Origin of the sequence: Xylophilus sp. Leaf220, from assembly GCF_001421705.1 — a bacterium.
Lineage (GTDB): Bacteria > Pseudomonadota > Gammaproteobacteria > Burkholderiales > Burkholderiaceae_C > Xylophilus.
Genome location: NZ_LMKO01000004.1, coordinates 1 through 56200 on the forward strand (window position 1 = coordinate 1; position 56200 = coordinate 56200).

Genomic DNA, 56200 nt, shown 5'->3' on the forward strand with positions numbered 1-56200 from the left:
TACCGTCTCCGCTGCGATCAGCAGAGCCTCAAATTCTAGCACGGTTTTTTAAGTACCGTCAAACTTTTTTTGCTTTCCGCCTCTTTCAACCATCCCGCCGCACACACCACCGAAGTAGCACCGCAACCAGACCGCCGAATTCTGCAGAGCCTCGAATTATATACCGGAAATCCGGGGCGTCTCAAGATCTTGCGATCAGGAGACAATTTCTTCGGCTCTTTGCAGCTGTCGGCAAGTTGTTGAACCCGCCCTTCGCTGCAAGGGAGGTGAACTGTAGCACAGCTATTTGCGGCGCCGGCCTACAGACATGCAAAAACTTATTTCGTGGGTGTGACAGCCATCGCCACCTCCAGTGCGTCGACGAACATGGCGGCTACGTCGAAGCCCGTCTGCTGCTGGATTTCCTGGAAACAGGTGGGGCTGGTGACGTTGATCTCGGTAACGCTGTCGCCGATGACGTCCACGCCCACCAGCAACAGGCCGCGAGCGAAGAGCACCGGGCCCAGCGCTTCGCCGATCTCCCGGTCACGTGGGGAGAGCGGTTGCGCCACACCCTTGCCGCCCGCGGCCAGATTGCCCCGCACCTCCCCGCCCTGGGGGATGCGGGCCAGGCTGAACGGCACCGGCTTGCCGCCGATCACCAGCACCCGCTTGTCGCCCTGGGCGATGGCCGGCAGGAATTTCTGGACCATGACCGTCTCGGCCCCGTCGCGGTTCAGCGTCTCGATGACCGAACCGAGATTGAGCCCGTCGTCCTTCACGCGGAAGATGCCCATGCCGCCCATGCCGTCTAGTGGCTTCAGGATGATGTCGCGGTGCTCGGCATGGAACGCCCGTACCGCCGCTGCACTGCGGGTGACGAGCGTCGGCCCGATGAACTGCGGAAATTCGAGGATCGCCAGCTTCTCCGGATGGTCGCGCAGTGCCCGGGGCTTGTTGAAGACGCGGGCGCCTTCGCGCTCGGCCTGCTCCAGCAGATGGGTGGCGTAGAAGTATTCGGAGTCGAACGGCGGGTCCTTGCGCATCAGCACCGCGTCGAAGCTGCGCAGTGGCTGCGGGGTTTCGGCGGCGGAGGCCTCGAACCAGTCGGTGGCGTCGCCGGTCAGCCGCAGGGTGCGCACCTGCGCCTCGACGACACCGCCGCTCTGCCACGCCAGGTCCTGCGGTCCGCAGGCGGCGAGCGTGTGGCCCCGACGCTGTAGCTCCCGCATCATCGCGAAGGTGGTGTCCTTGTAGATCTTGAAGGACTCGAGCGGATCGGCGATGAAGAGGATGTGCATGGCGGGCGGTTGGGAGACGTGGCGGGTGAACGGTGTGCGCGGCAGCGCTAGGCGGGCGGCCGCGACCGGTATTGTTGTACCAGCAGCGCCAGCGCGCCGGCGACCACGCCCCAAAAGGCCGAGCCGATGCCGGCTATTGCCACTCCGCTGAGCGTGACCAGAAAAGTGATGATGGCCGCTTCACGGTAACGCTCGTCCTGCAGCGCCGTCGCCAGCCCGCCGGCGATGGTGCCGAGCAGCGCCAGCCCGGCGATGGCCGCGACCAGTTCGGCCGGGAACGCGGTCAGCAGCCCGGCGACCGCGCCGCCGAAGATGCCGATGGCGACATAGAACACGCCGCAGGCCACGGCCGCGGTGTAGCGCCGGTCCGGATCGGGATGCGCCTCCCGCCCCATGCACATGGCGGCGGTGATGGCGCTGAGGTTGAGCGCATACCCGCCGAAGGGTGCCAGCAGCAGCGTGGCCACTCCGGTGAGGGTGACGATGCGCGAGATCGGCAACGCATAGCCGGCGGCGCGGATCGCCGCCACTCCCGGCAGGTTCTGCGACGCCATCGTCACCACGAACAGCGGCAGCGCCAAGCTGACGACCGCCTGCCAGCTGAACACCGGCGCGACGAAGACCGGACGCGCGATGCTGAAGTGCAAATCGCCGAAGGCGAGCTGGCCGCGCAGCGCGACGTACGCCACCGCCACCACCAGCGTGAGCGGCACCGCATAGCGCGGCACCAGCCGGCGGGCCAGCAGGTAGGCCAGCAGCATCAGCAGCACCAGCGGCAGCGCGGTCTGCGCCGCGGTGAACGCCTGCATGCCGAAGCGGGCAAGCACGCCGGCCAGCAGCGCGGCGGCGATCGCCATCGGGATGCGGTTCATCACCCGCTCGAACCAGCCGGTGGCGCCGGCCACCACGATCAAGGCGGCGCAGACCATGAAGGCCCCCACTGCCTGACCCATGCTGAAACCCGCGCCGGCCGAGGCCAGCACCGCGGCGCCAGGCGTACTCCAGGCGACCATGACAGGCTTTCGCCACCACAGCGACGGCAGCGCCGAGCACAGCCCCATGCCGAGGCCGAGCGCCCAGACCCACGATGCGATCTCCTCGGGACCGGCACCGAAGGCGCGGGCCGCCTGGAACACGATGGCCACCGAACTGGTGAAGCCGACCAGCACTGCCACGAAGCCGGCCGTCACCGCCGAAACGCTCAAGTCCCTGAAAAACCGCATGGCCCCGTTCGCCCCCCGATACATGAAGGAAAAATAGCCAGGGCCGGCGCAGATCGCCGACCTCTAGCTATTGATTTAATAGCAGGTCAGATTTCGATCTTCGAGCCCAGTTCCACCACCGCGTTGTTGGGCAGGTGCAGGAAGTCGGCGGCGCCGCTGGCGTTGCGGTGCATCTGGGCGAAGAGCTTCTCGCGCCAGGTGGCCATGCCGCTGCCGATGGTCGGGATGACGGTGTCGCGCGAGAGGAAGTAGCTGGTGACCATCGGATCGAGCTCGCAGCCCTGGCCGCGCATCTTGGCCAGCGCCTTGGGCAGGTCGGGGTCGTTCTTGAAGCCGTAGTGCACCACCACCTGCCAGCAGTCGTGGCCGAGCGATTCGACCTCCAGCCGTTGTTCGGGCGCGATCCAGGGCTTCTCGTGGCTGCGCACGGTGACGAAGAGGTTCTGCGCATGCAGCACCTTGTTGTGCTTGAGGTTGTGCAGCATCGCGTTGGGCACGGTGCCGCGCTCGGCCGTCAGGAACACGGCGGTGCCCTCGACCCGGGTGGGCGGGCTGACGAAGACCGCCTCGAGGAAGACCGGCAGCTCGATCGCATCGGCGCGCATCTTCCTGTTGAGGATCGCGCGGCCGTCCTTCCAGGTGACCATCAGGGTGAACACCGCGCCGCCGATCATCAGCGGGAACCAGCCGCCGGCGAAGAGCTTGAGCATGTTGGAGCTGAAGAAGGCCAGGTCGATCACGAAGAACATGCCGGTCGAGGCGATGCACAGCGCCAGCGGATAGCCCCAGCCGTAGCGGATCACGAAGAAGGTGAGGATGGTGGTGATCAGCATGTCGAGCGTCACCGCGATGCCGTAGGCCGCCGCCAGATTGGTGGAGGAGCGGAACAGCACCACCGCCAGCACGATAGCGACGAACAGGCCCCAATTGACGAACGGGATGTAGATCTGGCCGGCCTCGCGCACGCTGGTGTGCTGGATGTTGAGGCGCGGCAGGTAGCCCAGCTGGATCACCTGCTTGGTGATGCTGAAGGCGCCCGAGATGAGCGCCTGCGAGGCGATCACCGTCGCCATCGTCGCCAGCAGCACCAACGGCACCAGCGCCCAGGCGGGCGCCATGCGGAAGAACGGGTTCTCGACCGCCGTCGGATCGGCCAGCAGCAGCGCGCCCTGGCCGAAGTAGTTGAGGGTGAGGCAGGGCATCACCACGCTGAACCAAGCGAGCCGGATCGGCCGCTTGCCGAAATGGCCCAGGTCGGCGTAGAGCGCCTCGGCGCCGGTCACGCAAAGCACCATCGCGCCCAGGATGATGAAGGTGATGCCCGGGTGCTGCCAGATGAACTGCAACGCGTAGTAGGGGCTCAGCGCCTTCAGGATCTCGGGGTGGCCCATGATGTGCATCACGCCCAGGGCCGCGATCGCCAGGAACCAGACCAGGGTGATCGGCCCGAAGAACTTGCCGATGCCGCCGGTGCCGCGCTTCTGCACCGCGAACAGCACGAAGAGCACCACCAGGGTCAGCGGGATCACGTAGTGGCGGAACTCGGGCGAGACCACCTCCAGGCCCTCGACCGCCGACAGCACCGAGATGGCCGGGGTGATGACCCCGTCGCCGTAGAAGAGCGAGGTGCCGAAGATGCCCACCAGCAGCAGCACCTTGCGCAGCTTGGGCTTGTCCTTGACCGCCTGCGAGGCCAGGGCCAGCATCGCGACCAGACCGCCTTCGCCGTTGTTGTCGGCCCGCAGCACCAGCACCACGTACTTTAGGGCGACGATGACGACCAGCGTCCAGAAGAACATCGACAGGATGCCGTAGATGTTCGCGTGGGTGAACGGCACGTGCCCGGTGTGGAAGACTTCCTTGACCGCGTAGAGCACGCTGGTGCCGATGTCGCCGTAGACGACCCCGATGGCCCCCAGTGTCAGCGCGGGAAGGGAGGATTTGGTCGACGATTCAGACACGGCGGTCGCGGTGGCGGCGACCTGCCGTGCAACGGCGCTGCCGCGGCCCGTGCGGCACACCGTCGAGGTTGCTGGGGGACCGCTATTGTGCGCCGTGCCGCACTGCAAAGGGGCATCCGCCCCGCCATGTTGCGGCGCAACAACCGCAGAAAATGCCGCCTGGCTGCCGCCGGACCGGGCCGCCTTGCGGGCTATTCGTAGACTTCGGCGTCGGGGTCGGTCGCTTCCATCTCGTAGCTGGCCGCGAGCATCGCCAGACGGCCGACCACGCCGTACATGTAGAAGCGGTTGGGCGCGTCTGCCGCCGACTTGCCGCCCGGCTGCAGCAGGTGGGCGCTGTCGTCGAACTCCAGCGGCTGGTAGCGGGCGCCGGGCGCGTTGAGGTTTTCGTCGACACCCCGCTCGCCGTGCACCCGGTAGAAACCGCCGACCACGTAGCGGTCCATCATGTAGACGACCGGCTCGGCCACCGACTTGCCGATGCGCTCGTTGGTCAGCACGCCCTCCTGGATGATCAGGTCGGCCTTGGTGCCGGCCGCATCGCCCGGCGCCGCTTCGCGCGCCTTGCGCACCAGGGCGTCGAGGTCCTTCACGTCGCGCACCGTGGTCACGCCGCGGCCCGAGGTGCCGTTGTCGGACTTGACGACGACGAAGGCGCGCTCGTTGATGCCGTATTCCTTGTACTTGCGCTTGATCTTGGCCAGCAGCGCATCGACGTTGCTGGTCAGGCACTCGATGCCCGCGCCGTGGGCCAGGTCGACCTCGCCGCAGGTGTTGAACATCGGGTTGATCAGCCACGGGTCGATGCCCAGCAGCTTGCCGAAGCGCTTGGAGACCTCTTCGTAGCTGCGGAAATGGTGGCTCTTGCGGCGTACCGACCAGCCGGCGTGCAGCGGCGGCAGCAGGTACTGCTCGTGCAGGTCTTCCAGGATGCCCGGCGCGCCGGCCGAGAGGTCGGTGTTGAGCAGGATGGTGCACGGGTCGAAGTGCTGCAGCCCCAGCCGGTGCTGGCTGCGCACCACCGGCTCGAAGGTGAGCCGGTCGCCGTTGGGCAGCGTCAGCTCGGTCGGCTCCTTGATGTCGGGGTTGACCGAGCCCACCCGCACGTTCAGGCCCGCCAGGTGGAAGATGCGCACCAGCTGCGCCACGTTCTGCAGGTAGCCGGGGCTGTCGGTGCGGTTCTCTGGGATGACGAGCAGGTTGCGCGCTTCGGGGCAGATCTTCTCGATCGCCGCCATCGCCGCCTGCACCGCCAGCGGCAGCATCTGCGGCGTGAGCTGGTTCCAGCTGCCGGGGAACAGGTTGGTGTCGACCGGCGCCAGCTTGAAGCCGGCGTTGCGCACGTCGACCGAGCTGTAGAACGGCGGCGTGTGCTCCATCCATTCCAGGCGGAACCACCGCTCGATGGCCGGCATGGAATCGATCACCCGCTGCTCGAGTTCGTTGATCGGGCCGGTGAGTGCCGTGATGAGATGCGGAACCATGCGGCCCTCTGTTGTTATGGGAGCGTAATAACCAAACGAATTGTAGGAATATGAGGCCGCCCGGCCGGTGTGCAAGAGTAAGCCACGCACGGCGTCCGAGGCGCGCCCACAGATGAGACACCCACCCACCCCAGGGCGACCGCGGATCCGGCTCCGCCGGTCCGCCGGTAGCGCCCCCCTTTCCAAAGGGGGGAGGCGCCGCAAGGCGACTCGGGGGGTTATCCCCTAGTTTGGCCGTCGCCCAGCACCACCCATTTGAGCGAGGTCAGCCCCTCCAGCCCCACCGGGCCGCGCGCATGGAACTTGTCGGTGCTGATGCCGATCTCGGCGCCCAGCCCGTATTCGAAACCGTCGGCGAAGCGGGTGCTGGCGTTGACCATGACGCTGGCCGAGTCCACCTCGCGCAGGAAGCGCTGGGCGTGTACATGGTCGCGGGTCAGGATGGCGTCGGTGTGGTGCGACGAATAGCGGTTGATGTGGGCGATCGCCTCGTCCACGCCGGCGACGACCTTGATGCTGATGATCGGCGCCAGGTACTCCTCCGACCAGTCGGCCTCGGTAGCATCCACCAGATGGGCGCCCGGCACCCCGGCCAGCAGCGCGCGGGCCTCGGGGTCGCAGCGCATCTCGACGCCCTTGGCGGCGTATACCGCGCCGATGGCCGGCAAGAAGGCCGCCGCCACGCCGCGGGCGACCAGCAGGCCCTCGCTGGCGTTGCAGGGGCTGTACTTCTGGGTCTTGGCGTTGTCGGCCACCTTCACCGCCATCGCGATGTCGCAGGGGTCATCCACATAGGTGTGGCAGTTGCCGTCGAGGTGCTTGATGACCGGCACCTTGGCCTCGCGGCTGATCCGCTCGATCAGGCCCTTGCCGCCGCGCGGGATGATCACGTCCACATGCTCGGGCATGGCGATCAGGTGGCCGACGGCCGCGCGGTCGGTGGTCGCGACCATCTGCACCGCGTCTGCGGGCAGGCCCGCGTCTTCCAGGGCCTGCCGCACCAGCGCGGCCAGGGCCTTGTTGGAATCGATCGCCTCCGATCCGCCCCGCAGGATGGCCGCGTTGCCGCTCTTGATCGACAGGCTGGCCGCCTCGATCGTCACGTTGGGCCGGCTCTCGAAGACCATGCCGAACACGCCCAGCGGCACCCGCATCTGTCCCACCCGGATGCCGCTGGGCTGCTGGCGCATGCCGGTGATTTCGCCGACCAGCTCGGGCATGGCGGCCAGCTGGTCGCAGCCCTGGGCCACCGTCTCCAGCACCTGGGGCGTGAGGCGCAGCCGGTCGACCATCGGCGCGGCCAGGCCGGCGGCCTCGGCGCGGGCCAGGTCCTTGGCGTTCTCGGCCGCCAGCGCAGGGCCGCTCTCGCGCAGCAGCCGGGCCAGGGTGCGCAGGGCGCGGTTCTTGGTGGCGGTGTCGGCGCGCGCCATCGCGGCCGATGCGGCGCGGGCCTGCAGGCCGAGGGTGTTGACGTATTCGGCGATGTTCAGGGCATTCATGGGGGTATTTTCCCACGCCGCACCGATCCCGACGGCGCGGCGGTCCGGCACCGGCGCCCCGTTAGCATGGCGGTCCGACCCACCGACTGGAGCCTTCCATGCCCGCATCCCCGGCCCTGCGCGCCGCCTTCACCCCCACCGGCCGGCTGCGCGCCGCGATCAACCTGGGCAACCCGATCCTGGCGGGCACCGACGCGGCCGGCCAGCCGGCCGGCGTGTCGATCGACCTGGCCCGGGGCTTCGCCGAGCGCCTGGGCGTGGCGCTGGAGCTGGTGGTGTTCGACACCGCCGGCAAATCGGTCGACGCGGTGACGGCCGAGCAGGCCGACATCGGCTTCTTCGCGATCGACCCGGTGCGCGGCGCCGGCATCGCCTTCACCGCGGCCTATGTGCTGATCGAGGGCAGCTACCTGGTGCGGGACGGTTCGCCGCTGCAGTCCAACGACGAGATCGACTGGGCCGGCCACCGCGTCGCCGTCGGCAAGGGCAGCGCCTACGACCTGTACCTGAGCCGCGCGCTGAAGGCGGCCGAGATCGTGCGGGCACCCTCCTCGCCCGCAGTGGTCGATACCTTCGTCGCGCAGAACCTCGACGTGGCCGCCGGCGTGCGCCAGCAGCTGGAGGCCGACGCGCGCCGCCTGCCCGGCATGCGGCTGCTGCCGGGCCGGTTCATGGTGATCCAGCAGGCGATGGGCCTGCCGAAGGGCCGCGGCGCAGAGGCGGCGGCGGAACTGGCGGCCTATGTGGAAGAGCAGAAGGCCCACGGCTTCGTGGCCGAGGCACTGGCGCGGCACGGCATCCAGGGCGCTTCGGTCGCGCCATCCGAAAAAGGGTGAGAGAACCTACTGCGCGGCCCGATTGCGCACCTGCGGTCCTCACCGTACGAGAGTACGGCTCCGGTCCTCGGCGCACACTCGGGCCGCTCGCTACGGTTCTTTCACCCTTTTTTGGGACGGCGGTTCGATTCCTGATTTCATAGCTGGATGCCATGGTGCAGAAACGGTTTCAGATACAAATGGTTCTGGAACCGTCGATGGACGGCGACCGACAGCTATCAAAAAAGTAGCATCAGTTGCGCGCGCGCGGTGCGGGCCCGGCGCACACCCGGCACAGCTGCTGCGCCAGCCGGTGCAGCGCCTGCCAGCCGTTGCGCGGCCAGCCGTCCTGCGGCAGGCCCTTGACGATGCCGTCGACCTGGTGGGCCGACTGCAGCAGCCGGGCCAGCATCCGCGCCTCGACGCGGGGCAGCACCCGCTCGAACAGCTTCTCGCGCACGCCCCAGATGCGCTGCTCGCGCATCGCCATCGGCAGCGGGCGGCCGGCGTCCACCGCGTCCTTCACCCGCTTCAGCGCGCGGATGTCCTCGGCCAGGGTGTAGTGCACCAGCACCTCGGCTTCACCCTCGGCCTGCAAACCGTCGAGCATCCGCTGCACCCGGGCGGGCTGGCCGCCCAGCACCGCCTCGGAGAGCTTGAACACGTCGTAGCGGGCGACGTTGGCGACGGCCGCCTCGACCTGCTCCAGCGTCAGCACCCGCGGCGCGCCACCGGGCTCCGCCGGGTGGAGCAAGGCGAGCTTCTGGATCTCCTGGTGGGCGGCGAGCAGATTGCCCTCGACCCGGTCGGCGAAGAACTGCAGGGTGCGCTGGCCCTCGTCGCCCGGCGCCACCTGCTGGCCCTGGCGCTGCAGCCGCTGGGCGATCCACTGCGGCAGCGCGCCGCGCTCGACCGGGTCGATCTGCACCGACACGCCGTGCTGCTCCAGCGCGCCGAACCAGGCGCCGGTGCGGGTCGCCTTGTCGAGCCGCGGCAGCATCACCAGGGTGATCGTGCCCTCTTGCACGGCGGCGTTGGCGGCGAGCTGCTGCAGCGCCGTGCTTCCGTCCTTGCCGGGCTTGCCCGAGGGGATGCGGATCTCGACGATCTGCCGGTCGGCGAACAGGCTCAGCGAGCCGCCGGCGGCCAGCACCTCGCTCCAGTCGAAGTGCGCACCGGCGACGGTGTAGACGGTGCGCTCGGCCGGGCCCGCCGCCCGGGCCGCGGCGCGGATCGCGTCGGCCGCCTCCTGCTGCAGCAGCGGCTCGTCGCCGTGCAGCACGTACAGCGGCCGCAGGCCCTTCTGCAGGTGGGCCGCCAGCTGGGCGGGGGCGAGCTGCATCAGGGCGTGAGCGTCTTGATCGCCGCCAGGCGCCGCATGATCTGCTGCACCGCGTCGCTCTGCATGTTGCGGTAGATCAGCTGCGCTTCGGCTTCCTTGGCCAGGGCGAAGGTTTCGTCGTAGCTCTGGTCCTGTTGCAGCAGGATCTCGGTGGAGGGCAGCAGCTCGATGTCGCTCGGGGTCCGCACCCGGAACCGCACCCGGGTGCGCAGCTGGAACTCGCGCACCTGGCCGCTGGAGTTGTAGCCCAGCACCACCCGCTCGCGCTGGTCCTGCAGGATCTCGAGGATCGCGTCGGCACTGTCGCGCGCCGCGGCATCGCGGATCACCCGGACCCGGTCGCCGGCTTCCAGGTTGCGTCGCAGCTCGATGCCCAAGGGAGAGCCGGTCGAGAGGTAGATCGTCGAGAAAGCGAAGTTGGGCGCCTGCCGCAGCTTGAAGCCACAACCCGCCAGGGCGAGGCCGGCCAGCGGCAGGAGAACGAGTGCGCGGCGTTGCATGGGAGCTTTCAGTTTCATGTCGATTTTCAACCCCAACTCAGCATCGTGTGCATCGCCCGCATCCCGCGCCCCATCATCCGGGAACACCGCGGAGCGGGCTTTGCCGGGCCGCTGGTGTTGCCCCCGGTGAGGGGGTTGGCGTAGCGACACGCAGTGCGCGAAGACTGGGGAAGGTCCATCAGATCACGATGTTGACCAGGCGGCCGGGCACGACGATGACTTTCTTGGCCGACGCGCCGGGCGCGAACTTCTGGAAGTCCTCGCAGGCGAGTGCGGCCTTCTCGATCTCGGCCTTGCCCGCGCCGGCCGGCACGCGCAGCGCGCCGCGCAGCTTGCCGTTGACCTGGAGCATCAGTTCCAGCTCGTCCTGGACCAGGGCCGCGGCATCGACCTGGGGCCAGGCGGTGTCGAGCAGGTCGCCCAGTGCGGTGGCGTAGCCGAGGTCGGACCACAGGCCGTGGGCGATGTGGGGCGTCGCCGGGTAGAGCACCCGCAGCAGGATGCCGAAGCCTTCGATCAGCGCCACCTCGGCGCCGGGCGTGCCGACGGCCTTGAAGTCCTCCAGCGCGTTGAGCAGCTTCATCGCGCCGGAGACGACGGTGTTGTACTGCATGCGCTGGTAGTCGTAGTCGACCTGCTTGAGCACCGTGTGCACTTCCAGGCGCAAGGCCTTGGCAGCGGGGCCGAATTCGACGTCCTTCAGGCTGCTGGCCAGCGCGGCGCTTCGGCCTACCGCTTCCAAATCCATAGCACCAAGCTTGGCGCCGAAGTTCCAGACCCGGCGCAGGAAGCGGTAGCTGCCCTCGACCGCCGCGTCGTTCCACTCGAGCGTGGCTTCGGGCGGCGCGGTGAACATGGTGTAGAGCCGGGCGGTGTCGGCGCCGTACCTGCCGATCAGCTCCTGCGGGTCGACGCCGTTGTTCTTGGACTTGGACATGGTGCCCACGCCCTCGTAGTCGATGGCGGTGCCGGCCGGCAGCGCGCCGACGGCCTTGACCAGCTTCGCGCCGACCACCTTGCCGGTCTCGTCCTGCACATGCTCGACGTCGTGCGGCCAGAAGTACTCCTTGCCGCCCTTGTCCGTGCGGCGCGAGTAGATGTGGTTGAGCACCATGCCCTGGGTCAGCAGCTTGGTGAAGGGCTCGTCGATCTTCACCAGCCCCAGGTCGCGCATCACCTTGGTCCAGAAGCGGGCGTAGAGCAGGTGCAGGATCGCGTGCTCGATGCCGCCGATGTACTGGTCCATCGGCATCCAGTATTGCGCGCCGTCGCCGACCATCGCCTGGTCGTTCTTCGGGTCGCAGTAGCGCATGAAGTACCAGGACGAATCGACGAAGGTGTCCATCGTGTCGGTCTCGCGCCGGGCCGGCTTGCCGCAGACCGGGCAGACGACGCCGGCGTGGAACGCCTCGGACTTGTGCAGCGGGTTGCCGCTGCCGTCGGGCACCAGGTCGACCGGCAGGACCACCGGCAGGTCGGCCTCGGGCACCGGCACCGCGCCGTGCTCGTCGCAGTGGATGATCGGGATCGGCGTGCCCCAGTAGCGCTGGCGGGAGACGCCCCAGTCGCGCAGCCGCCAGGTGGTCTTCTTCTCGCCCAAGCCGCGCACCTGCAGGGCGTGGGCCACCGCATCGACCGCCTCCTGGTAGGGCATGCCGCTGAAGGTGTCGGAGTTGACGGTGACGCCTTCGGTCTTGTCGGCGTACCAGTCGTGCCAGTGGTGGTAGTCGTAGTGCTCGCCGTCGACCAGCACCACCTGACGGATCGGCAGGCCGTACTTGAGGGCGAAGGCGAAGTCGCGCTCGTCGTGGGCCGGCACGCCCATCACCGCGCCGTCGCCGTAGTTCATCAGCACGTAGTTGCCGACCCAGACATCGACCGGCTCTTCCATGAACGGGTGGGTCACCGTCAGGCCGGTGCGCACGCCCTTCTTCTCCTGGGTGGCGAGCTCCGCCTCGGTGGTGCCGCCGGCCTTGCATTCGGCGATGAAGGCGGCGACCTCGGGGTTGGTCTTGGCCGCATGCAGCGCCAGCGGATGCTCCGGCGCCACCGCGCAGAAGGTCACGCCCATGATGGTGTCGGCGCGGGTGGTGAAGACGTACATCCGGCCGTCGCCGATCAGCGCGCCGGTCTCGTCGGCGATCGTGTGCGGGAACGCGAAGCGCACGCCGGTCGACTTGCCGATCCAGTTCTCCTGCATCAGCTTGACCCGCTCGGGCCAGCCGGGCAGCTGCGTCTGCACATGGCCGAGCAGTTCTTCGGCGTAGTCGGTGATCTTCAGGTAGTAGCCCGGGATCTCGCGCTTCTCGACCACCGCGCCGGTGCGCCAGCCCTTGCCGTCGATCACCTGCTCGTTGGCAAGCACCGTCTGGTCGACCGGGTCCCAGTTGACGACCTGGGTCTTGCGGTAGGCGATGCCCTTCTCGAGCATCTTCAAAAACAGCCACTGGTTCCACTTGTAGTAGGCCGGATCGCAGGTGGCGACCTCGCGCGACCAGTCGATGGCCAGCCCCATCGCCTGCATCTGCTGCTTCATGTAGGCGATATTGTCGTAGGTCCACTGCGCGGGCGGCACGCCGTTCTTGAGCGCGGCGTTCTCGGCCGGCAGGCCGAAGGCGTCCCAGCCCATCGGCATCAGGACGTTGTAGCCCTTCATCCGCAGGCTGCGGGTCAGCATGTCGTTGATGGTGTAGTTGCGCACATGGCCCATGTGCAGCTTGCCGCTGGGGTACGGCAGCATCGAGCAGGCGTAGAACTTCGGGCGCGCGGCGTCCTCGGTCACGCGGTAGGCGTCGGCGGCGGTCCAGTGGCTCTGCGCGGCGCGCTCGACCTCGGTATGAAGGTATTTGTCTTGCATGGAAGCTGGAGGATTCGGCGCCTGCCGGGACGGCAATGCGCGGCCCCGCCGCGGGGCGACGAGCAACGACGGGATTTTAGGGGGCTTACCCGCCGGTGGCGGGTGCGGGTGCGGCGGGCGCCGGCTCGGCCATGAAGCCGATGCGGGTCAGGCCGGCCTTCTGGGCCAGGCCCATCACCTCGACCACCCGGCCGTAGGGCACGCCCGCATCGGCGCGCAGCTGCAGTTCGGTCTGGGCGTTGGCGCGCATCGCCGCGGCGAAGCGGGCCGCCAGGGCCGGGTCGTCGGCGGGCTGGTCGACCAGGAAGGCCTTGCCGGCCTTGTCGATCACCACCACCACCGGCGCCTCGACCGTGGCCGGCGCGGCCGAGGCGGCCTGCGGCAGATCGAGGCGGATGCTGCTGGCCAGCAGCGGCGCGGTCAGCAGGAAGATCACCACCAGCACCAGCATCACGTCCACCAGGGGCGTGACGTTGATCTCGCTGATCGGCCCGCCGGAGGCGTTGCGGTCGAGTCGTCCGAAGGCCATGGCGTGCGCCTAGGAGCCGGCGGCCACGGTGCCGGGCAGGTCGCGCAGGTCCTGCGCGAAGCCTTCGAGCTCGGCCTCGATCCGCGCGATGCGGCGGCCGAAGAGGTTGTAGGCCAGCACCGCCGGAATCGCGACCGCCAGGCCGGCGGCCGTCATCACCAGGGCCTCGCCCACCGGGCCGGCGATCCGCTCGATGGTGATCTGGCCAGCGCCGGCGATATCGACCAGCGCATGGTGGATGCCCCAGACGGTGCCGAGCAGCCCGATGAAGGGCGCCACCGCGCCGATGGTCGCCAGCAGCACCTGGCCGAACTGCAGCCGGACCGAGGCGGCCTGCAACGCGCCGCGCAGCACCCGGGTGCGCTGCTGCGAACTGTCGCCGGCATGCGCCAGCGTGGCACCGGCCATCGGTGCGCCGAGCGCCGCCAGGAAGGGCGTGACCAGCGCGTGCCGGTCGAAGGCCGGGGCCGCGCCCCGCGCCGCATCGAGCGTGGGCGACTGCCAGACGCAGGCCACGGTGCGGACCACGTCGCCGCCGGCGCGCCGCAGCATCCAGGCCTTCCAGGCGATCACCACCCAGCTGGCCACCGACAGCACCAGCAAGGACAGGGCCACGCTGCGCGACACGGTGTCGCCCTGGGCCAGAAAACGTGCGATTCCCATTTTTTAAGCTCCTGCCGCGTCAGCCCTGCAGGCCCAGTACGTCGAACATGTCGAACAGGCCGCTCTCGTGCCCGGCCAGGAAGCGCGCCGCCCGCAGGCTGCCCTGCGCATAGGTCGAGCGGCTCGCCGACTTGTGGGTGATCTCGATGCGCTCGCCGGTGCCGGCGAACAGCACCGTGTGGTCGCCGACGATGTCGCCGCCGCGGATCGTCGCGAAGCCGATCGAGGACGGGTCGCGCTCGCCGGTCACGCCCTCGCGGGCGTAGACCGCGCACTCCTCGAGCGAGCGGCCCAGCGCGCCGGCGATCACCTCGCCCATCTTCAGCGCGGTGCCCGAGGGCGCATCCACCTTGTGGCGGTGGTGGGCCTCGACGATCTCGATGTCGTAGCCGGTGGAGAGCGCCTTGGCCGCCATCTCGAGCAGCTTCAGGGTGACGTTGACGCCGACGCTCATGTTGGGCGCCATCACGATCGGGATCTGCTGCGCGGCCGAGCCGATGTCGGCCTTCTGCGCTGCGGTGAAGCCGGTGGTGCCGATCACCAGCGCCACGCCGCGCTCGCGGCAGGCGGCCAGGTGGGCCATCGTGCCTTCGGGGCGGGTGAAGTCGATCAGCACGTCGGCGTCGGCGATCGCGGTGGCGATGTCGGCGGTGATCGCGATGCCGCTGGCGGTGCCGAGGAAGGCCGAGGCGTCGGAGGCGATCGCGGGGCTCGAGGGGACGTCGAGCGCACCGGCCAGCACGCAGTCGCCGGACGCGCGCACCGCTTCGATCAGCATGCGGCCCATGCGGCCCGAGGCGCCGGCGATCGCCACGCGGATGGGTTGAGGGGAAGAAGGCAACGCACTCATGCGAAATCCTGAAAGAGAGATATCGGGAACCGTACGGCGACGGCGGCAGGACCGCCGTTCGCGGCCCGCCGGGCGCCGCGGATCAGGGCCGAGCGTCGAGCGACGGGTAGCGGGTCGGCAGCGGCGGCTCGGCCGCTTCGGAGGTGGCCGATTCGGGCTTGGGCGCCTTGGGGCCGGGGAATTTCTTCAGCTGGTCCTCGGTCGCCTCCAGCACCGGCACCTTGCCGGAGGCCCGGTTGCGTGTGTCGAGCGATGCGACGAAGTCGGCCTCGCTCGGCATCTCGTCGCCCTCGAAGCGCTCCAGCAGGTCGTTCTTGAAGAACAGGCTGAGTTTGCGCGGCTGGGCTTCGACGCCCGGGCGCTTGATGGTGAAGACGTAGTCCCAGCGGTCGGCATGGAACACGCTGGTCATGAGCGGGGTGCCGAGCACCTCGCGCACCTGCAGCCGGCTCATGCCGTTCTGCAGCGCGGCGACCTGCTCCTTGGAGACGAAATTGCCCTGCACCACCTCGATCTTGTAGGGCGTGATCACGCTCGCGATGCGATTGCTCGCGCTGTCGAAAGAGCCGCAGGCCGGCAGGACGACGCACGCTGCAGCGGCTGCGCCGGCAAGCGCGACGCGTCGGAAAAGATCAGGCATGTCTGGAGGTGCTGGCGATATGATCGAACCATTGTAGATGCAGGCCACGCCCGGCCCTGGCCGCAGCGCCCTGCAGACGCCCGCGCGGCCTCTGCGCACCGAACCCGAACCGACTGCCTTGGAGACCTGCAGCCCATGCCCACCAACATCGACGACCTGAAGAGCACCGGACTCAAAGCCACGCTGCCCCGCCTGAAGATCCTGGAGATTTTCCAGAAGAGCATCGAGCGCCACCTGACCGCGGAAGACGTGTTCCGGGTGCTGCTGGAGGAGCGATCCGACATCGGCCTGGCCACCGTCTACCGGGTGCTGACCCAGTTCGAGCAGGCCGGCATCCTGAGCCGCCGCCATTTCGAAGGCGGCAAGGCGGTCTACGAGCTTAACGAGGGCGAGCACCACGACCACCTGATCTGCACCACCACCGGCAAGGTCGAGGAATTCCACGACGCCGAGATCGAGAAGCGTCTGCAGGCCATCGCCAAGGCCCGCGGCTGGGTGCTGCAGGACCACACGGTGATCCTGTTCGGCCTGTCGCCGGACGCTGCCGCCAAGCAGACGCAGCGCTGAGGCCGCCGCCGTACGGATTACGGCGCAAACCGTTGCTGCGCGATCGGGCCGCGCAGCAGGATCGCCCCCGCTGTCTCAGTCGGGCTCGCCGCGTTCCATGGCGCGCTGGTGGCGCTCCACGAATTCCTGATACGTGTCAATCCCACGCAGCTGCAGGATGGTGTTGCGCACCGCCGCCTCGACCAGCACGGCGATGTTGCGGCCTGCCACCACCTGGATCACCGCCTTGCGCACCGGCACCGCCAGCACGTCCTGGGTCAGGGGCTCGTACGGCAGGCGCTCGTATTCCCGCTCCATCGTCTCCTTGCGGACCAGGTGCACGATCAGCTTCAGCCGCATCTTCCGGCGCACCGCCGTCTCGCCGAAGATCGCGCGAATATCCAGCAGGCCGATACCGCGCACTTCCAGCAGGTTCTGCAGCAGTTCGGGGCAGCGGCCCTCGATCGTCGCCTGGTTGATCCGGTAGAGATCGACCGCATCGTCGGCCACCAGGCCGTTGCCGCGCGAGATCAGCTCCAGCCCCAGTTCGCTCTTGCCCAGGCCGGATTCGCCGGTGATCATCACGCCCAGGCCCAGGATGTCCATGAACACGCCGTGCATCGTGACCCGGTCGGCGAAGTGCTTCGACAGGTAGGCGCGCAGCACGTCGATGACGAAGGCCGCCGACTCGTGGGTGGCGAACATCGGTATCTGCGCCCGCTCGCACATCGACACCAGCGCGTCGGGCGCGGTCTGGCCGTCGGTGATGATCAGCACCGGCGGCTCCAGTGTCACGATGCGGGCGATGCGGCGGGCGCAGTCCTCGGCCGTGGCGTTGGTCAGGTAGGCGATCTCGCGCTCGCCCAGGATCTGCACCCGGTACGGGTGGATGTAGTTGAGGTAGCCGACCAGGTCGGCGCCCGAGCGTGCGGCGGATACCGCCACCGCCTCGAAGCTGCGCTCCGACGCGCCCAGGCCGGCCATCCACTCCCAGCGCAGCGAGCCGCGGAATTCCTCGAACAGGGCGTCGGCACTGACGACGGTGGGTTTCAAGCGGTCGGGCCGGTGGCGAAGACGTCAGGAAGAAGGAAGCCGGCTCAGGCGACCTGGGTCGATTGCCAGGCGCTGATGATCGCGTGCAGTTCGGCCGCGTCGACGCAGGTCTTGATCTTCTCGCGCAGGGGCGCGTCGCTCAGCAGTTCGGCGATCTCGGAGAGGATCTCGAGGTGCTTCTGCGTGGCCGCCTCGGGCACCAGCAGGAAGATGAGAAGCGCCACCGCCCGCTCGTCCGGCGCATCGAAGCCGATCGGCTGGGCCAGCTGGAACACCGCGGCCATCGGCGCCTTCAGGCCCTTGATGCGTCCGTGGGGAATCGCCACACCGTGGCCCAGGCCGGTCGAGCCGAGACGCTCGCGGGCGAAGAGGCTGTCGGTGATGAGCGCACGGCTCAGGCCGTGCAGCTCTTCGAAAAGAAGTCCCGCCTCTTCGAATGCACGCTTCTTGCTGGTGGCGTCTACGCTCACGAGCACTTGAGCGGCCGGCAATATGGAGGCGAGACGATTCATGGTGTGAGGGCGGATTATGCACATTGCACTGCAACAATCCACCCCCGGGGCCGCACGGCTGGCGCAGGCGCGCAACAGCCGGGGCCGACACGGCGCAGGCTCACATCAGCCGCTTGGGCGCCGCGTGGTGATGGTCCTGGACACGGTCCTTGTGGCGGACCACCTGGCGATCGAGCTTGTCGACGAGTTCGTCGACGGCGGCGTACAGATCCGCATGGGCGCACTCGGCGAACATGCTGCTGCCCTTCACGTTGATGTTGCATTCGGCGCGTTGGCGTCCCTGCTTTTCCTTTTGCTTCTCCACACTGAGCAGGACCTTGACGTCGACCACCTGGTCGAAGTGCCGCGAGATCCTGTCCATCTTGGCCGTCACGTACTCGTGCAGGGCGGGGGTGACATCAAGGTGATGACCGCTGATCGTCAGATTCATAAGTAGCCTCCAGGAAAACAAACTCCAGTGGAAATGACCGCCTTTCGGGGGCGGAACGAACTCATGTGTGCCGGCAAATCCATGATGCGCCCCGGTCCGGCAGAAATCAATCGCGAACGGCTTCGCAAGCGGCGCCGTGCAGCGCCAAGCCTTTGATATTCAACGCGATTTTGCGGTTTTCACGGGAATGTAAAAAACCGCGGTAGCCACGGAATGCGGGCCAATACCCGATGCGGAAGCGGGGTTGCCCCGTACCGCGGCCGGTGGCGCGCGCAGGCACCGCTTCGGGGCGCCGGCGAATGCTGCAGTGCCATAATCCCGGCCTGACTTTTTCAGACACAAGCACCTTGGAATCCCTTCCCAGTCGGTAGCTTTCAACTCCAGTGGCGCGCCCTGCGCGGCCGGGGGTTGGAAGCCTGCCCCCGCCCCCACAAGACCGATGCAACCCGCCACGGGAGTTCGCCATGCTCAACATTTTTTCGCTCGTCAACGGCCGGCTCGTCCAGGAAGAGATCGAGTCGCTCGAAGAGCTCACCCGGTTCCAGCCGATCTGGGTCGACCTGGAAGCGCCCACGCCCGAAGAGAAACGCTGGATCAAGCACCACTACGCCCTGTCGATCCCCGAGGATGCGACCGGCGAGGACATCGAGGAATCGGCCCGCTTCTACGAGGAAGACAACGGCGACCTGCATGTCCGCAGCGACTTCCTGATCGACGACGACGAGGAGCCGCGCTCGGTGCGGGTGGCCTTCATCCTCAACCAGTACAACGGCGGCAACAAGAGCCGCGGCGTGCTGTTCACCATCCACGACGAGGACGTGCCCACCTTCCGCCTGCTGCGGATGCGCGCCCGCCGCGCGCCCGGCCTGATCGAGGACGCGAAGGACGTGCTGCTGAAGCTGTTCGACGCCGACGCCGAATACTCGGCCGACACGCTCGAGAACATCTACGAGGCGCTGGAGAAGGCCAGCACGATGGTGCTGTCGGGCGAGGTGACCGACGAGCTGGCCGGCAAGGTGCTGGGCGCCATCGCGCGGCAGGAAGACCTGAACGGCCGCATCCGCCGCAACGTGATGGACACCCGCCGCGCGGTGAGCTTCATGATGCGCAGCAAAATGCTCAACGCCGAGCAGTTCGAGGAGGCGCGCCAGATCCTGCGCGACATCGAGTCGCTCGACAACCACACCGCCTTCCTGTTCGACAAGATCAACTTCCTGATGGACGCGACGGTCGGCTTCATCAACATCAACCAGAACAAGATCATCAAGATCTTCTCGGTGGCCTCGGTCGCGCTGCTGCCGCCGACGCTGATCGCCAGCATCTACGGGATGAACTTCAAGTACATGCCGGAGCTGGACTGGACGCTGGGGTATCCGTACGTGCTGGCGCTGATGGTGACCAGCGCCGTCGGCCCCATGTGGTACTTCCGCCGCCGCGGCTGGCTTGGGTGAAGAGGTGAAATAAGCTACTGCGCGCCCCGATTGCGCGCCTGCGGTCCTCACCGTACAGGAGTACGGCTCCGGTCCTCGGCGCGCACTCGGGGCTGCTCGCTACGCTTCTTTCACCTCTTCACGCGTGGTGTGGGAATCCGCGGAAAATCTCAAGAGAAAAGAGGCTGCAGCCAGCTCCGTGCGCCGGCCTCCAGCTATTCTTTTTGTAGCAAATCCAGAAAACGGCCGATGACGGCTTCGGCGTAGCGGCTGGCGACGGCAGTGACGAAGGCAGGGAAGTCGACGTGGGCGGTTTCGTCGGCGCGGTCGGAGACGGTGCGGACGGCGGCGAAGGCGATGCGGTAGTCGGCGCAGACCTGGGCGACGGCGGCGCTCTCCATGTCGACCGCCAGGGCGTCGGGCACCGCGGCGCGCAGCAGCGCGGCCTCCTGCCGCGACGCCACGAAGCGGTCGCCGCTGGCCAGCAGGCCGCAGTGCACCTGGGGCGCCTGCAGGTCGAAGCGGCCGAGGTCGGCCGCGGGCACCAGGGCGGGCAGGTCCTGCAGGGTGGCGTGGGCCGCCTGTGCCAGATGGCCGGTCAGCGCCGGGTCGGTCTCGAACAGCGCGCGGCCGTAGAGCGGGACCTCGAAGCGCGGGAACAGGGGCGATGCGTCCATGTCGTGCTGCACGCAGGCCTCGGCCACCACGATGTCGCCGACCTGCACGCCCTCGCCCAGCCCGCCCGCCACGCCGGTGAAGACGATGCCCCGCACGCCGAAGCGCTCGGCCAGCACGGTGGCAGTGGTGGCGGCGGCCACCTTGCCGATGCCGCACAGCGCCAGCACCACCGGCCGGCCGTGCAGCCGGCCCCGCACGAAGCGCCGGCCGGCATGGGTGGCGGCCGGCTGCGGGTCGGTCAGGCGCTGTTCCAGGCCCTGCTGCTCCTCGGGCAGTGCGCTGAGGATGGCCAGCGGGCGGGGGGTGTCCGAGGAGGGGAACGAAGCGGGCGCGGAGGCGCCGGGAACGGGTGCGGTGGTCATCGCGTCGATGATCGCATGCCGGTTCGCCTGCGCCGCCACCGCGGCGTCAGCGTGCCGGCGGCCCGCGCCGCGGCGCCGGCGCAGCGCCGGGTGGCGGGCCCGGCCGCAGGGCGGTCAGCGCTTGTCGCGCAGCTCGCGGCGCAGGATCTTGCCGACCGGCGTCTTGGGCATCGACTCGCGGAACTCGATCACCCGGGGCCGCTTGTAGCCGGTGAGGTTGGCCTTGCAGAACTCGGCCACCTGCGCCTCGGTGAGGGCCGGGTCCTGGCGCACGATCACCAGCTTGACCGCCTCGCCGGTCTTGTCGTCGGGCACGCCGACGGCCGCGCACTCCAGCACGCCGGGCAGCGCCGCTACCACTTCCTCCACCTCGTTCGGGTAGACGTTGAAGCCGCTCACCAGGATCATGTCCTTCTTGCGGTCGACGATGCGGAAGTAGCCGCGCGAATCGACCACGCCGATGTCGCCCGACTTGAAGAATCCGTCGGCCGTCATCGACCGGGCGGTCTCGTCTGGGCGCTGCCAGTAGCCGGCCATCACCTGCGGGCCGCGGATCGCGATCTCGCCGCGCTCGCCCAGCGGCACCTCGTGGCCGTCGTCGTCGACCAGCTTCATCTCGGTCGAAGGCAGCGGCAGGCCGATGGTGCCGGTGTAGGCGGTGCTGTTGCTCGGGTTGCAGCTGACGGACGGCGAGGTCTCCGACAGGCCGTAGCCCTCGACGATCGGGCAGCCGGTCTTCTTGAGCCACAGCTCGGCGACCGCCGCCTGCACCTGCATGCCGCCGCCGACCGACACCGCCAGGTGGCTCCAGTCGACCTTGTCGAAGTCCGGGTGGCGGGCCAGGCCGTTGAACAGCGTGTTGACCGCCGGGAAGCTGTGGAACCGGTGCCGGGCCAGCTCCTTGAGGGTGCCGGCCAGGTCGCGCGGGTTGGGGATCAGCACCGTCTTGGCGCCGACCCGCAGGCCCAGCATCATGTTCACCGTGAAGGCGAAGATATGGTAGAGCGGCAGGGCGCAGATGACGGTGGTCTGCTCGCCCTTCGGCACCTTCTGCATCGCCGGGTCGTTCCAGGCTTCGGACTGGAGCACGTTGGCGATCACGTTGCGGTGCAGCAGCACCGCGCCCTTGCTGACGCCGGTGGTGCCGCCGGTGTACTGCAGCAGGGCCACGTCGTCGGGCCCGATCTCGGGCGCGGTGAAGCGGCCGCGGGCGCCGCGCGACAGCGCGTCCTTGAACCGCACCGCGCCGGGCAGCCGGAACGCCGGCACCAGCTTCTTCACACTGCGCACCACGTAGTTGACGATGGCGCCCTTCACGAAGCCCAGCTGGTCGCCCATCGCGCACAGCACGATGTGCTGGACGGGCGTGGCGGCGATGCACTGCTCCAGCGTGTGGGCGAAGTTCTCGACGATGAAGATCGCCTTGGCGCCCGAGTCCTTCAGCTGGTGCTCCAGCTCGCGCGGGGTGTAGAGCGGGTTGACGTTGACCACGATGCAGCCGGCCCGCAGGATGGCCGCTACGGCCGCCGGGTACTGGGGCACGTTGGGCATCATGATCGCCACCCGGTCGCCCTTGGCCAGCCCCAGGCCCTGCAGGTAGGCGGCCAGCTTGCGGCTGGTGGCGTCGGTCTCGGAATAGCGCACGTCCCGGCCCATGAAGCTGTAGGCGGAGCGGTCGGCGAAACGGCCGAAGCTCTCCTCCATCAGGGCGACGAGCGAGCGGTACTGCGCCGTGTCGATCTCGTGCGGCACGCCGGCCGGGTACTGCGAAAGCCAGGTCTTGTCCATGTGTGCGGTGTCTCCTCAGCCGACCGATTGTGCAGGAAAGCACGACCGTGCTAAATGGGGGTTTCCGGGGTGGTGCGGCAGGGCCCGCAGGCCTGCCGCACCCAGGGTGGCGCTGCGCCGGCGGGTGCCGGGGAGGCTACTCGATGGCCTTGGTCATGTCCTCGACGACCTTCTTGGCGTCGCCGAAGACCATCATCGTCTTGTCCATGTAGAACAGCTCGTTGTCGAGCCCCGCATAGCCCGCGGCCATGCTGCGCTTGTTGACGATCACCGTCTTGGCCTTGTAGGCCTCGAGGATCGGCATGCCGTAGATCGCGCTGCCCTTGGTGTGCGCGGCCGGGTTCACCACGTCGTTGGCGCCCAGGATGATCGCCACGTCGGCCTGGCCGAACTCGCCGTTGATGTCCTCCATTTCGAAGACCTGGTCGTAGGGCACCTCGGCCTCGGCCAGCAGCACGTTCATGTGGCCGGGCATGCGGCCGGCCACCGGGTGGATCGCGTACTTGACGGTGATGCCCCGCTCGGTGAGCTTGGTCGCCAGCTCCTTGACCGCGTGCTGGGCGCGCGCCACCGCCAGGCCGTAGCCCGGCACGATCACCACCGTCTCGGCGTTGCCCAGCACGAAGGCGGCGTCGTCGGCGCTGCCGGACTTCACCGGGCGTTGTTCGCCGCCGCCCGCCGTCGCGGCCGCGGCCTCGCCGCCGAACCCGCCCAGGATCACGTTGAAGAACGAGCGGTTCATCGCCTTGCACATGATGTAGCTCAGGATCGCGCCCGAGCTGCCGACCAGGCTTCCCGCGATGATCAGCATGCTGTTGTTCAGGCTGAAGCCGATGCCCGCCGCCGCCCAGCCAGAATAGCTGTTGAGCATGCTCACCACCACCGGCATGTCGGCCCCGCCGATCGGGATGATGATCAGCACGCCCATCACGAAGGCCAGCGCCAGCATCGCGAAGAAGGCGGGCCAGCTCTCGGTCAGGACGAACACCAGGCCCAGCCCCACCGTCAGCAGGCCGAGTGCCAGGTTGAGCCAGTGCTGGCCGGCGAAACGCACCGGCGCGCCCTGGAACAGCCTGAACTTGTACTTGCCCGACAGCTTGCCGAAGGCGATCACCGAGCCGCTGAAGGTGATCGCGCCGATGGCCGCGCCCAAGAACAGCTCCAGCCGGTTGCCGTAGGGAATGGCGTAGCGCAGGAAGCCGTCGACCACCAGCGCGCCTTCGGCCGTCGGCACGCCCACGGCTGCCGCCACCGGTGCAGGCGTGATGCCGAACGCCCAGGGCTCGGCCACCGCGGCGATGCCGATGAAGACCGCCGCAAGGCCGATCATGCTGTGCATGAAGGCGACCAGCTCGGGCATCTTGGTCATCTCGACCCGCTGGGCCATCACGCTGCCGGCGGCGCCGCCGACCAGCAGGCCGAGCAGCACCCAGCCCAGTCCGAGCGCGCTGCCGGCCAGCGTCACGATCAGCGCGGCGGTGGTCGCCACCGCGATCGCCATGCCGGCCATGCCGAAGGCGTTGCCGCGGATCGAGGTGGTGGGGTGGGACAGGCCCTTCAGGGCCTGGATGAAGCAGACGCTGGCGACGAGGTAGAGCAGCGTGACGGTGTTCATGCTCACTGGGCAGCCCCTCCATCGGTGGTCGCCGCGGCGGGCGGGGCGGCCTTCTTTTCCTTCTTGCGGAACATCTCCAGCATCCGCCGGGTGACCAGGAAGCCGCCGAAGACGTTGACCGCCGCCAGCGCGACCGCCAGCACGCCCATCGTCTTGCCGAGCGGTGTGGTGGTGAGCGCGGCGGCCAGCATCGCGCCGACGATCACGATGGCCGAGATGGCGTTGGTCACCGCCATCAGCGGCGTGTGCAGGGCGGGCGTCACCGTCCAGACCACGTGGTAGCCCACGTAGATCGCCAGCACGAAGATGACCAGGTTGGTGAGGGTGTGGGAGATTTCCATGGCGGCGTCCTCTACTTGCGCGTTACTTCGCCGCCCTGCACCACGAGGCAGGCGGCCACGATGTCGTCGGCGGTGTCGATCTGCAGCGTGGTCGCATCCTTCGGCAGCACCAGCTTCAGGAAGTCGAGGACGTTGCGGGCATAGAGCGCCGAGGCGTCGGCCGCGACCAGCGCCGGCAGGTTGGTCTCGCCGACCAGGGTGACGCCGTGGACGACGACGGTGCGGCCCGTCTCGGTCAGCGGGCAGTTGCCGCCGACGCCGCCAGGGCCCCTGCCGGCGGCGAGATCGACGATGACCGAGCCGGGCTTCATCGCGCGGACCATGTCCTCGGTGACCAGCACCGGCGCGGGGCGGCCCGGGATCAGCGCGGTGGAGACGACGATGTCGGCCGCGGCCACCCGCTTGGCGACCTCGGCCTTCTGCCGGTCGAGCCAGCTTTGCGGCATCGGGCGGGCGTAGCCGCCGGTGCCCTGGGCGGCCTCGCGCTCTTCGTCGGTCTCGTACGGCACGTCGATGAACCTGGCGCCGAGCGATTCGACCTGCTCCTTGACCGACGGCCGCACGTCCGAGGCCTCGATCACCGCGCCGAGCCGCTTGGCGGTAGCGATGGCCTGCAGGCCGGCCACGCCGACGCCGAGCACCACGACGCGGGCGGCCTTGACCGTGCCGGCGGCGGTCATCAGCATCGGGAAGAAGCGCTGGTATTTTTCTGCCGCGACCATGATCGCCTTGTAGCCGGCGATGTTGGCCTGCGACGAGAGCACGTCCATGCTCTGGGCGCGGGTGGTGCGGGGCGCGGCCTCCAGCGCGAAGCCGGTGACGCCGGCGGCGGCCAGACGCTGCAGGCCGGGGGCGTCGAACGGGTCGAGCATGCCGACGACGGCGGTGCCGGGGCGCAGCAGGGGACGCTCGGCCTCCGACGGGGCGCGCACCTTCAGGACCAGGTCGGCGCCGAAGGCAGCGGCCGCGTCCACGATCTCGGCGCCCGCGGCGGCGTACGCCGCATCTGTCGCGCTGGCCGCCAGGCCCGCGCCCGACTGGATGTGCAGCGCGTGGCCCTGCGCCACCAGCTTCTTGGCCGTCTCCGGCGTCACCGCGACCCTCGTCTCCCCGGCCGTCGTCTCCGACGGTACGCCTATGCGCATGGCTGCTCCTCGTGTTGTCAGGATGGTGCGAGCCGGAGCTTACTGGATCGCTCCGCGCATGGCACCCGGGATAATGCCCGCCATGAACACTACGGCCGCCCCCCGCTGGAAACCCAACGTCACCGTCGCGGCGGTGATGGAGCGCGACGGCAGATTCCTGCTGGTGGAGGAACACACCGGCGACGGACTCAAGCTCAACAACCCGGCGGGCCACCTCGACCTGGGCGAGACGCCCGCCCAGGGCTGCGCCCGCGAAGCGCTGGAAGAATCGGCCTACGTCTTCACCCCGACCGCGCTTGTCGGCGTCTACATCTCGCGCTTCCAGCGCAGCCGCGACGGCGAGGACATCACCTACCTGCGCTTCGCCTTCAGCGGCGAGGTGGGCGCGCATTTCCCCGACCAGCCGCTCGACGAAGGCATCGTGCGCGCCGTCTGGATGACGGCCGACGAGATCCGCGCCTGCCCCGAGCGCCACCGCAGCCCGCTGCTGCTGCGCTGCCTGGAGGACTACCTGGCCGGCCGCCGCCTGCCGCTGGAGGCGGTCTACAGCGACCCGAGCGTGACCGGCGACTAGGCCGCTTGCTCACATTTCGATAGCTGGAGACCGGCGCGGAACGCCGGCTGCGGGCCTATTCGATGCCTGAACGCCGCGTCTAGGCCACCGGATTGAGCAGCGGCGACCCGTCGCACCAGCGGCCCAGGTTGTCCAGGAACATCCGCACCACCCGCGCCGCGTTGCCGTCGGAGAACCCCGCGCTGTGCGGCGTGGCGATCACGGTGGGCAGGTCCCACAGCGGCGAGGCCGCCGGCAGCGGCTCGTGCGCGAAGACGTCGAGGAAGGCACCGGCCAGCCGGCCCTCTTGCAGCGCCTCGACCAGGGCCGGCTCGTCCACCACGTCGCCGCGCGCCAGGTTCAGCAGATGGGCGCCCGGCGGCAGCAGGGCCAGCGCCGGCGCTCCGACCAGGCCGCGGGTGCGGTCGGTCAGCGGACACACCAGCACCAGCCAGTCGCAGCGGGGCAGCACCGCGCCGATGTCCTCGAAGGCCACCGTCGGCAGGCCCAGCCCGGCGGCCCGGGCGCTGCTGCGCACCACCACCACCGACAGGCCGAGCGCCTGCAGCACCGTGCCGATCCGCTGGCCGATCGGGCCCCAGCCCACCACCACCGCGGTCTGCCCCGCCAGGTCGCGCGGCAGGCCGCTGCCGATCAGCGGGGCCCAGCGGTGCGCGCGCTGCGCCGCCATCAGCTGCGGGAACCGCCGCGCCAGCGCCAGCAGCCCGGCGACGGCGGTCTGCGCCACCACGCCGGCGTTGGTGCCCGACGAGGTGCTGAGCCGCACGCCGCGGGCCCGCAGCGCGTCGAACACCGGGCGGTCGGCGCCGGCCGAATGGATGTGCGTCCACCGCAGGCCGGGCGCAGCCAGCAGCGCGTCATAGAACGCCTGCGTCGCCGGCAGCACCTCGTGCTTGGTCGACAGGCCGGTGACGTCGCGCGAGAGAAAAGCCACCTCGGCATCCGCCCCCGGCCCCGGGGCGACGAACGCGACCGGCCGGCCCGGCACCGCCGCCGCGATGGCCCCGCCGTGCGCCGCCCGCGCCGCGTCCGACAGCAGGATGCGCAGCGGCCCGCTCATTCCGGCGTGGCGCCGGAGCTGCGCACGATCTCTTTCCACTTCTCGTATTCGCGCTGGGTGAAGGCGCCGAACTGCTCGGCGCTGCCGCCCACCGGATCGGCGCCCTCGCGCACCATCTGCTCCTCCAGCGAGGGCAGCACCTCGTTGACCGATCTGTTCAGCAACGCCACCACCGCCTGCGGCGTGCCCCTGGGTGCGAAGAAGCCGAACCACGATCCGGCCGCGAAGCCGGGGAAGCCCTTGCTGGCGACGGTGGGCACGCCCGGCAGGGAGCGCGAGGGCTTCTCGCTCGACACCGCCACGGCGCGCAGCTTGCCGGCGCGGATGTGCTGGATCACCGACGGGATGGTCGCGAACATGAACTGCAGCCGGCCCGCCAGCAGGTCGTTGAGCGCGTTGGCGCCCTTGTAGGGCACGTGCAGCGTGTCGGCGCCGATGCGCTGGCTCAGCATGTAGCTCGACAGGTGCGACGAGGTGCCGACGCCGGTGGAGCCGTAGCTGAGCTTGCCCGGGTTCGCCTTCGCATAGGCGATGAATTCCTCGAAGGTCTTGGCCGGCACGTCCGGGTGCACCACCAGCACGTTGGGCACGTCGGCGATCTGCACCACCGGCACCAGGTCCTTCAGCGGGTCGTAGGGCAGGTTCTTGTAGAGCGTCTGGTTGACCGCCATCGGCCCGACCGAGTTGACGATCAGCGTGTAGCCGTCGGCCGGCGCCCGCACCACCATCTCGGTGCCGATGTTGCCGCCGCCGCCGGGCTTGTTGTCGATGACGAAGGGCTGGCCGAGCTTCTCGGTGAGCTTCTGCGTGACGGCGCGCGCCAGGATGTCGGTGGTGCCGCCGGCGGTGAAGGCGACGACCACCTTCACCGGCCGGGCGGGCCAGGCCGGCGCCTGGGCCCACAGCGCACCGGCGGGCGCCAGGCCCGCGGCCAGCGCGGCCCCCAGGGCGATGCCGGTGCGTCGGCGGGTGGGATCCGGAAGCGCCGGTGGGCGACGGGTGGGGTGCATGCTTGTCTCCTTCTCGTGTTCTTCTCGTGCCGCGGGCGGTGCGCCCTGCGCGCACCTCAGGTGGCGTAGCCCGGGTCGATCCGGTCGAGCTTGCGCAGCAGCGCCGGCCACTCCATCACGCCGTAGGGGCGGCGGGTGCCGGGCTGGTAGTTGTTCCAGGTTTCCTCCAGCACCTCGGGCGCGACCGGCTGCAGCGGCGTGCTGCAGGCCATCGCCGCCAGCTGCGAGCGGCAGGCGAGTTCGAGCCGGTGCATCCAGTTGAAGGCTTCGCCCACCGTGCGGCCCACCGTCAGCACCCCGTGGTTGCGCAGCACCAGCGCCTCGCCCTGGCCCAGGTCGGCCACCAGCGAGGCCTGCTCCGCCGTGTCGAGCACCACGCCCTGGTAGTCGTGGTAGCCGATCTTCAGGAAGCGCATCGCGGTCTGGGTGAGCGGCAGCAGCCCGCAGGCCAGCGACGAGACCGACATCGACGCCCAGCTGTGGGTGTGGATCACGCAATCCACCTCGGGCCGCGCCGCATGCACCGCGCTGTGGATCACGTAGCCGGCCTTGTTGACGCCGTAGTCCAGGTCGCCGAAGTCGGGCTTGCTGAGCACCGTGCCGTCGTGGTCGACCTTGATCAGGCTGGAGGCGGTGATCTCCTCGTACATCATCCCGTAGGCGTTGATGAGGAAGGCGCCCTCCTCGCCCGGCACCCGAGACGAGATGTGGTTGGCCATCATGTCGGCCATGCCGTAGTGCTCGACCAGGCGGTAGCAGGCGGCCAGGTCGACGCGGGCCTGCCATTCGGCGGGGGTGCAGCGGTCTCGCATCGACGCAATCCGGATATCGGGCATGGCGGGCTCCTTATTGGGCGGTGATCTTGCGTTCGCGGACCACCTTGCCCCACTTGTCCGACTCCTTGCGCATGAAGGCGGCCAGCTCGGGGCGGGTGGTGGGCTGCGGGGTGAGGCCGTGCTTCTCCAGCGCGTCCTTCACGCCCGGGTCGTTCAGGACCTTGACGATCTCGACGTTCCAGCGGTCGAGCAGCGGCGCGGGCGTCTTGCCCGGCGCGACGAAGGCGTACCAGTTGAGCGCCTCGAAGCCGGGGTAGCCGGCCTCGGCCACCGTCGGGATGCCGGGCAGGTAGGCCGGGCGCACCGGGCCGGTGGTCGCCAGCGGGACCAGATTGCCGGCCTCGACCTGCGGCATCGCGGTGGGCGGCGCCGAAAAGTAGGAGGCGACCCGCTCGCCCAGGATGTCCTGCAGCGCGGGCGCGCCGCCCTTGTAGGGCACATGGACCATGTCGATGCCGGCACGCTGGTTGAACAGTTCGCCCGCCAAATGAGACGCCGAGCCAGGCCCGGTCGATGCGAAATCGACGCTGCCCGGCTTTTTCTTCGACAGCTCCACGAACTCTGCCAGGGTCTTCACGCCAAGCGCCTTGTGAACCACCAGAACGTTCGGGAAGTTGACGCCCCCGGAGACAGGCGCCAGATCCTTGAACGGGTCGTACGCCACCTTCATGATGTGCGGCGCAATGGTGAGCGGGCCGATGGAGCCGAACAACAGCATCGACCCGTCGACCGGTCCGCCCGCAACGAATTGGTGCGCGATGTTGCCGCCCGCGCCGCCCTTGTTGTCGACTATCACCGTCTGGCCGATGTTGTCGCCGAGCTTCTTCGCGATCAGCCGCGCTGCCGCGTCGGCCGCGCCACCGGCGGCAAAGCCCACCACCAGCGTGACCGGCTTCTTGGGCGGGAAGTCCTGTGCCGTCGCAGCGAACGGCACCAAAGCGGCCCATGCAGTGGACGCAGCGGCGGCGATGAAAAGGCGTTTGTGCATATCGTGCTTTCGTGGAGTGGTGTTGTCTCTATCGGGAAAAGGATCAGTCGCCGCCCAGCTGCAGCCGGTTGGGCAGGCGCTTCTCGATCGCGAACTTCAGCAGCGCGGCGCTGCGGAAGATGCTGTGGGCGAACTTGCCGTAGGGCAGCGTCAGGAACAGCGCCATCACCACGCCCAGGTGCACCGCCAGCAGCAGCGCCATCAGCGAGGTGTCGCGCAGCGCCAGCAGGGCCAGGCCGGTGGCGCTGGTCAGCAGCAGCAGCGCGATGAAGCCGCGGTCCATCGGGCGCTGGGCGCGGTCGCCGTGCTGCGGGTCGCGCCGCAGGTTGAGCCAGAGCAGGCCGGTCGGCCCGACGAGCAGGCCGATGCCGCCGAGCGTGCCCAGGATGACCGGCAGGCTGGTCAGCGCATAGGGCGCGTGCAGGTCGAGCAGGTAGTGGTAGAGCGTCGCGACGCTGGTGGCGGCGAAGCACAGCATGAAGCCGTAGAAGGTGAAATGGTGGAAGCGCCGGCGCCACAGGGTGAAGGCGTCGTCCTCGTCGTTGCAGCCTTTGCCGTGGCCGCCGCCCAGGTACTTCAGCCGCAGCACGTCGTGGGCCGCCTCGGCCGCGGCGGCGGTGCGCACCTCGGCGATCTCGGGCTTCCTGCCCGGCTGGTGGTCGTGGCCGGGCGAGACCTCGCGCCAGAAGCGGCGCACGCCCATGCCGAGCGCGAACACCACGAACAGGAACACCCCGCCGAACACGGCGGCCAGGAAGTTGTGCGGGAAGATCGCGTAGAAGTTGCCCGCCAGCGGTTCGTGCAGCAGCGACCCGCCCATGGCGACGGCCAGCACCAGGAACAGGGCGAGCCCACCGGCCAGCGCCATCGCCACGGTCAGGCCGTTGCGGTGGTAGAGGGTGCCGAGCGCGGGCGGCCAGGCGTAGTCGTGGTAGGTCTGCAGCCGCACCTCGGCCATCGCCTTGGGCACGTTGACCGCGAACGCGTGCGGCGGCGCGTACTGGCAGGCGTGCAGGCAGGCGCCGCAGTTGTGGCAGAGGTTGGCCAGGTAGTGGGTGTCGGCCTTGCCGAACTCGAGCCGGCGCGTCATCGCCGGGAACACCGCGCAGAAGCCCTCGCAGTAGCGGCAGGCGTTGCAGATCTGCAGGATGCGGGCGACCTCCTGCTCGCCGGCCGACAGCGGCAGCGCGGGGCGGATCGGGATTACGCGGGGGTTGACGGAGGCACGGCCGTCGAGGCCGACGGCGTCGGTCTCGGCCTGCACGCTCCGCACCAGATCATCGAGCGCGGGCATGGGCGATTTCCTCGGCGAATTCGGGGTGGTGGAAACCGGCGGAGCGCGCGGCGCCCACGCCGGCGATGCGGCCGAAGGCCGTGCCGATGCTCATGCCGACGCCGGCGGTATAGCCCTTGCCGAGCACGTTGCCGGCCATCATCTCGCCGGCGACGAACAGGTTGTCGCTCGGCACGTCGCCGAAACGCACCGCGGTGGTCTCGTCGACCTTCATGCCCAGGTAGGTGAAGGTGATGCCGGGCTTGAGCGGGTAGGCGTAGAAGGGCGCCGTGTCGAGCGGCCGCGCCCAGTGGGTCTTGGCCGGGGCCACGCCCTCGGTGTGGCAGTCGTCGAGCGCGGTGTGGTCGAAAGTGCCGACGCGGCAGGCGGCGTTGTAGTCGCCCACGGTCTGCAGGAAGGTCGGCACGTCCACGCCGATCTGGCGCGCCAGGTCTTCCAGCGTGTCGGCCCTGGTGCCGTCGAACACCGGCGGCATGAAGCGGCCGATGGCCTTCTGGTCGATGACCGACCAGGCGATCTGCCCCGGCTGCTGTGCCACCAGCCGGCCCCAGATGGCATAGCGCTTGGGCCAGAAATCCTCGCCCTCGTCGTAGAAGCGGCGTGCCTCGCGGTTGACCACCACGCCCAGGGACACGCAGTCGATCCGGGTGCAGATGCCGCCGTCGTAGAGCGGCGCGCGGGCGTCGACCGCCACGCAATGCGCCTGGGTCGGGTCGCCGATGCGGTCGGCGCCGGCATCGAGCATGAACTTCAGCAGCACGCCCTGGTTGAAGCGGGTGCCGCGGACGATGAAGTTCTCGGCCGTCCATTCGCCGCGCTCGTTCTGGCCCCAGGCCTCGCGCTGCCAGGCCAGGTTGGATTCGAAGCCGCCGCAGGCCATCACGCAGGCCCTGGCGGCGATGCGCTCGCCCGATTCGGTGACGGCCGCGACGAAGCGGCCGCCGTCGAGTTCCAGCCGGGCGACCGGCGTGTCGTAGCGCACCTGCACGCCCATCGCCTCGGCGCTGCGGTAGTAGGCGTTGACCAGCGCCTTGCCGCCGCCCATGAAGAAGGCGTTGGTGCGGGCCACGTGCAGCGCGCCCGAGAGCGGTGGCTGGAAGTGCACCCCGTGCCGTCGCATCCACGGCCGGCAGCGGGCCGAGTGGCGGATCACCAGGCGGGCCAGGTACTCGTCGGTCAGGCCGCCGGTGACCTTCAGCAGGTCCTGCCAGTATTCCTCTTCGGGGTAGGCCTCGATCAGCACGTCCTGCGGCGCGTCGTGCATGCAGCGCAGGTTGCGCACGTGCATCGAGTTGCCGCCGCGCCAGGCGCGCGGTGCCGATTCGACCAGCAGCACCGAGGCGCCGGCCTCGCGGGCCATCAGCGCGGCGCACAGCGCCGCATTGCCACCGCCGATGACGAGTACGTCGGGCGCGGTCATCGGGTGTCGGGGCGCACGGCGGCGCCGGTGCGCCGGTGGCGCGGTGGTTCTGGGTGTCTCATGGGGTGGGCGGACTGTAGGCAGCACGCCGCACCCGCGCTAGGCCGCCTGCGGCATGGGGCCATCTGTTTTCGTGATGGCTGCCTCCCGGGAGAACGACCGGCATGCGGGTCTTCCCTGCCGCATCCGGCGGCAGCCGCTTCAGCGCTTCACCGCCTCACCGCCCCACCGCGACGGCAGCGGCCGTGCGGTCCGCGTCGTCAGCCCGTCACCAGCTCCGCGCCCGGCCACTGCCCGCCGGCCACCAGCGCCCGGGCGGTGTCGGCCAGCACGATGCGGGCGGCCAGCGCGGCGGGCGAGAGTTCGTCGTTCGACAGGCTGCAGACGGCGTTGAGCCGCCGCGCCTGCCGGTCGGCCAGCGGCGCCAGGTGGAAGCGGGTGGCCGCGTCGGCGAAGCGGCCCACCGCCGCGCCGGGCTGCACCGTGGCGCCGATGCCCACGTCCACCGCGTCCATCAGCATCGCGAGCGAATCGATCTCCACCACCAGCTGCAGCGTGGCCCGGGCCCGCAGGCAGGCGGCGTCGATGGTGGCGCGCAGCCCGTGCGAATGGGTGGGCAGGATCAGCGGCAGCGCGGCCAGGGCGCGGGTGGTGACCGGCCGGGTGGGCAGCGACCGGCCCGGAGGCAGGTGCCGGCGCGCCTGGATCAGCAGCAGCTTCTCCTCCAGCAGCGGCAGCACGCTCCAGCGCCGGCCGACCTGGGTCGAGAACAGCACCGCCAGGTCGAGCTGGCGGGCGTTGAGCATGGTCGAGAGGTGGCCCGACAGCGCCTCGACCATGTGCAGCCGCACGTCCGGGTAGCGCTCCCGCATCGCCCGCAGGAAGGGCATGGCCAGCACGGCCGCGGTGGTGGGCGCCAGGCCCACGCTGACGGTGCCGCTCAGCCGGGCCTGCTGGGCCGCGCGCATCGCCTGCTCGGCATGGCGCAGGGTGAGCTGCGCCTCGCGAAAGAAGGCCGCACCGGCCTCGGTGGGCAGCACGCCGCGGGCGCTGCGCTGCAGCAGCCGGGCCGAGAGTTCGCCTTCGAGCCGGCTGATCTGCTGGCTGAGGGCCGACTGCACCATGCCCAGCTCGCCCGCGGCGCGGCTGATGCTGCCGAGCTCGACGGTGCGGACGAAGTAGCGGAGCTGGCGCAGTTCCATGGCGGGGTGCGGATGGCCCGGGCCGGGCGCGGGGGAAGGGAGGGCCGGGATAATCGCACACCTTATGTCCCACCACCGCATCGTCGTAGGCCTGTCCGGAGGGGTCGATTCCGCCGTCACCGCCCATCTGCTGAAACAGCAGGGCCACGAGGTGGTCGGCATCTTCATGAAGAACTGGGAGGACGACGACGACAGCGAGTACTGCTCGTCGAACGTCGATTTCGTCGATGCGGCGGCGGTGGCCGACGTGCTGGGCATCGAGATCAAGCACGTCAATTTCGCGGCCGACTACAAGGACCGGGTCTTCGCCGAATTCCTGCGCGAGTACCAGGCCGGCCGCACGCCCAACCCCGACGTGCTGTGCAATGCCGAGATCAAGTTCAAGGCCTTCCTCGACCATGCGATGCGGCTCGGCGCCGAGAAGATCGCGACCGGCCACTACGCGCGGGTCCGCTTCGACGATGCCTCGCGGAAGCACCAGTTGCTGAAGGGCCTGGACCCGGCCAAGGACCAGAGCTATTTCCTGCACCGGCTGAACCAGGCGCAACTCTCGAAGACGCTGTTCCCGGTGGGCGAGCTGCACAAGACCGAAGTGCGGCGCATCGCCGACGAGATCGCCCTGCCCAACGCGAAGAAGAAGGACTCGACCGGCATCTGCTTCATCGGCGAGCGGCCGTTCCGCGAGTTCCTCAACCGCTACATCTCGCATGCGCCGGGCGCGATCCAGGACGAGCGCGGCCGCACCGTCGGCCGGCACCAGGGCCTGTCGTTCTACACCCTGGGCCAGCGCCAGGGCCTGGGCATCGGCGGGCTGAAGGACAAGGGCGCGCAGCGCGGCGGCGGCGAGCATGCGCCCTGGTTCGTGGCCCGCAAGGACCTGGAGAAGAACCTGCTGCGGGTGGTGCAGGGCCACGACCACCCGTGGCTGCTGTCGCACCGGCTGGTGGCCGACGACACCAGCTGGGTGGCGGGCACTCCGCCGGCGCCCTCGCCCACCCTGGCGGCCAAGACCCGCTACCGGCAGACCGACGCGGCCTGTGCCTACTCCGATGTGGGCGACGGCCGGTTCGCGCTCGATTTCCCGGACGCGCAATGGGCCGTCACGCCCGGCCAGTCGGCGGTGCTGTACGACGGCGAGGTGTGCCTGGGCGGTGGTGTGATCGCCTCTGCCGACAGCCTGGCCGCCGGCTGATCCGCGGGCGATTCGCGGCCGGCGTCGGCGCCGCGCGCCGACCACCTGCTACCAGATCGGTAGCGTCTTGCGCTTGTCGGCCCAGAGGGTGAGCCAGGTCTCGAACTGCTTGGGCGAGAGCGGCCGGGCCAGCAGGTAGCCCTGCACCATGTCGCAGTCGAGCGCGCGCAGCCGCTGCAGCACCAGTTCGTTGTCGACGCCCTCGGCCACCACCTTCAGGCCCATGTTGTGGCCCAGGTCGATGGTCGAGCGGACGATGATCTCGTCGTCGCGGTCGTCGGCCATGTTCATCACGAAGGACTTGTCGATCTTGATCTCGTCGACCGGCATGCGCTTGAGGTAGGCGAGCGACGAGTAGCCGGTGCCGAAGTCGTCGATCGACAGGCGCAGGCCCATGTCGTGCAACTGGTTGAGCGTGGCCAGCGCATGGGCGGGGTCGTCCATCACCGAGCTCTCGGTCACCTCGATCCAGATCCAGCCCGGCTCCATCCGGTGCTCTTCCAGCAGCGCGGCGAAGAGCGCCGGCAGCTCGTCGCCCAGCAGGTCGCGGGCCGAGACGTTGATCGACACCGCGACCTCGATGCCGGCCGCATGCCACGCGGCGCACTGCGCGATGGCGCTACCGGCGACGAAGCGGGTGATCGCCTTGATGTAGCCGGTCTGCTCGGCGAAGGGAATGAACCGGTCGGGCGCGACGAAGCCGCGGGTGGCGTGCTCCCAGCGCACCAGCGCCTCGACCGAATGCACCTCGCCGCTGGCCATGTCGACCTTGGGCTGGTAGTGCAGTGCCAGGTCGCCGTGCTCGACCGCGCGGCGCAGCTCGCCCATCAGCGAGAGCCGCTCGGGCTGCACCGTCTCGTGGCCGCTGTCGTAGGGCAGGCAGCCGGCGCCGGTGCGCTTGGCGGCGTACATCGCGATGTCGGCCCGGCGCATCAGGGTGGGCACGTCGGTGCCGTGCTGCGGGCACACCACGATGCCGATGCTCGCGCCGATGTCGACCACCTGGCCCTCGACGGTGGTCGGCTGCTCCAGCACCAGCAGCACCTGCCGCGCGATGGCGAAGGCCGAGGCCGCATCGCCGCAGGGCAGCAGCACCGCGAACTCGTCCCCGCCCAGGCGGGCGACCACCGTGTCGCCGCCGGGCAGCGTGGACAGCAGCCGCCGGCCCACCTCGACCAGCAGCTGGTCGCCGATCGGATGGCCCAGCGTGTCGTTGACGTACTTGAAGCGGTCCAGGTCCATCACCATCACCGCGAGCGAGCCCTGGGCATTGCCCTTGGACGCCTGCACCTGGGCGATGGCCTTCTCCAGATGTTCGTGGAAGCGGGCGCGGTTGGGCAGGTGGGTCAGCGCGTCCTCGTAGGCCAGGCCGGTGATCCGCTGCTCGCGCTCCAGCAAGCCGTCGCGCATCCGGTTGAAGGTGCGGGCCAGGTCGCCCAGCTCGTCCTCCTGCGGCGGCATCGGGATCGGCGGCGGGTAGTGGCCCTCGCCGATGCCGCGGGCGAAGCTGCTCAGCACGCCGATCGGCCGGGTCACGCTGCGGGCGGTCAGGATGGCGGCCACCACCGAGACCAGCAGGCCGGCCAGGCTCACCAGCAGCAGGGTCGACTGCACCCGCTGGAACGGCGCCATGCTCTCGGCCAGCGACCGCTGCAGCACCGCCACCACCGGCTCGTCGCCCCGGTTGAGCGACACCAGGCGCACCGCGTAGTCGTCGCCGTCGAGCCGCAGGTCGGTGTTGCGGCCGGTCGAGCGCAGCTCGTCGCCCAGGTCGGCGGTCAGCCGGGCGGCGGTGTCGGCCGGCAGCGAGGTGGCCAGCACCTGCCAGTGGCCGGCGGTGGTGCGGCTGACGAAGGAAACGTCGAGCGTGGTGGTCGACTTCAGCAGGTCGACCACCCGGCTGTCGACCCGAAAGCCCATGACGATCCAGGCGATGGTCACCGGCGCGCGCACCGGCACCACCACCAGTTCGTACAGCTTGTCGTCCAGCGGGGCGATCGACGAGGCGCTGCCCTCGCGCCGGGCGCGGGCGATCAGGTCGGGGTAGAGGAACAGGCTCTGCTCCGAATTCTGTAGCGTGGTGTCGGCGATCAGCCTGCCGTCCAGCCCGATCAGCATCACGAGATCGGCCTGGATGCGGTCGCCGTGGTTGCGCAGCGCCGAGACGACGGTCGCTTCGTTGCGGGTGGCCACCGCCTCGCGGAAGCCGAAGTCCGCCGCGACCACCGTGGCCGCCTGCGCGAGCCGCTCGCGGTGGGCCTGCACGATCTGGCCGAACACCCGTTCGGCCACCTGCAGCTGATCGTCGGTATTGGTGCGGGCGGCCGAGGTGATGAACCGGCTGACCGAGGTGTAGCCCAGCACCTGCACCACCAGCACCAGGGCGGTGAAGATCAGCGCGATGCGGGTCCGGAGGCGGTGGATGCGCAGCCTCGGCAAGCGCATGGTCAGTTCCCTTCGGTGGTCAGCGTGAACTTGAGCGCGGGCGAGGCGCCGCCGGCCGCCACCTGCGCGGTGCTGGTCGGCTGCGCGTTGGGGTCGCGCATCTTGTAGTGCCAGGCGGCGACGCGGTAGCTGCCGGCCGGCAGGTTCTCGAAGCTGACCCGGCCGTCCTTGTCGGTACGGCCGAAATACGGCGTCTCCACCACCAGCACGTATGCCACCATCGAGTCGTGGATGTTGCAGCCCAGCACCACCAGGCCCGGCTTGTCGAAGAGCACCGGCTTGGACGGCACGCCCGAGTACAGCTTGATCTCGAAACGCTTGGCCGGGGAGAAGGAGTAGATGTCGTGCTCTACGTCGTCCTTGTTGGGAAAGCGCACGTTGGTGCCGGTCTGGATCACCGAGACCAGGGGCACGAACTCGCGGTCGATCTGGTCGATGGCGGCGGTGGTGCCCGGCGCCGCCAACGCGGGCCGGGCACCGGCCGGCGTGGCGTACACCACCGCATCGGCCAGCGGCCGGCCGCGCGCGTCGACCACCTGCACCGGGGTGGCGGCCGCCTGCACCGCCAGGGGCGACAGGGCGGCCAGGCCGATCACGGCGCAGGCCGCGCGGTACAGGAAACGGGTAGCGTGTGGAGGCGTCATGCGGCGGTGGTGAGGACTACGGGCGGTGCAGGGCGGGAAGCGCGGACGGCGGCGGGCGAAGCGGTGCGCGGGTCAGCGCGTCTCGATCTGGCGGTGCAGCGGTGCCAGCCGCGCCAGCAACGCGTTCTGCGCGCCGAAGCCTACGCCATTCTTGTCCATCGCGTCCTGCAGGTTTTCCACGACCGCGTTGAACGCGGCCCGGTCGATCTGCAGGTTCTTGTGCACGGCGGCCATCGAGCTTCCGGTGTAGGTGCAGGGGCCGCCCAGCTCGGCGCAGAAATGCTCGTTGAGCTTGGCGCGGAAGCGCTTGATCGAGGTCTTGGCGAAATACGGGCGGGTGCGCGGATCGGATGTGAGGTTGGCGATGAAATCGTCCACCACCCGCGCCAGCCCCGCCTCGCCGCCGAAGGAGTCGTACAGCGCATCGTCCGCGTGCGCCACCGGCGCCGCCGCCACGGCGGCCAGGCCCAGCACCAGGCCGGCGAGGGTCTTGCGCAGACCGGAGGAGAAGAGCGTGGTCGTCATGGTGCGCGGCTCCGTCAGAAACCCGTCTGGGCCGAGAGGTACCAGCCGCGCTGGTTGCGCACGGTGGCGATGTCGCCCAGCGACACGTAGGCCAGGGTGAGCGAGACGTTCTTGGTCGGCGCCCAGGCGACGAAGGCGTCCCAGGCGTCCTGCTCGCGGGCGAAGCGCAGGTTGTCGGGCTTGGTGCGGAACTCGCCGCCCACCGCCCAGTGGCGGGAGAGCAGATAGGCCGCCGACAGCTCGGCCTGCGGCCGGTAGCGGTCGTTGCCGTCGCCGCCGAAGCCCAGCAGGCCGAACTGGTTGGCCTTGGTCCAGCGCACCGTGCCGTTGAGCAGCACGCCCGGCGCCAGCAGCAGCTTCGTGCCCGACAGGTAGAAATCGGTACCCGAATCGCTGCGCGCGCCCACCGAGCGCACCACCGCGCCCTGGCGGTTGTGCTTGGCCTGCACGCCGGCCGAGACCTGGGGCATCCAGGTGTCGGAATCCAGTACCGCATCGCCCAGCAGCCGCAGCTTGGCGCCGGCGATGTCCTGCTCGAACCGGAAGCCGGCGCCCAGGCCCAGCGCGGCGCCGGCGGCGCGGGTGTCGAAGCGCTGGTGGGCCAGCGACAGCTCCAGCCGGTCGTTGACGCCGACGGTCACCCCATAGGTGTCGAGCGCGAAGGCACCGGTCCGGACCCGGGTGGCGTGCACGTTGGCGCCCCATTGTCCGGTCGCACCGTAGCCGCCGATCACCGCCCAGGGCACCAGGCCGCCGCCGGCCGCGCCCTCGACCTGCGAAACACCGCCGGTCAGCAGCAGCTTGCCGCCGGTGCCGCGCGGCGGGATGGCGACCATCGGGCGCAGCGGAAGCGCAGGTTCGTCGTCGGGTGCGGGACCGGACGGGCCCGCCGCGGTGGCGGCATCGGCAGGCACCGCGGCCAGCGGACCCGCATCGCCCACGCCGCCGCCGACCGGCGCCAGCGAGGCCACCCGCTCGCCGGGCAGCCGCTCCAGCCGCATCGACAGCACCAGCCGCAGACCCGGATCGTCGGCATCGGCGCCGGCGGCAGCCGCATGGCGGGCGGCGGGCTTCGCCGCGGCGGCCACCGCCCCGCCCTGCGGCATGGAGCCCAGCACCAGCGCCAGGGAGGTCAGGCGCGCGACCGTGGGCAGGGGCGACCGGGACGGCGGACGCAGGCGCGGAGAAGGCGGCATACGGCAGAAAAAACGGAAGGCTGCGGACCGGGTCTTGGGGGCAGGAGGCGCCATGTCGTGAACCCTGTTGGACGGATGGCAACACCCGATTAGATATCAACCGGGTAAAAATATGCATCCTGGCCTGTAAAAGTATAGGGCCGGGGGGATGCCAGTACGCCGATGCGGCCTGCAAACGACGCGTGGCGCGGCAGCCGATGCTGCCGCGCCACGCGGAGGGAGACGGAAGCGCCGTTTTTAGAACGGAATGTCGTCGTCCATGTCGTCGAAGCCCGACGGTGCGCGGTTGGCGGCGGGTGCCGGCGCCGGCGCCGCCCGGGGGGCCGGCGCGGGGCGCGGGGCCGGTGCGGGGGCCGCGCGGCGCGGTGCGGCCTCGTAGCCTCCGCCGCCGCCACCACCGGCTCCGCCACCGTAGCCGTCGTCCTCGGACGACTGGCCGCCACCGCCGCCGCCCTGGCCCTGCCGGCCGCCCAGCATCTGCATCTGGTCGGCCCGGATCTCGGTGCTGTAGCGGTCGGCGCCGTCCTTGTCGGTCCACTTGCGGGTGCGCAACTGGCCTTCGACGTAGACCTGCGAGCCCTTGCGCAGGTACTGGGCGGCGACCTCGGCCAGCCGGTCGTTGAAGACGATGCTGTGCCACTCGGTGATCTCGCGCATCTCCCCGCTCTGCTTGTCCTTCCAGCGGTCGGTGGTGGCGACGCGGATATTGCAGACCTGGCCGCCGCTCGGGAACGTGCGGGTTTCGGGATCGCGGCCCAAATTGCCGACGATGATGACTTTGTTGACGGATGCCATGGGGATGCTGCCTTGTTCGCGGTGGGCGCGGCGCGGCGGAGCCGGCACGCCAAAACGCTCGATTGTGCCGCATCCACCGCCCGCCGGCAGGCCGGGGGCGGACCACCGGCAGGCCGTGTGGATGCAGAATCGCAGGCCATGCCCCGCCCGCCCGGCCCACCGCCGGGCCGAACGCCGGGCCCGCCCTACCGGCCCCCTTGCCTGGCGATCCTATGCACCGCGACCCCAATTTCCTGCAGAACCTGCGCGCCGAGCTCTCCAACGGCCGCCTGTGGCTGGAGCGCTCGATCGTGCTGGCCTATGCCGTGGCGGCGGGCCTGGCGATCGTCGGCTTCACCCTGCTCGGCGACTGGGCTTTCGAGCGTTTCCTGCAGATCAACCACCGGCAGCCCTGGCTGGTACTACTCTGGACGCCGGCGCTCACCGCGGCCATCGTCTGGTGCACCCGCCGCTGGGTGCCCGGCGCGGCGGGCTCGGGCATCCCGCAGGTCGTGGCGGCGCTGGACCCGGCCATGCCGCCGGCCGCGCGCGGCCGCTTCGTCTCGCTGCGGCTCAGCGTCGCCAAGGTGGGGCTGACCGCTGCCGGGCTGCTGGCGGGACTGTCGGTGGGCCGCGAGGGTCCGTCGGTGCAGGTGGCCGCCGGCGTGATGCAGCATGCGCGGCGCTGGCTGCGTCCGCAGTCGGGCATCACCGACCATGCGCTGCTGGTGGCCGGCGGCGCGGCCGGCATTGCCGCGGCCTTCAACGCGCCGCTGGCGGGCGTGGTGTTCGCGATCGAGGAACTGTCCCGCAAGCTGGAGTCGCGCAGCAGCGGGCTGATCATCACCGCCATCGTGCTGGCGGGCCTGATGGCGGTGTCGGCCTTCGGCAACCTGAGCTACTTCGGGGTGATCCGGGTGCCGCGGCTGGGCTGGGAGGCGCTGCTGCCCGGCTTGGTGGTGACGGTGGCCTGCGGCGCGCTGGGCGGCGTGTTCGCCCGGCTGCTGGCGGCGTCGCTCACCGGCTCGCCCGAGCGGTTCAACCTCTGGCGGCAGCGCTACCCGGTGCGCTTCGCCGCGTGCGGGGGGCTGGCGGTGGCGGTGATCGGCCTGGTGACCGGCGGCGCCACCTTCGGCGCCGGCTCCGAGGCGGTCAAGCACCTGCTCGCCGGCGAGGCGGAGCTGCCCACCCTGTACGTGACGCTGAAGTTCGTCGCCACCTGGCTCACCGCCTGGTGCGGCGTGCCGGGCGGCATCTTCGCGCCCTCGCTCTCGATCGGCGCGGGCGTGGGCCACAACGTGTCGGTGCTGGCGGGCCATCCGGAGCTGGCGGCGGCGCTGATCGCGATGGGCATGGCCGCCTTCCTGGCCGCGGTGACCCAGGCGCCGCTGACCGCCTTCATCATCGTGATGGAGATGGTCGACGGCCATGCGATGGTGCTCAGCCTGATGGCCGCGGCGATGCTCGCCAGCCTGGTGTCGCGGATGGTGGCCCGGCCGCTCTACGAGACCCTGGCCGACGCGATGGTGCACGGCGCCACCCCGCCGCCCGCCGCCGCGCCGGCCGCTGCGGCGGCACCGGTCAGCGCGGGCCCGGCGGCGGAGGGCGAACCCCCCAGGTCACCGCCAGCCACACCAGGCTGAGGGCCAGCGTCGCGGCGAACAGGCCCTGCGGCCCGGCCGTCTTGACCAGGGTGCCGCCGAGTGCGCCGCCGGCGAAGAGCCCCAGCGACTGCAGCGTGTTGTAGGCCCCCAGCGCCGCACCGCGCAGGCGGGCCGGCGCCAGCCGCGACACCAGGCTCGGCTGGCTGGCCTCCAGCACGTTGAAGCCGCAGAAGAAGACGAAGAGCACCAGGCCCAGCGCGGCCAGCCCCCACGGCGCGCCGTGCGCGGCACCGGACGACGCCGCCCACAGCCCCGCCTGCACCAGCACCACCAGCCCGACCGCACCGCGCAGCGCCCACTGCAGCCGGCCGCGCCGCTCCATCGGGAACAGCGTGCCGCCCATCACCACGAAAGACGCCAGCACCGCCGGCAGGTAGATCCACCAGTGGTGCGCCTTCTCCAGCCCCGCCTGCACCAGCAGCGCCGGCACCGCGACCCACATCGCGAGCTGCACCGTGTGCAGCACGAAGACGCCCAGGTTCAGCCGCAGCAGGTCGCGGTGGCCCCACAGGTCGCGCAGCCGGCCCCGCTCGGCCGTACCGGCGTGCGGCACCTCGGGCGGCACCCACCACACCACCGCCGCCACGCCGGCCAGCGCCAGCACGCCGGTCAGGCCGAACAGGCCGGCCAGCCCGATCCGCGCCGCCAGCAGCGGGCCGGCCACCAGCGCCAGCGCGAACATCAGCCCGATGCTGCCGCCCACCAGCGCCATCGCCTTGGTGCGCACCGCGTCGCGGGTCTGGTCGGCGAGCAGCGCGGTCACGGCGGCCGACACCGCCCCCGCCCCCTGCAACGCCCGGCCGGCCAGCAGCCAGGCCAGGCTGTCGGCCATCGCCGCGACACCGCTGCCCAGCGCGAAGACCAGCAGGCCGCAGACGATCACCCGCTTGCGGCCGTAGCGGTCGGAGGCCAGGCCGAAGGGCATTTGCAGACAGGCCTGCGTCAGCCCGTAGATGCCCATCGCCAGGCCCACCAGCGCCGGATCGCTGCCGCCCGGGTAGCGCGCCGCCTCCAGCGCGAACACCGGCAGCACCAGGAACAGCCCCAGCATGCGCAAGGCGAAGAGCGACGCCAGCGATGCGCTGGAACGGCGCTCCTGCGGCGTCATGCGGCTCGCGACGAGAGAGGCGGGCGCGGCTGCGGCGGAGCCCGGGGTGGGAATGGACGACAAGGGATTCGGCACGGCGGTGCCCGGAGGCGGGAGAGCGCGATTCTCGCGCATCCGTCCGGCGCCCCTTCGCCGGAACGCGTGCGGCCGGAAAATCGAAGCGAAAAGTGCCTCCAGCCGGCGATCCGCGCCGACCACCAGCTATCTTTTCAATAGCATCTCGTTGGCGCGACCACCCGGCGCTTCGGCAATGCGATCCGGGCGAAATTTCCCTCGCAAACGTTTGCCTCGGTCGCCGCCGTTGCTTATTTGTAACCCCGCGTTTCAAATTGCATCCGCGGTGCTGTAATGCGTCCCCATGAAGGAAGTCGAAGCACTGCACACCGCGTGGGAGGGCCTGGCCCGCACCTGGGAACAGGCGCGCCGCACGCCCGACAAGATCGAGAACTGGGCCACCTTCATGCCCCACTGCGACCAGGTCTGGACGGTCGCGCAGCAGTACGGCATGACCGACATCTCGGCCGCCCTCTCGCCGGTGCTGGAGGTGCTCGACACCGTCGACACCCCCGGCACCGAGAAGGCCGAGGCGATCGCCGGCCTGCTGCCCGGTCTGCTGCAGGCGGTGGGACAGACGCTCGACGCGCCTCCCCACCCCCGCCCCCGCGGCGAGGACCTGCGCAGCAAGGGCCCGCCGGTGGTGGCGGTGCTGGGCATGTGCGAATCCAAGGCCCATGCGGTGCTGCTGCAGATGGAGCACTACGGCTACCAGTTCCAGCTCTTCACCGACACCCGCACCGGCCTGGCCTATGCCGTCAAGCACCGGGCGGCCGCGGTGCTGCTGGTGCTGGACGGCGGCTTCACGCCCGCGGTGCGCCAGGTGATCGACGAGATCGTGCGCCGGGGCATGCAGTGGTGCGCGGTGGCCGAGCGGGGCGACTACGAGCTGCGGCTGGAGGCGGTGCGGCGCGGGGCGCTGTACTTCTTCGTGACGCCGCTGGCGATCGAGAGCCTGGTCGAGGTGCTCGACCCGCTGGCCTTCCCGGCGCCGATCGCGCCCTACCGGGTGCTGGTGCTGGACGATTCCCGCACCATGCTGTCGGCGGTGCGCAAGGCGCTGCGCCCGCACCCGATCCAGCTGGGCATCCTGAGCAAGCCCGAGAAGGTGCTGGACGTGCTGCACCACTTCGTGCCCGACGTGCTGCTGCTCGACGTGCACCTCGAGGGCTGCACCGGCATGGAGCTGGCGAAGATGATCCGCCAGCACCGGGCCTTCGAATCGATCCCGATCATCTTCATGACCGGCGACACCGGCAAGGACGCCCAGCGCCGCGCGATGGAGCACGGCGGCGACGAGTTCCTCACCAAGCCGGTGGAAGAGGAGCAGCTGGTCAGCACCGTGCTGCAGAAGGCCGAGCGCTACCGCGGGCTGCGCAAGCGCATGGTCGAGGACAGCCTGACCGGCCTCTACAACCACGTCGCCACCAAGTCGATGCTCGAGCAGTGCCTGCAGTCGGCCGCGCGCGACGGACAGCCGCTGACCTACGCGATCGTCGACATCGACCACTTCAAGCGTGTCAACGACCTCTACGGCCACGCGGCCGGCGACATGGTGATCCGCACCCTGTCGCGGATGCTGCGCCAACGGCTGCGCGTCGGCGACGTGGTGGGCCGCTACGGCGGCGAAGAGTTCGCGGCGGTGATCTACGGCTGCCCGCCGGCCGAGGCCGAGCGGATGCTCGACGGCATCCGCGAGAGCTTCGGCCGGCTCTACCACGCCTACGAGGAAGGCATCTTCTCGGTGACCTTCAGCGCCGGCGTGGCGCATTTCCCGGCGTTCTCGGGCATGGCCGAGCTGATGGGTGCGGCCGACGAGGCGCTCTACCGCGCCAAGCGCGCCGGCCGCAACCGGGTGATGCAGGCGGTGGCCGAGGACAGCCGCAGCCTGGCCTGACCCCGCGGCCGGGCTTCGGGCCGCACAGCGCCGACGGGCGCCCGAACCCCTATCATGGTCGGTTTACTTTTTCGGGCGCACCTACCTTGACTTCCGCACGACACGACGCGCCGCCGCAGCCGCGGGCCGGGGCCACCGCGCCCGAGGACGAAGGCCGTCACCTGGCACGGGTGCTGCGCGAGCAGCGCATCAGCATCCGCGGTGCGCGCACCCACAACCTGAAGAACATCGACCTCGACATCCCGCGCCACCAGCTGGTGGTGATCACCGGGCTGTCGGGCTCGGGCAAGTCGAGCCTGGCCTTCGACACGCTGTACGCCGAGGGCCAGCGCCGCTACGTCGAGAGCCTCTCGGCCTATGCGCGGCAGTTCCTGCAGCTGATGGACAAGCCCGACGTGGACGTGATCGAGGGCCTGTCGCCCGCGATCAGCATCGAGCAGAAGGCCACCAGCCACAACCCGCGCTCGACCGTCGGCACCGTGACCGAGATCCACGACTACTTGCGCCTGCTGTATGCCCGCGCCGGCACGCCGCACTGCCCCGAACACGGCGTTCCGCTGCAGTCGCAGACCGTCTCGCAGATGGTCGACAGCGTGCTGGCCCTGCCGGAAGACACGAAGCTGATGATCCTGTGCCCGATGGCCCGGGCCCGCAAGGGCGAGTTCGCCGAGCTGTTCACCGAGATGCAGGCCGGCGGCTACGTCCGCTTCCGGGTCGACGGCCAGATATACGAGCACGAGAACCTGCCGGCGCTCAAGAAGACCGAAAAACACGACATCGACGTGGTGATCGACCGGATCAAGGTGCGGCCCGACATGCAGCAGCGCCTGGCCGAGAGCTTCGAGGCCGCGCTGCGGGTGGGCGGGGCCGAGGGCGCCGGCCGCGTGGTGGCGCTGGAGATGGACACCGGCGTGGAGCATCTCTTCAATTCCCGCTTCGCCTGCCCCGTCTGCGCCTGGTCGCTGGCCGAGCTGGAGCCGCGGCTCTTCTCCTTCAACTCGCCGGTGGGCGCCTGCCCGGCCTGCGACGGCCTGGGCCTGCAGGAAGTCTTCGACCCGGTGCGGGTCGTCGCCTTCCCGACGCTGAGCCTGGCCGCCGGCGCCATCAAGGGCTGGGACCGGCGCAACGCCTTCTACTTCGCGATGCTGGAGAGCCTGGCCGCGCACTACGGCTTCGCGCTCGACACCGCCTTCGAGGACATTCCTGCCGCGGCGCGCCAGGTAGTGCTGCACGGCTCGGGCACCGAGGACATCAAGTTCAGCTACACCCTGGAATCGGGCCCGCAGAGCGGCAAGAAGCTGAGCAAGAAGCACCCGTTCGAGGGCGTGATCCCCAACATGCAGCGCCGCTACCGCGAGACCGATTCGACGGTGGTGCGCGAGGAGCTGGCCCGCTACCGCAGCACCCAGCCCTGCCCCGTCTGCCACGGCGCGCGGCTGCGGCTGGAAGCGCGCCATGTGCGGCTGGGCGAAGGCCCCGACGCCCTGCCGATCCAGACGGTGAGCCACATGACGCTGCGCGACAGCCAGGCCTACTTCGGCGGCCTGGCGCTCACCGGCGCCAAGGCCGAGATCGCCGACAAGATCGTGCGCGAGATCGGGCTGCGGCTCAAGTTCCTGAACGACGTGGGCTTGAACTACCTGAGCCTCGACCGCAGCGCCGAGACGCTCTCGGGCGGCGAGGCGCAGCGCATCCGGCTGGCCAGCCAGATCGGCTCGGGCCTGACCGGCGTGATGTACGTGCTCGACGAGCCGAGCATCGGCCTGCACCAGCGCGACAACGACCGGCTGATCAACACGCTGCGCCACCTGCGCGACATCGGCAACAGCGTGATCGTGGTCGAGCACGACGAGGACATGATCCGCGCCGCCGACCATGTGATCGACATGGGCCCCGGCGCGGGCGTGCACGGCGGCCGGGTGATGGCCCAGGGCACCTACGAGGAGGTGCAGGCCAACCCCGACTCGCTCACCGGCCAGTACATGGCGGGCACCAAACGGATCGAGGTGCCCGCGCACCGCACCGCCTGGCTGCCGGTGCTGCAGAGCGGCGCGAAGGCCGAGGCCAAGGTCGCCAAGAAGACCGGCCGCGCCAGCGCCGCCGCCGTGGCCTGGGCCGAACGCCAGGCCGCCCACCAGGCCACGCAGGGCACGCTGCAGGCGCTGCGGGTGGTCAACGCCACCGGCCACAACCTGCGCGGCGTGAGCGTCGAGTTTCCGGTGGGGCTGCTCACCTGCGTGACCGGTGTCTCGGGCTCGGGCAAGTCGACGCTCGTCAACGACACGCTCTACGCCGCGGTGGCGCGCCAGCTCTACCGCGCCCACGACGAGCCGGCCGAGCACGACGCGATCGAGGGCATGGAGTACTTCGACAAGGTCATCAACGTCGACCAGTCGCCGATCGGCCGCACGCCGCGCAGCAACCCGGCCACCTACACCGGCCTGTTCACCCCCATCCGCGAGCTGTTCGCCGAGGTGCCCACCGCCCGCGAGCGCGGCTACGGCCCGGGCCGCTTTTCCTTCAACATCGCCGGCGGCCGCTGCGAGGCATGCCAGGGCGACGGCATGGTGAAGGTGGAGATGCACTTCCTGCCCGACGTGTACGTGCCCTGCGACGTCTGCCACGGCGCCCGCTACAACCGCGAGACGCTGGAGGTGCAGTACAAGGGCCGCAACATCGCCCAGGTGCTGGGCATGACGGTGGAGGCGGCCAACACCTTCTTCAGCGCGGTGCCCACCATCGCCCGCAAGCTGCAGACGCTGCTGGACGTGGGCCTCTCCTACATCACGCTCGGCCAGGCCGCCACGACGCTCTCGGGCGGCGAGGCGCAGCGGGTCAAGCTGGCGCTGGAACTCTCCAAGCGCGACACCGGCCGCACCCTCTACATCCTCGACGAGCCGACCACCGGCCTGCATTTCGCCGACATCGACCTGCTGCTCAAGGTGCTGCACCAGTTGCGCGACGCGGGCAACACCATCGTGGTGATCGAGCACAACCTGGACGTGATCAAGACGGCCGACTGGGTGGTCGACATGGGCCCGGAAGGCGGGGCCGGCGGCGGCTTGGTGGTGGGCGAAGGCACGCCCGAAGACATCGCCGCCAACCCGGCCAGCCACACCGGCCGGTACCTGCAGCGTATGCTCGAGCCGAAGGATTCAAGCGAAAAGTACTTGCACCCTTCGCCCAGCGGACGCCAGCAGCTATAAAATTGATATCAGCTGCACTATCGGCCTCCAACGGCCCATACGTGCTGCGGCAACAACCGATTCCATATGGAGCGTACCTTCATCCATCGCATCCCTCCGGCCGAGCAGCCGGCCTACAAAGCTTCGGAAGTTGCCGCCGTGCTTGGCGTTCCAAAGACGACCGTAGGCGCGTGGTGTTTCGGTCAGGGCACAGGCGCAGGTCGCAGCTTCAAACCCTTGGTGAAACCAGCTGACGAGCAGGGACGGTTTCTGTCCTTCACAAACCTGTGCGAGTTGCACGTGCTGGCTGTCATCCGTCGTCACCACCTCATCAACATGGCAACGGTCAGAAGCAGCCTGGAGTACGTGCGCAGCCAGTTGAAGCAAGACCGCCCCCTGATTGCGCAAGCGTTCATGACCAACGGCGTCGATCTTTTCATCGAAAAGGCGTCGCAACTCATAAACGTGTCGCGGGACGGGCAAACCGCATTGCGCGGAGAGTTCCAGCAAGCGTTGGCACGCATCGACCGGAACGCGCAAGGCGGCCCGGTTCGCCTGTTCCCTTACAGCCGTATTTCGCCCGACATTGCGCAGCAACCCAAAGCTGTTGCGATCGATCCGGAGATTTCCTTCGGCCGGCCGATACTGCTGAATGCCGGGGTGATGACCGCCGTCATCAGTGATCGCTTCATGGCGGGCGATTCGGTAGCAGAAATGGCGCAGGACTACGGGGTCGCCGAGACCGATATTGACGAGGCCTTACGCTTCACTCAAAAGCTTGCCGCCTGACGCATCTTGGCGAACGCTGCGCTTCCTGCCGCGACGACCGTACAACAGCCCGTTCTGTTCATTGACCGTTGCGCGTGGAGCGGCAAGCTGGGCGCGGCACTGGATACAGCTGGCATTCCCTATGTCCCGCACAACCGGCTCTTTCAGCATGACACGCCCGACGAAGTCTGGCTCGCTGCCGTCAAAAACAACGGTTGGTTGATCCTCACGCGCGATCAGCGCATCCGCTACAGGATCAATGAGCATCGCGCGCTCGTCGAGGCTAAGCTGATGATGTTCGTGCTAAGCCAAGGTGGACTGACCGCCGAGGAAACGGGTCGCATCGTCTGCGCGGCGTACACCGAAATCGTCCGCCAGTCGCACATCACTCAACCGCCCGCCTTGTTCTCTATCACCCGATCAGGGGAAGTAAGCAGACGCAAACTCTCGACTTGAGTCCGCATTCTTCAGCGCCGCACCTCTCTCAATGCCGCAACGATGGCCATCGTTTCCATGCTCACTGCCGTCACCCTTACCAGAAGCGCTAACCACTTGCTCCTTAAGGTCCTCGAAGCGGCAGATTTCAACCCGGCCAGCCACACCGGCCGCTACCTGCAGCCTTATCTGGAAGAAAAGTAGCCGCAGCCGGCGCCGTGCGCCGACTGCATGCTACTATTTTCATAGCATCAGCTTTGTGCGGGTTGTGCCGTCTGGGTGCCGTGGATCGCCGGAGCGTGCCGTTGCACCCACCAGAACATCGGCAGCGCCACGGCCGCGGCGAACGACAGCACCATGAAGGCCAGGCCGAATCGCTGTTCGCTCCCCACGATCGAATTGGCCAGCGTGGGACTCAGGGCCGCACCGACGCCCTGCAAAGTCATCACGAAGCCCAGCGCGGTGTTGAACCGGCCGCTGCCCTGGGTGAAGCGCTGCACCATGAGCGGCGTCGCCACGCCCAGCGCCCCCGCGGCCAGGCCGTCGAGGATCTGCACCGGCACGTTGCCCCAGTCGGCGGCGATCAGGTAGGCGAGCGCGCCACGGGCCGGCAGCACCAGGATCGCGGCGAAGACGAACCAGGACACGTCGAAGCGCTTGCTGCGCGACACCCACAGCGCCACCGGGATCATCGTGATCTGCGCCACCACGATCGCGATGCCGGTCCAGAGCAACGGCGCCGAATCGGCCACCGTGGCGGCCAGGCGCTGGTTGAGCAGCGGCAGCATCGCCCCGTTGCCCAGGTGGAAGAACATGCAGGTGATGCCGAACAGCAACAGGGGTTTGTTGCGCAGCAGTGCGACCCAGCCGCCGTCGCTGTCCTGCTGCTCCGCCGACTCGCCCACCGCCTCGGCCGATTCGCAGCCGCGCGCGGCCTGGTGGTCGATATCGTCCGCGCGGATCGCCAACACCGACAGCACCGCCCCGACGGTCATCGCGCCCATCACCGCGAGCATCCACGGGGCACCGAACAGATGCGCCATCAGACCGGCGCCGATCGCCGACACCATGTTGCCGGCATGGCTCCAGGCCTCGTTGCGGCCCGTTTGGTGCTTGAAGCCCGACGCCCGGGTCAGGCCCAGGGTGAGCGCCGCCATCGTCGCCGCCAGCAGCGCGCCGGCCACGCCGGTGACGATCTGCGAGGCGATGAGCCACCGGTCGTCCAGCGTGGAGAACGCCACCGCGCTGGCAGCCAGGATGGCGATCGCCGCCACTACCGTCATCGTGCGCTTGGCAGTCGAGCGGTCGACCCAGGCGCCGGCCACAGGCGTCATCGCCACCGCGGCCAGGCCGCCGGCGGTCATGGTGTAACCGATCAGCTCCTGCTGCACCTTGTGTTCCTGGAGATAGGTGGCCAGGAAAGGCCCCAGGCCGTCGCGCACGTCGGCCATGAAGAAGGCCAGCAGCGTGAGGGCCATCAGCGACCGCGGCAGTGCCGCGCCGCCGGCGGATCCGCTGGCGTTGCCGGTGGAAGCACCGGCCGGCGCGGGCCGGCCGGGCATCGCGACGGCGGCGTCAGCCACGGGGCGCCGCCACCGGCTTGCCGTTGACGGTGCGGGCCTCGACCACCCGGCCGGCGCCGCCGGCCAGCGGACGCGCGTCGCCTTCGGCCTTGACGGTGTCTCCCAGCTTCAGGCCGAGCCGCTCCAGGCCGTCGGGCTTGGTGTGCACGAAGTCGCCGCTGTCGAGCACCACGCCGTTCGGCGCGCCGTGCTTGGCGTAGTTGAAGCGCACCACCGTGCCCGACACGTCGGCCGGCTTGTGGTCCGGCGCGACGGGCTTGCCGTCCACCGACACCAGGCGCTCGAGCTGGTAGACCTCGTGGGCCGGCTTGCCCTTGGGCGAGGGCTCGGCCACGGTGCCCTCGAGCACCACGGCCTGGCCGGCCTTCAGCTTGTCCAGGCCTGCGGAGGCGGCCGGGTCGTGGCCGTCGCAGACGAACTGCGCCGGTGCGCCGTCGGTCTCGATGACCAATCCTTCGACGGTGCCCTTCGGGCTGTAGACCAGGTGCTGGAAGGTCCCCTCGACGGACCAGACGTCGATTTCGGCGGGGGCGGCCTTCTTAACATCGTCCTTCGCGGGAGCCTCGGCCTTGGCCTTTTCGTTGGCCTTGACCTTGGCTTCGGTATCCGAGCGGGCGTTGGCAGTAGCGGTAGCGGCGGAATGAGTGTTCATGGAAATCTCGTATGAAATGAAAAGAAAGGGAGCGGAAAAGTGCGGAACGTCCGCGCCGGGCTTGCACGGCGCGGGTCACGGCTCAGGATGCGGGCCGTGGGGGTGGGGGCGCATCACCGACGGGGGGCGCCGCTGGCGCACCGCCGACCGGCGGAGGCGGCATTCCCGCGGCACCGACGGGACCGGGATCGCGCGGACCGCGAGGACCACGCGCATCGCGAGGGCCGGCGACCGGCGGCTCCACACCGGGACCCGCGAAGAGCTCGCGCGCCGTCTCGGCCGTCGGGCCGAGGGCCGTGGCTTCGAGGGCGGTACCTTGCGCCGACCGGCTGCCCCAGCCGCGGGCGAAGACCGTGCTGCCCGGCTGGAGCGACGCACCCATCGCCATGCCGACATGCGGCGGGAACCGCACGATGCTGCCGTTGTCCAGCAGCACGCCGTTCGGTTCGCCGCGCGGTGCGTACAGCAGGCGCTCGACCCGCCCGCTGGCGCTGAGCGCCGCCAGTGCGCCGGCCTCGGGCGGCACCGGAGGCGGCATGCCGACGGCCGGCGGCGTGTCTTCGATCGTGCGACCACCGACCGTCATGCGGGTGGCGCGCAGCACCGGCACCTGGGGCGTGCGCCAGCCGGACACCTGTACCGTGTCGCCGATCCTGGCGGACTGCAGCAGCGTGGCGGAGAGGTGCGGCGGGAAATTCACCTGCGTGCCGTCGGATAGCAGGAAGCCGTCCACCGTGCCGTTGGGAGTCACCAGCCAGCGCTGCAGACGACCCGAGATCACCGGCGACATGACATCGACCCCTGCATTCGCAGGTGGAGGCGCCATGCCCGGAACCGGCGGCACGCCGGCAAGTGGCGGCAATGCGCCGGAAGGCGTGGGAGGTACGCCATCAGGTGCAGGCGGCACGCCGTTGGGCGCAGGCGGCGCGCCGCCGGGTGCCACCGGCGGCGGCGGCAGCTGGGCGCATGCCGTCGCCATCAAGAGGACGGAGGCGCACAGCGCCAGGGGACGGAATCGGATATGCATGGGGTTCTCCACGAAGTGATGTGCCGAATGCCACTCACAACACGTGCCAGCCTGCCAGCCTTTGCGAATCAACGACTTACGACGTCCCTCGTGGACCGTATGCATGTCGCGAGGACACCGTTGCGTCCGTTTTGAAGACAACGCTCATCCCAGCCGCAGCAACACCGCCGACACGGCGCACACCAGCAGGAACGGGATGCTGAGCTTGTGGAATTCGCGCAGCCCGTTCGGCAGCCGTGCCAGCCGCAGCGCGATCAGGTTGGCGAGCGAGCCCAGCACGCAGCCGAAGCCGCCCACGCTGACACCGGCGGCCAGCGCGGGCAGGTCGCGCACCGGGCCGTCGAGCAGGATCGCGGCCGGTACGTTGCTGATGAACTGCGAGGCGACGATGGCCGCCAGGTAGGCGCGCCAGCCCTCGGCGATCGGGGCGTGCTTGAGCAGATCGGCCACCGCGGGCAGCTCGGCGAGCTGGCGAAGGTCCACGAACATCAGCGCGATGATCGCGAGCAGCGCCCAGTCGACGCCCTTCAGCACCCGCGGGTAAAACACCAGGAAAGCGCCGAACACCAGCCCGAGGCCCGCCAGCAGCCAGTGCCGCTCCAGCGCCACCACGAAGGCGACGAATAGTACGCCGGCCAGGGCGAGCATGCGCGGTTGCACCGCGGGCACCTCGCCGGCCGGCCGCAGCGCGATGGCGGTGCGCGGCACCAGCACCCAGACCGCGACGAACAGCCAGAACAGCATGATCGCGACGGTGGGTGCCATCATCCCCATGAAGCCCAGGAAGCTGTCGCCCGAGCGGTGCCAGAGGTAGAGGTTCTGCGGATTGCCGATGGGCGTGAGGGCCGAGCCGGCGTTCACCGCCAGCGCCTGCAGCACCACCAGCCGGGCCAGCGGCAGGTCGGCCTGGGTGGCCAGCACCCGGGTCAGCGGCACCAGCAGGAACAGGCTCACGTCGTTGGTCACCAGGGCCGACAGCACGGCGGCGCCGGCCGTCAGCAGCAGGGCCAGGCTGCGCAGGTCGGTCATGCGGCCGAGCAGCCGCTGTGCGGTCGCCTGCAGCATGCCGCTCTTCTCCACGCCCTGGGTGATCGCCAGCAGGCCGGCCAGCGCGCCCACCGTCTGCCAGTCGACCAGGTGCAAGTAGTCCATCGGCGCGCGGGGCCGCAGCACCACGAAGAGCCCGGCCACCGCGAGCAGCACCCAGAGCAGGCCGTTGCCGCCCGCGGGCGCATCCTCGGGCGATGCAGTGGTGGATGCCGATCCGGCGGTGGACGAGGCAGCGGGACGGACGGAGGAATCGGTCATGGGAAAGAGAAAAACGAGACGACGGGGCACGCCCTGCGGCGCGCACGAAGTGTGGTGGCACTCAAGAGCCGTGCCCGTAGGCCGACACCGGGGAATTGCCGGGCGGCGCCGGCTGCACGTGGGATGGGGGTGGATGCAATGCGGACAGGATGTGTCCGCTGCCGGGACAGGTGGCAGCATCGCAGGGGGCGATGGAGCACCGGGCCGAACCGCTCGCGCGGCCTGCCGCCCGTCCGGCTACTCCAGCCCGTACTGCGCCAGCTTGCGGTACAGGAGCTGGCGGTGGATGCCCAGCCGGCGCGCGGCCTCGGCCCGGTTGCCCTGGGCGCGTGCCAGGGCCTGCTCGACCATCAGCCGCTCCAGCCGCTCCACGGCCACCGGCAGTTCGGCGTCGAACCATTCGGGCGGCAACGCCGCCACCGCATCCGCGCCGCTGCCGCCGGCATCGACCGCCGGGTCCGCCTGCGCCAGGTCGCCCTGCAGGTCGGCCGCGCCGATCACCGGATGGCGTACCAGGGCCTGGCAGCGCTCCATCCGGTTGCGCAGTTCCCGCACGTTGCCCGGCCAGCGGTACTGGAGCAGGGCTTGCGCCGCGTCCGACGAGAGTGCCTTGGGCGCTGCGGCGCCGGCCGCGCGGCGCAGGAAATGCTCGGCCAGCGGTACGATGTCGGCCAGGCGCTCGCGCAGCGGCGGCACCCGGATGGAGAGCACGTCGAGCCGGTAGTACAGGTCTTCGCGGAAGCGCCCGGCCCGCACCGCGGCGGCCAGGTCGTGGTGGGTGGCGGCGACCACCCGCACGTCCACCTTCACCGTGCGGTGGCTGCCGAGCGGCGTCACCTCGCCCTGCTGCAGCACCCGCAGGATCTTGGCCTGCACCGGCAGCGCCATGTCGCCGATCTCGTCGAGCAGCAGCACCCCGCGGTCGGCGGCGCGAAAGCACCCCGGCCGGTCGCCGGTGGCGCCGGTGAAGGCGCCGCGCACGTGGCCGAACAGCTCGCTCTCCAGCAGTTCGGGCGGGATGGCGGCGCAGTTGATCGCGACGAAGGGCGCATCGGCCCGGTCGGAATGGCGGTGCAATGCGCGGGCTACCATGTCCTTGCCGGTGCCGGTCTCCCCCAGTACCAGCACCGGCACCGCGCTGGCCGCCGCCAGGCCGATGCGCTTGTGCACCTCGCGCATCGCCTGGCTCGGTCCGACGAGCGCGTCCTCGTCATCGGCCTCGGCGCCCGCGGCAGGGCGTGCCGTGCCGGGGCAGGCCTTCTCCTGGCGCAGCGCGCGGGCCAGCACCTCGATCACCGCGTCGCGCCCGATCGGCTTGGCCAGGTGGTCGAAGGCGCCCAGGCGCATCGCCTCGATCGTGTTCGCGCCGCTGGCGTAGGCGGTGAGCACCATCACCGGCGGCAAGCAGGGCAGCCGGGCCTGCAGCGCGGCCAGGGTCTGCAGGCCGTCCATGCCGGGCATGCGGTGGTCGAGGAAGACCGCGTCGTAGCGCTGGCGCGGCATGCGCTCCAGCGCCTCCGCGCCGCTGGCGGCCTGGTCCACCGTGTGGTCCAGGCCCTCCAGCGTCTCGGCCAGGGTCTCGCGGAAGGCGTTGTCGTCGTCGACGATCAGGAGGCGTGCCATGGCAGTTCCAGTGCGAAGCGGGTACCGGGGGTCGGCGGGGCGGCATCCGCGCCGCCGACGGTGGGGGAATCGGCGGCGGCAATCGCGGCGGCGCCGCCCAGTGGCACGTGCTGCAGGTCGCCGCCGTGGGCCAGCGCCACCTCGCGGGCCAGCGCCAGGCCGAGGCCGGTGCCGTCGGCGCGGCCGGTGGCGA

Annotated in this window: 50 protein-coding genes (1 of these 50 cut by a window edge); 11 read left to right on the forward strand and 39 right to left on the reverse strand. The window is 69.8% G+C overall.

Features of this window, described 5'->3' with window-relative positions; translation table 11 throughout:
• Window positions 1-317: 317 nt before the first annotated feature.
• From gshB to ASE76_RS06425, 5 genes are all read right to left on the reverse strand, one after another.
• Window positions 318-1280, reverse strand: coding sequence for a glutathione synthase (gene gshB, locus ASE76_RS06405; RefSeq protein WP_055836555.1), 963 nt, complete (start codon window positions 1278-1280; stop codon window positions 318-320).
• A 47-nt stretch (window positions 1281-1327) separates the two neighbouring features.
• Window positions 1328-2503, reverse strand: coding sequence for a benzoate/H(+) symporter BenE family transporter (locus tag ASE76_RS06410; RefSeq protein ID WP_055836558.1), 1176 nt, complete (start codon window positions 2501-2503; stop codon window positions 1328-1330).
• 86 nt (window positions 2504-2589) lie between these two features.
• Window positions 2590-4464, reverse strand: a complete 1875-nt coding sequence (locus ASE76_RS06415) for a potassium transporter Kup (protein ID WP_055836738.1) — start codon at window positions 4462-4464, stop codon at window positions 2590-2592.
• Window positions 4465-4655: 191 nt separating this feature from the next.
• The gene (gene gshA / locus ASE76_RS06420) at window positions 4656-5948 is read right to left on the reverse strand and encodes a glutamate--cysteine ligase (RefSeq protein ID WP_055836560.1); all 1293 of its coding nucleotides are present in this window, start codon (window positions 5946-5948) and stop codon (window positions 4656-4658) included.
• A 218-nt stretch (window positions 5949-6166) separates the two neighbouring features.
• Window positions 6167-7447 carry a glutamate-5-semialdehyde dehydrogenase gene (locus tag ASE76_RS06425; RefSeq protein ID WP_055836563.1) on the reverse strand — a complete coding sequence of 427 codons (1281 nt, stop codon included), beginning with the start codon at window positions 7445-7447 and terminating at the stop codon, window positions 6167-6169.
• Window positions 7448-7545: 98 nt separating this feature from the next.
• On the opposite strand from ASE76_RS06425, the gene ASE76_RS06430 reads away from it, so the two are divergent.
• Window positions 7546-8283 (forward strand): ABC transporter substrate-binding protein, encoded by a 738-nt coding sequence (locus ASE76_RS06430; RefSeq protein ID WP_055836566.1) that lies wholly within the window; start codon window positions 7546-7548, stop codon window positions 8281-8283.
• 232 nt (window positions 8284-8515) lie between these two features.
• Here ASE76_RS06430 and holA read toward each other — a convergent pair whose 3' ends face one another.
• From holA to ASE76_RS06465, 7 genes are all read right to left on the reverse strand, one after another.
• Entirely contained in the window at window positions 8516-9604 is a 1089-nt protein-coding gene (gene holA, locus ASE76_RS06435) for a DNA polymerase III subunit delta (protein ID WP_055836569.1), read from the reverse strand.
• Complete coding sequence (lptE, locus tag ASE76_RS06440; RefSeq protein ID WP_055836572.1) at window positions 9604-10104, reverse strand: LPS assembly lipoprotein LptE; 501 nt, start codon at window positions 10102-10104, stop codon at window positions 9604-9606. The genes holA and lptE overlap by 1 nt, the downstream gene beginning before the upstream one ends.
• Before the next feature lie 178 nt (window positions 10105-10282).
• Window positions 10283-12961, reverse strand: a complete 2679-nt coding sequence (leuS, locus tag ASE76_RS06445) for a leucine--tRNA ligase (protein WP_055836575.1) — start codon at window positions 12959-12961, stop codon at window positions 10283-10285.
• Between the two features lie 85 nt (window positions 12962-13046).
• Entirely contained in the window at window positions 13047-13490 is a 444-nt protein-coding gene (locus tag ASE76_RS06450) for a biopolymer transporter ExbD (protein ID WP_055836578.1), read from the reverse strand.
• A gap of 9 nt (window positions 13491-13499) precedes the next feature.
• Complete coding sequence (locus tag ASE76_RS06455; RefSeq protein WP_055836582.1) at window positions 13500-14153, reverse strand: MotA/TolQ/ExbB proton channel family protein; 654 nt, start codon at window positions 14151-14153, stop codon at window positions 13500-13502.
• Window positions 14154-14172: 19 nt separating this feature from the next.
• Window positions 14173-15003 carry a 4-hydroxy-tetrahydrodipicolinate reductase gene (gene dapB / locus ASE76_RS06460; RefSeq protein WP_082448091.1) on the reverse strand — a complete coding sequence of 277 codons (831 nt, stop codon included), beginning with the start codon at window positions 15001-15003 and terminating at the stop codon, window positions 14173-14175.
• Between the two features lie 82 nt (window positions 15004-15085).
• On the reverse strand, window positions 15086-15643 hold the full coding sequence (locus tag ASE76_RS06465) for an outer membrane protein assembly factor BamE (RefSeq protein WP_055836585.1): 558 nt from the start codon (window positions 15641-15643) through the stop codon (window positions 15086-15088).
• A gap of 135 nt (window positions 15644-15778) precedes the next feature.
• Here ASE76_RS06465 and fur point away from each other — a divergent pair, with 135 nt between their 5' ends.
• A complete protein-coding gene (gene fur, locus ASE76_RS06470; RefSeq protein ID WP_055836588.1) occupies window positions 15779-16210 on the forward strand; it encodes a ferric iron uptake transcriptional regulator in 432 nt (143 codons plus the stop codon).
• Window positions 16211-16285: 75 nt separating this feature from the next.
• Here fur and hprK read toward each other — a convergent pair whose 3' ends face one another.
• The 3 genes from hprK to hpf all read right to left on the reverse strand — a co-directional run bounded on the left by hprK (window position 16286) and on the right by hpf (window position 18184).
• On the reverse strand, window positions 16286-17242 hold the full coding sequence (gene hprK / locus ASE76_RS06475) for an HPr(Ser) kinase/phosphatase (RefSeq protein WP_055836591.1): 957 nt from the start codon (window positions 17240-17242) through the stop codon (window positions 16286-16288).
• Window positions 17243-17286: 44 nt separating this feature from the next.
• Window positions 17287-17754, reverse strand: a complete 468-nt coding sequence (locus ASE76_RS06480) for a PTS sugar transporter subunit IIA (protein WP_055836594.1) — start codon at window positions 17752-17754, stop codon at window positions 17287-17289.
• A 100-nt stretch (window positions 17755-17854) separates the two neighbouring features.
• Window positions 17855-18184: a ribosome hibernation-promoting factor, HPF/YfiA family gene (gene hpf / locus ASE76_RS06485; protein ID WP_055836597.1), complete on the reverse strand. Its 330-nt coding sequence runs from the start codon at window positions 18182-18184 to the stop codon at window positions 17855-17857.
• Between the two features lie 464 nt (window positions 18185-18648).
• On the opposite strand from hpf, the gene corA reads away from it, so the two are divergent.
• Entirely contained in the window at window positions 18649-19635 is a 987-nt protein-coding gene (corA, locus tag ASE76_RS06490; RefSeq protein WP_055836599.1) for a magnesium/cobalt transporter CorA, read from the forward strand.
• 194 nt (window positions 19636-19829) lie between these two features.
• On the opposite strand, the gene ASE76_RS06495 is transcribed toward corA, so the two are convergent.
• The 5 genes from ASE76_RS06495 to ASE76_RS06515 all read right to left on the reverse strand — a co-directional run bounded on the left by ASE76_RS06495 (window position 19830) and on the right by ASE76_RS06515 (window position 25543).
• Complete coding sequence (locus tag ASE76_RS06495; RefSeq protein ID WP_082448113.1) at window positions 19830-20654, reverse strand: 5'-methylthioadenosine/adenosylhomocysteine nucleosidase; 825 nt, start codon at window positions 20652-20654, stop codon at window positions 19830-19832.
• Between the two features lie 114 nt (window positions 20655-20768).
• On the reverse strand, window positions 20769-22442 hold the full coding sequence (locus ASE76_RS06500; RefSeq protein WP_055836602.1) for a long-chain-fatty-acid--CoA ligase: 1674 nt from the start codon (window positions 22440-22442) through the stop codon (window positions 20769-20771).
• Window positions 22443-22578: 136 nt separating this feature from the next.
• Window positions 22579-24063: an NAD(P)(+) transhydrogenase (Re/Si-specific) subunit beta gene (locus ASE76_RS06505; protein ID WP_055836605.1), complete on the reverse strand. Its 1485-nt coding sequence runs from the start codon at window positions 24061-24063 to the stop codon at window positions 22579-22581.
• On the reverse strand, window positions 24060-24398 hold the full coding sequence (locus tag ASE76_RS06510) for an NAD(P) transhydrogenase subunit alpha (RefSeq protein ID WP_055836608.1): 339 nt from the start codon (window positions 24396-24398) through the stop codon (window positions 24060-24062). The genes ASE76_RS06505 and ASE76_RS06510 overlap by 4 nt, the downstream gene beginning before the upstream one ends.
• Window positions 24399-24409: 11 nt before the next feature.
• Window positions 24410-25543: a Re/Si-specific NAD(P)(+) transhydrogenase subunit alpha gene (locus tag ASE76_RS06515; RefSeq protein ID WP_055836611.1), complete on the reverse strand. Its 1134-nt coding sequence runs from the start codon at window positions 25541-25543 to the stop codon at window positions 24410-24412.
• Between the two features lie 82 nt (window positions 25544-25625).
• Here ASE76_RS06515 and ASE76_RS06520 point away from each other — a divergent pair, with 82 nt between their 5' ends.
• A complete protein-coding gene (locus ASE76_RS06520) occupies window positions 25626-26117 on the forward strand; it encodes an NUDIX hydrolase (protein ID WP_156362548.1) in 492 nt (163 codons plus the stop codon).
• Between the two features lie 79 nt (window positions 26118-26196).
• On the opposite strand, the gene ASE76_RS06525 is transcribed toward ASE76_RS06520, so the two are convergent.
• The 7 genes from ASE76_RS06525 to ASE76_RS06555 form a co-directional block, all read right to left on the reverse strand.
• The gene (locus ASE76_RS06525; protein WP_055836617.1) at window positions 26197-27177 is read right to left on the reverse strand and encodes a D-2-hydroxyacid dehydrogenase; all 981 of its coding nucleotides are present in this window, start codon (window positions 27175-27177) and stop codon (window positions 26197-26199) included.
• Window positions 27174-28187: a tripartite tricarboxylate transporter substrate binding protein gene (locus ASE76_RS06530; protein ID WP_082448093.1), complete on the reverse strand. Its 1014-nt coding sequence runs from the start codon at window positions 28185-28187 to the stop codon at window positions 27174-27176. The genes ASE76_RS06525 and ASE76_RS06530 overlap by 4 nt, the downstream gene beginning before the upstream one ends.
• Window positions 28188-28243: 56 nt before the next feature.
• On the reverse strand, window positions 28244-29023 hold the full coding sequence (locus ASE76_RS06535; RefSeq protein ID WP_055836619.1) for a class II aldolase/adducin family protein: 780 nt from the start codon (window positions 29021-29023) through the stop codon (window positions 28244-28246).
• A 10-nt stretch (window positions 29024-29033) separates the two neighbouring features.
• Entirely contained in the window at window positions 29034-30011 is a 978-nt protein-coding gene (locus ASE76_RS06540) for a tripartite tricarboxylate transporter substrate binding protein (RefSeq protein ID WP_055836623.1), read from the reverse strand.
• Window positions 30012-30054: 43 nt separating this feature from the next.
• Window positions 30055-31305 (reverse strand): tricarballylate utilization 4Fe-4S protein TcuB, encoded by a 1251-nt coding sequence (gene tcuB / locus ASE76_RS06545; protein WP_055836627.1) that lies wholly within the window; start codon window positions 31303-31305, stop codon window positions 30055-30057.
• A complete protein-coding gene (gene tcuA, locus ASE76_RS06550; RefSeq protein ID WP_055836629.1) occupies window positions 31289-32725 on the reverse strand; it encodes an FAD-dependent tricarballylate dehydrogenase TcuA in 1437 nt (478 codons plus the stop codon). The genes tcuB and tcuA overlap by 17 nt, the downstream gene beginning before the upstream one ends.
• Before the next feature lie 260 nt (window positions 32726-32985).
• Window positions 32986-33927, reverse strand: coding sequence for a LysR substrate-binding domain-containing protein (locus ASE76_RS06555; RefSeq protein ID WP_055836631.1), 942 nt, complete (start codon window positions 33925-33927; stop codon window positions 32986-32988).
• A 64-nt stretch (window positions 33928-33991) separates the two neighbouring features.
• Here ASE76_RS06555 and mnmA point away from each other — a divergent pair, with 64 nt between their 5' ends.
• Window positions 33992-35119: a tRNA 2-thiouridine(34) synthase MnmA gene (gene mnmA, locus ASE76_RS06560; RefSeq protein WP_055836635.1), complete on the forward strand. Its 1128-nt coding sequence runs from the start codon at window positions 33992-33994 to the stop codon at window positions 35117-35119.
• 48 nt (window positions 35120-35167) lie between these two features.
• On the opposite strand, the gene ASE76_RS06565 is transcribed toward mnmA, so the two are convergent.
• The 5 genes from ASE76_RS06565 to ssb form a co-directional block, all read right to left on the reverse strand.
• Window positions 35168-37564 (reverse strand): EAL domain-containing protein, encoded by a 2397-nt coding sequence (locus tag ASE76_RS06565; protein WP_055836638.1) that lies wholly within the window; start codon window positions 37562-37564, stop codon window positions 35168-35170.
• Window positions 37565-37566: 2 nt separating this feature from the next.
• Window positions 37567-38208, reverse strand: coding sequence for a methylamine utilization protein (locus tag ASE76_RS06570; RefSeq protein ID WP_156362549.1), 642 nt, complete (start codon window positions 38206-38208; stop codon window positions 37567-37569).
• Between the two features lie 72 nt (window positions 38209-38280).
• A complete protein-coding gene (locus ASE76_RS06575) occupies window positions 38281-38733 on the reverse strand; it encodes a group 1 truncated hemoglobin (RefSeq protein WP_082448095.1) in 453 nt (150 codons plus the stop codon).
• A gap of 14 nt (window positions 38734-38747) precedes the next feature.
• On the reverse strand, window positions 38748-39929 hold the full coding sequence (locus ASE76_RS06580; protein ID WP_236698362.1) for a DUF3034 family protein: 1182 nt from the start codon (window positions 39927-39929) through the stop codon (window positions 38748-38750).
• Between the two features lie 237 nt (window positions 39930-40166).
• Window positions 40167-40724, reverse strand: a complete 558-nt coding sequence (gene ssb, locus ASE76_RS06585; protein WP_055836643.1) for a single-stranded DNA-binding protein — start codon at window positions 40722-40724, stop codon at window positions 40167-40169.
• A gap of 212 nt (window positions 40725-40936) precedes the next feature.
• Here ssb and ASE76_RS06590 point away from each other — a divergent pair, with 212 nt between their 5' ends.
• Window positions 40937-42346 (forward strand): chloride channel protein, encoded by a 1410-nt coding sequence (locus tag ASE76_RS06590; protein ID WP_055836645.1) that lies wholly within the window; start codon window positions 40937-40939, stop codon window positions 42344-42346.
• Here the strand turns inward: ASE76_RS06590 and ASE76_RS06595 are convergent.
• The gene (locus ASE76_RS06595) at window positions 42285-43475 is read right to left on the reverse strand and encodes an MFS transporter (protein WP_055836647.1); all 1191 of its coding nucleotides are present in this window, start codon (window positions 43473-43475) and stop codon (window positions 42285-42287) included. The two genes, ASE76_RS06590 and ASE76_RS06595, sit on opposite strands and share 62 nt — an antisense overlap.
• 358 nt (window positions 43476-43833) lie before the next feature.
• On the opposite strand from ASE76_RS06595, the gene ASE76_RS06600 reads away from it, so the two are divergent.
• The 5 genes from ASE76_RS06600 to ASE76_RS20460 all read left to right on the forward strand — a co-directional run bounded on the left by ASE76_RS06600 (window position 43834) and on the right by ASE76_RS20460 (window position 50018).
• On the forward strand, window positions 43834-45426 hold the full coding sequence (locus tag ASE76_RS06600; protein ID WP_055836649.1) for a diguanylate cyclase: 1593 nt from the start codon (window positions 43834-43836) through the stop codon (window positions 45424-45426).
• 161 nt (window positions 45427-45587) lie between these two features.
• Complete coding sequence (uvrA, locus tag ASE76_RS06605) at window positions 45588-48632, forward strand: excinuclease ABC subunit UvrA (RefSeq protein WP_055836758.1); 3045 nt, start codon at window positions 45588-45590, stop codon at window positions 48630-48632.
• Window positions 48633-48698: 66 nt separating this feature from the next.
• A complete protein-coding gene (locus tag ASE76_RS06610; protein WP_055836652.1) occupies window positions 48699-49400 on the forward strand; it encodes a DUF433 domain-containing protein in 702 nt (233 codons plus the stop codon).
• A 6-nt stretch (window positions 49401-49406) separates the two neighbouring features.
• Entirely contained in the window at window positions 49407-49835 is a 429-nt protein-coding gene (locus tag ASE76_RS06615) for a hypothetical protein (protein ID WP_055836654.1), read from the forward strand.
• 42 nt (window positions 49836-49877) lie between these two features.
• Window positions 49878-50018 carry a hypothetical protein gene (locus ASE76_RS20460; RefSeq protein ID WP_156362550.1) on the forward strand — a complete coding sequence of 47 codons (141 nt, stop codon included), beginning with the start codon at window positions 49878-49880 and terminating at the stop codon, window positions 50016-50018.
• A gap of 47 nt (window positions 50019-50065) precedes the next feature.
• On the opposite strand, the gene ASE76_RS06620 is transcribed toward ASE76_RS20460, so the two are convergent.
• The 6 genes from ASE76_RS06620 to ASE76_RS06645 form a co-directional block, all read right to left on the reverse strand.
• The gene (locus tag ASE76_RS06620; protein WP_236698363.1) at window positions 50066-51397 is read right to left on the reverse strand and encodes an MFS transporter; all 1332 of its coding nucleotides are present in this window, start codon (window positions 51395-51397) and stop codon (window positions 50066-50068) included.
• Complete coding sequence (locus ASE76_RS06625) at window positions 51390-52049, reverse strand: hypothetical protein (protein ID WP_236698364.1); 660 nt, start codon at window positions 52047-52049, stop codon at window positions 51390-51392. Before ASE76_RS06625 ends, ASE76_RS06620 begins: the two co-directional genes overlap by 8 nt.
• A gap of 82 nt (window positions 52050-52131) precedes the next feature.
• Window positions 52132-53076: a hypothetical protein gene (locus tag ASE76_RS06630; protein ID WP_156362551.1), complete on the reverse strand. Its 945-nt coding sequence runs from the start codon at window positions 53074-53076 to the stop codon at window positions 52132-52134.
• Window positions 53077-53220: 144 nt separating this feature from the next.
• Window positions 53221-54384, reverse strand: coding sequence for an SLC13 family permease (locus tag ASE76_RS06635; RefSeq protein WP_055836657.1), 1164 nt, complete (start codon window positions 54382-54384; stop codon window positions 53221-53223).
• Between the two features lie 237 nt (window positions 54385-54621).
• On the reverse strand, window positions 54622-56007 hold the full coding sequence (locus ASE76_RS06640; protein WP_055836659.1) for a sigma-54 dependent transcriptional regulator: 1386 nt from the start codon (window positions 56005-56007) through the stop codon (window positions 54622-54624).
• Window positions 55992-56200 carry the final stretch of a HAMP domain-containing sensor histidine kinase gene (locus ASE76_RS06645; protein WP_082448099.1) on the reverse strand. 1312 nt of this gene lie beyond the right edge of the window, so the window shows 209 of its 1521 coding nt (coding positions 1313-1521); its start codon lies beyond the right edge, outside the window; the stop codon is at window positions 55992-55994. Before ASE76_RS06645 ends, ASE76_RS06640 begins: the two co-directional genes overlap by 16 nt.

What these genes read in the sequence shown, in the direction of transcription:
- gshB (WP_055836555.1), bottom strand. Translation starts at nt 1,280, where the DNA reads ATGCACATCCTCTTCATCGCCGATCCGCTCGAGTCCTTCAAGATCTAC.
- ASE76_RS06410 (WP_055836558.1), bottom strand. Translation starts at nt 2,503, where the DNA reads ATGCGGTTTTTCAGGGACTTGAGCGTTTCGGCGGTGACGGCCGGCTTC.
- gshA (WP_055836560.1), bottom strand. Translation starts at nt 5,948, where the DNA reads ATGGTTCCGCATCTCATCACGGCACTCACCGGCCCGATCAACGAACTC.
- ASE76_RS06425 (WP_055836563.1), bottom strand. Translation starts at nt 7,447, where the DNA reads ATGAATGCCCTGAACATCGCCGAATACGTCAACACCCTCGGCCTGCAG.
- ASE76_RS06430 (WP_055836566.1), top strand. Translation starts at nt 7,546, where the DNA reads ATGCCCGCATCCCCGGCCCTGCGCGCCGCCTTCACCCCCACCGGCCGG.
- holA (WP_055836569.1), bottom strand. Translation starts at nt 9,604, where the DNA reads ATGCAGCTCGCCCCCGCCCAGCTGGCGGCCCACCTGCAGAAGGGCCTG.
- lptE (WP_055836572.1), bottom strand. Translation starts at nt 10,104, where the DNA reads ATGCAACGCCGCGCACTCGTTCTCCTGCCGCTGGCCGGCCTCGCCCTG.
- leuS (WP_055836575.1), bottom strand. Translation starts at nt 12,961, where the DNA reads ATGCAAGACAAATACCTTCATACCGAGGTCGAGCGCGCCGCGCAGAGC.
- ASE76_RS06450 (WP_055836578.1), bottom strand. Translation starts at nt 13,490, where the DNA reads ATGGCCTTCGGACGACTCGACCGCAACGCCTCCGGCGGGCCGATCAGC.
- ASE76_RS06455 (WP_055836582.1), bottom strand. Translation starts at nt 14,153, where the DNA reads ATGGGAATCGCACGTTTTCTGGCCCAGGGCGACACCGTGTCGCGCAGC.
- dapB (WP_082448091.1), bottom strand. Translation starts at nt 15,003, where the DNA reads ATGAGTGCGTTGCCTTCTTCCCCTCAACCCATCCGCGTGGCGATCGCC.
- ASE76_RS06465 (WP_055836585.1), bottom strand. Translation starts at nt 15,643, where the DNA reads ATGCCTGATCTTTTCCGACGCGTCGCGCTTGCCGGCGCAGCCGCTGCA.
- fur (WP_055836588.1), top strand. Translation starts at nt 15,779, where the DNA reads ATGCCCACCAACATCGACGACCTGAAGAGCACCGGACTCAAAGCCACG.
- ASE76_RS06480 (WP_055836594.1), bottom strand. Translation starts at nt 17,754, where the DNA reads ATGAATCGTCTCGCCTCCATATTGCCGGCCGCTCAAGTGCTCGTGAGC.
- hpf (WP_055836597.1), bottom strand. Translation starts at nt 18,184, where the DNA reads ATGAATCTGACGATCAGCGGTCATCACCTTGATGTCACCCCCGCCCTG.
- corA (WP_055836599.1), top strand. Translation starts at nt 18,649, where the DNA reads ATGCTCAACATTTTTTCGCTCGTCAACGGCCGGCTCGTCCAGGAAGAG.
- ASE76_RS06495 (WP_082448113.1), bottom strand. Translation starts at nt 20,654, where the DNA reads ATGACCACCGCACCCGTTCCCGGCGCCTCCGCGCCCGCTTCGTTCCCC.
- ASE76_RS06500 (WP_055836602.1), bottom strand. Translation starts at nt 22,442, where the DNA reads ATGGACAAGACCTGGCTTTCGCAGTACCCGGCCGGCGTGCCGCACGAG.
- ASE76_RS06510 (WP_055836608.1), bottom strand. Translation starts at nt 24,398, where the DNA reads ATGGAAATCTCCCACACCCTCACCAACCTGGTCATCTTCGTGCTGGCG.
- ASE76_RS06515 (WP_055836611.1), bottom strand. Translation starts at nt 25,543, where the DNA reads ATGCGCATAGGCGTACCGTCGGAGACGACGGCCGGGGAGACGAGGGTC.
- ASE76_RS06520 (WP_156362548.1), top strand. Translation starts at nt 25,626, where the DNA reads ATGAACACTACGGCCGCCCCCCGCTGGAAACCCAACGTCACCGTCGCG.
- ASE76_RS06525 (WP_055836617.1), bottom strand. Translation starts at nt 27,177, where the DNA reads ATGAGCGGGCCGCTGCGCATCCTGCTGTCGGACGCGGCGCGGGCGGCG.
- ASE76_RS06530 (WP_082448093.1), bottom strand. Translation starts at nt 28,187, where the DNA reads ATGCACCCCACCCGTCGCCCACCGGCGCTTCCGGATCCCACCCGCCGA.
- ASE76_RS06535 (WP_055836619.1), bottom strand. Translation starts at nt 29,023, where the DNA reads ATGCCCGATATCCGGATTGCGTCGATGCGAGACCGCTGCACCCCCGCC.
- ASE76_RS06540 (WP_055836623.1), bottom strand. Translation starts at nt 30,011, where the DNA reads ATGCACAAACGCCTTTTCATCGCCGCCGCTGCGTCCACTGCATGGGCC.
- tcuB (WP_055836627.1), bottom strand. Translation starts at nt 31,305, where the DNA reads ATGCCCGCGCTCGATGATCTGGTGCGGAGCGTGCAGGCCGAGACCGAC.
- tcuA (WP_055836629.1), bottom strand. Translation starts at nt 32,725, where the DNA reads ATGACCGCGCCCGACGTACTCGTCATCGGCGGTGGCAATGCGGCGCTG.
- ASE76_RS06555 (WP_055836631.1), bottom strand. Translation starts at nt 33,927, where the DNA reads ATGGAACTGCGCCAGCTCCGCTACTTCGTCCGCACCGTCGAGCTCGGC.
- mnmA (WP_055836635.1), top strand. Translation starts at nt 33,992, where the DNA reads ATGTCCCACCACCGCATCGTCGTAGGCCTGTCCGGAGGGGTCGATTCC.
- ASE76_RS06565 (WP_055836638.1), bottom strand. Translation starts at nt 37,564, where the DNA reads ATGCGCTTGCCGAGGCTGCGCATCCACCGCCTCCGGACCCGCATCGCG.
- ASE76_RS06570 (WP_156362549.1), bottom strand. Translation starts at nt 38,208, where the DNA reads ATGACGCCTCCACACGCTACCCGTTTCCTGTACCGCGCGGCCTGCGCC.
- ASE76_RS06575 (WP_082448095.1), bottom strand. Translation starts at nt 38,733, where the DNA reads ATGACGACCACGCTCTTCTCCTCCGGTCTGCGCAAGACCCTCGCCGGC.
- ASE76_RS06580 (WP_236698362.1), bottom strand. Translation starts at nt 39,929, where the DNA reads ATGCCGCCTTCTCCGCGCCTGCGTCCGCCGTCCCGGTCGCCCCTGCCC.
- ssb (WP_055836643.1), bottom strand. Translation starts at nt 40,724, where the DNA reads ATGGCATCCGTCAACAAAGTCATCATCGTCGGCAATTTGGGCCGCGAT.
- ASE76_RS06590 (WP_055836645.1), top strand. Translation starts at nt 40,937, where the DNA reads ATGCACCGCGACCCCAATTTCCTGCAGAACCTGCGCGCCGAGCTCTCC.
- ASE76_RS06595 (WP_055836647.1), bottom strand. Translation starts at nt 43,475, where the DNA reads ATGACGCCGCAGGAGCGCCGTTCCAGCGCATCGCTGGCGTCGCTCTTC.
- ASE76_RS06600 (WP_055836649.1), top strand. Translation starts at nt 43,834, where the DNA reads ATGAAGGAAGTCGAAGCACTGCACACCGCGTGGGAGGGCCTGGCCCGC.
- ASE76_RS06610 (WP_055836652.1), top strand. Translation starts at nt 48,699, where the DNA reads ATGGAGCGTACCTTCATCCATCGCATCCCTCCGGCCGAGCAGCCGGCC.
- ASE76_RS20460 (WP_156362550.1), top strand. Translation starts at nt 49,878, where the DNA reads ATGGCCATCGTTTCCATGCTCACTGCCGTCACCCTTACCAGAAGCGCT.
- ASE76_RS06625 (WP_236698364.1), bottom strand. Translation starts at nt 52,049, where the DNA reads ATGAACACTCATTCCGCCGCTACCGCTACTGCCAACGCCCGCTCGGAT.
- ASE76_RS06630 (WP_156362551.1), bottom strand. Translation starts at nt 53,076, where the DNA reads ATGCATATCCGATTCCGTCCCCTGGCGCTGTGCGCCTCCGTCCTCTTG.
- ASE76_RS06635 (WP_055836657.1), bottom strand. Translation starts at nt 54,384, where the DNA reads ATGACCGATTCCTCCGTCCGTCCCGCTGCCTCGTCCACCGCCGGATCG.
- ASE76_RS06640 (WP_055836659.1), bottom strand. Translation starts at nt 56,007, where the DNA reads ATGGCACGCCTCCTGATCGTCGACGACGACAACGCCTTCCGCGAGACC.